This is a genomic window from Azospirillum aestuarii, from assembly GCF_016632405.1.
Taxonomy (GTDB): domain Bacteria; phylum Pseudomonadota; class Alphaproteobacteria; order Azospirillales; family Azospirillaceae; genus Azospirillum; species Azospirillum aestuarii.
The window spans coordinates 1-56,650 of sequence record NZ_JAEPIV010000028.1 but is presented as its reverse complement, the minus strand read 5'-3'; the positions used below and the strand labels follow the sequence as shown (position 1 = coordinate 56,650).

Genomic DNA, 56,650 nt, shown 5'->3' with positions numbered 1-56,650 from the left:
CGCCACGACATGAAGCGCTGGGCGGCCCACCGCAATCTGGTCTTCATGGCGCGCGACGCGCCGTCGCTCGATCTGGTGCGGCCCTTTCTGGGGGAGCGGGCGATCCAGGTGCCGGACCTCGCCCATTACCTGACCCGCTACCCGACGCGTCTGACGCCGGTGCGCCCGGCCCACGACACGACCCTGCTCGTCATGGCCCGGCGCGACCAGGAATGCGCGGGGCGCCACTGGCTGCGCCAGGACTCGCCGGTCTTCGACTGGGAGGATCTGTGCGGGCCGGAGGATTTCGCCGGCTTCGCGCTGGCCGCCCGGCTGATCCGGCTGGACGACGCGGTGCCGCTCCCGGCCGATCCGCTGCGGAGCTGGTATCCCATCCGCGACCGGTTGGTCCGCAAGGCCGTCGCCCATTTCGGCGCGGCCAACGCCGTGGTCACCAACCGCCTGCACGGGATGCTGCTGGCCCTGATGATGGGACTGCCGGTGCAGGTGCGCGACAACTCCTACGGCAAGCTGACCAACTACATCGACAGTTGGCTCACCGGCTGCAAACGATAAGAATCTCGGGAACGATTGCGGCCGGCATCCGTCTGTCATCCCGGAACACGGGCTGAAAAGGGCGTCGGCGGGCATGGCGGGCAAGGGACTGCACATCGGAGTCGAGGAGACGGCGAGCGGCGGGCTGGTCCGCCGCACCGTCCTGCTGTCCGAGGACGGCGCCCGCCGCCGGGACCGCGTGGTCTACGAGTTCGAGGACCCGGCCGGAACCGCGGCGGACCGGCCGATGGACGGGGCGGTCATGGCCGTCCTGTTCCACGCCATGCAGCGGGGCCTTCCCGTCCATGTCCACGGACCGCTGACCCGTACGGCGCTGCACAACATCGACACGCTCCAGGGGGTGTGGCGGCGCTGGCGTCCCGACCGCTACCGGACGGTGGAGATCATCCCGGAGTCGGTCGTCGACCGCAACGCGCCCAAGCCGGGGCGGCGGGCCATCGCCGCCTACTCCAGCGGGCTGGACAGCACCTTCACCATCCTGCGCCACCGGCTTCTCCTGCCGCCGGAACGCCGCCACCATGTCGGCGCGCTCCTCATGGTGCACGGCTTCGACGTGGAACTGGACCGGCCCGAAGACTTCGAGCGGCTGGTCGAGCGCACCCGGCCCTTCCGCGAATTGGTCGGGCTGGACCTGCGCGTGGTGAGGACCAACAGCAAGGAACTGCATCTCCAGAACTGGCAGGATTCCCACGCGGCGGAGTTGGCGGCCTGCCTGCACCTCCACGAAGCGGAGTTCGAGTTCGGGCTGATCGGCAGCACCAAGCCCTACGACGCGCTGGTCATCCCCTACGGCACCACGCCCATCGCCGACCACCTGCTGTCCGGCGACGGCTTCTCCATCGTCCATGACGGGGCCGCCTATTCCCGCACGGAGAAGGCCGCGGCGGTCGCCACCTATCCGGAGGCGGTGCGTTCCCTGCGCGTCTGCTGGGAGGGGGCGGAGCAGTTCCGGAACTGCGGCGTGTGCGAGAAATGCGTGCGCACCCGGATGAACTTCGCCGCCGCCGGGGTGGCCGCCCCGGCCTGCTTCGACGGGCTGCTCGACCCCGCGCGCATCGCCGGCATCCCCGTGCGCAACGAGCCGCAGGCGGCGGAACTCCGCTCCATCCTCGACTACGCCCGCCAGCACGAGGTGGAGGGAGAGTGGCTGGAGCGGCTGAAGGAGCGGGTGCGCGCCATCCAGCCGGACCTCAACCGTCCGGAACCCCGTCCTGTCCGGGCGATGAAGGGCGCTTCCGCCTCGCTGCGGCAGGCGGCGGTGGCGCTGCTCGACGCGATGGAGTTGAAGCAGCCGCTCAAGCGGGTCCGCAACCGGCTGCGGACCCGCGGCTGAGCCATCCGTTGGCCCGGTCCCTTTGGGGGTCAGGCCACCAGTGCCTCAAGGGCGCCGCGCATGCCGCGTTCCTCGATGATCGCCAGATGAATGGCGGTGCGGTGCGCCAGACCAGGGATGCGGGTCAGATCCTCGCCCCACAGCGCGGCGTTGGACAGCACGGCGTCGACCAGCGCCGCCGGGTCGCCGCCATGCGCGTCCCAGGCGCCGGCCAGCGCCGTCAGCACCGCCGCGTCGTCGCGGATGGGGTAGGGGCCAGCGTCGCGGCTGCCGCTGCAGGCGCCGTCCGCCGCCAGCGTGCCCTTGTAGAAGCGCAGCAGGGCGGCCAGCGAGAAGGACAGGCCGTCCGGCGCCTCGCCATGGGCGGCGGCGTAATCCTTCAGGCTGGGCAGCACGCGCACCTGCCACTTCGACACCGAGTTCAGCGCGATGGCGATCAGCTCGTGCCGGATGTGGGGGTTGCCGAAGCGCTCCATGATGGTGTGGGCGTAGTCCTGGCGCTCCGCCTCCGGCAACGGTACGAAGGGCACGATCTCGCCGAACATCACCGTGTTCAGGTAGGCGGACAGGGTGGCGTCATCCATCATGCCCTTCACCGTGTCCACCCCCGCCACGAAGGCGGCGAGCGCGCTGGCGGTGTGGGCGCCGTTCAGGATGCGCACTTTGCGTGTGCGGTAGGGCTTCAGGTCGTCGGTCCAGACCACGTTCAGCCCGGCCTTGTGCAGCGGGAACTCCTCGGCCAGGGCCGCCGGGCCTTCGATGACCCAGACATGGAACGGCTCGCCGGCCACGGCCAGCGGGTCCTCATAGCCCCACTTTGCGGCGAGTGCCGCGGCCTCGTCGCGCGGGTAGCCGGGGACGATGCGGTCGACCAGCGTGTTCAGGAAGTGGTTGTGCGCCTCCACCCAGGCGGCGAAGCCGGACTCCAGTCCCCAGCGTTTGGCGTGGGCCAGGACGATCCGCTTCAGCTTGGCGCCGTTGGCCTCGATCAGCTCGCAGGGCAGCAGGACGAGGCCGCTCTCCGGCGTGCCGCCCAGCGCGGTGAATCGGGCGTGCAGCAGCGCCGCGACCTTGGCCGGGAAGCTCTGCGGACAGGCGCCGGGGGTGTAGGGCTCCGCCACGTCGGCGATGCCGGCCTCCGTCGTGTTGGACACCAGGAAGCGTAGCGCCGGGGCGGTGGCGAGGGCCAGCATGCGGTTCCACGCGGCGTAGGGGTTCAGCGCCTCGGACACGCAGCTCACCACCCGGCGGGCTTCCACTTCCTTGCCCTGCTCGATGCCGCGCAGCAGGACGGTGTAGAGCCCCTCCTGCGCGTTCAGCAGGCCGGCGACGCCCTGGTCCAGCGGTTGGGCGACAGCGACCCCGGCGCTCATCAGCCCGGCGCCGTTGGCGACGTCCACCATCCAATCGACGAAGCCGCGCAGGAAGTTGCCGTCGCCGATCTGAAGGACGGTGGCGGGCAGCCGCGGGGCGCCCGCCGTGTGCGCCACGTCAAAGGCGCCGGTGGCGAGCGATTCACGGGAAAGATGAGGCATGACGGAAGGTCCTTTGAGGATCGGAATGCGCTGACAGGGGATTCAGGCGACGCCGAAGCGGTAGATGATGCGGCCCGTGCACCACTGGCCGGGGGCCAGCGCGGTGGAGGGGAAGGACGGGATGTTGACGGCGTTGGGGAAGTGCGACGGCTCCAGGCAGAAGGCGCTGTGCCGGGTGTAGAGCGTGCCGCCCTTGCCCAGGTCGCGCGGCGTCTGGCCGTCAAGGAAATTGCCGGTGTAGACCTGCACGCCGGGTTCCGTTGAGAAGACCTCCAGCACCCGACCGCTGCCCGGATGGATTACGCGGGCATGCAGCCCCAGCGCGCCCTCCGGCTTGTCCACCGCGTAATGCAGGTCGTAGCCCTTGCCGAGCGCCAGCATCGGATGGGCGGCGCCGATCCGCGCCCCGAAGGCGGCAGGGCTGCGGAAGTCGAGGGGGGTGCCGGCCACGTCCACCAGTTCCCCGGTGGGGACGGCGGTGGCGTCCAGCGCCAGATAGCGGCTGCCGTTGACCGTCGTCACATGGTCGAGGATGGATGACCCGGCGTCGCCCGACAGGTTGAAGAAGGTATGGTCGGTGAAGTTCGCCACGGTCGCCTTGTCCGCCGCCACGGCGGTCCAGGCGATGGTCAGGGCGTTGTCCTCGTCCAGCGTATAGACCAGCCGGATGGGCAGGGTGCCGGGGAAGCCCTCCTCCCCGTCCTGGAAGACGTAGGTCAGTTCCAGGCTCGTCTCGTCCAACGGACGCGCGGCGAAGGTGCGGAAGCGCGAGCCGCGCTGGCCACCGTGCAGGGTGTTGGGCGGCGCGTTGACGGTGGTGCGGTGCTCCACCCCCTCCAGCGTGAAGCGTCCGCCGCCGATGCGCCCGCAATAGCGCCCGATGAAGGAGCCCATGGAGGGCTGGCCGGCCATCGTTTGCTCCAGCGTCTCGTAGCCCTGCACCACGTCGCCGAGGGCGCCGTCGCGGTCGGGCGCCAGGATCTGGACGATCTTGCCGCCGTAATTCGTGATGCGGACGGCCATGCCCCGACGGTTTCGCAGGGTGAACAGGTCGGTCGGCGTGCCATCGATGGTGGCGCGGAAATCCTCGCGCCGGAGGTCGGTATAAGGCGTCATGGCGTCGGTGCCCCTTGGACCGGAAGGATATTGGATATATTAATATATCAGTTATGAGGGGCGGAAGGAGAAAAGCGCCCGCCGCCGGAGCGGGCGTTTTTGCCGCACGTCGAAGGCTTGAAAGCGTCAGCGGGCCAGGGCTGCGCCGAGATCCTCGACGCCGATCTGGTGGGTTCCGAGAACCTTGTGCTCCGCATAGCCGAGGCGGCGGTTGATCGCCAGCATCGGCCCGTTCGTCGCCGCGTTGCGGGTGATCATCAGCCGGACGGAGGGACGGGCGGAGCGGATATGCCGCAGCAGGGCGGCCTTCAGCCCCTTGCCCACCCCCATCCCGCGCTTGTCGCGGCGCACGCCGGTGACGATCTGATGGACCCGGTCCGTCATCTCCGGGTGCCAGAAAACGTCGCTGAAGCCGATCACCGACCCGTCGGCGCCGCGCAGCACGACCATGTGATGCTCCACCTGCTGGAACTGGATGTTGCGCTTCCATTCCAGGACCATCGCCATGGTCACCGGGATCAGCGGCTGGTCCAGCCGGTCGCGCGGCAGGTCGGGCAGCAGGGCGTTGTGCAGCGGCAGGATCGCATCGAATTCCGCGTCCGGAACCTCGCCGGCATGGATGGTTTCCGTCAGGCCGGGAACCGCGTGGTGCATCGCCGCGTGCCAGCCCTCCACCATCACGCAATCGACGCCGTCCAGCGCCAGCCGGCTGTCCACCGACCGCAGCCGTTCGTCGGCCCCGATGGCGCTCAGGAAGGCGTGGCCGTCCGCATCGTCGGTGACCAGGGTCAGCAGGGTCTTCCCGTGCGCGGCCATCAGGCCGTGGATTTCCGCCAGCAGCCGCCGGCCGATCCCCCGGCGCCGCCATTCCTTCAGCACGAAGCCGTCGGCGTGCAGGTGGGGCAGCGCCGCCTGGATGTCCGGCTGGTCCGGGTTGGGCAGGAAGGCGCCGACGATGCCGACAATCCGGCCCTCTGTCCGTGCCACCCAATGGACATTGCGTCCGAAAGCGCTTGGCTGGCGTTCGATCGCTTCGAACCAGGCGTCCGAGGGCGGGAGGTCGTCTTCGCCGGACTGCTCGTGCCGCGCCCGGCGGAAAACATGCCGCTCCGCCCACAAGTCCGGCGGAGCGCTGTGCGGGTCGAAGGAAAGGATCTCGAACGCGGGCGGAGCGGTCATGAACACCCTCGGCGGAACGATGCACGGATTGCGGGAGTGTCGGCGTTCCTCCACGCTTCCGGGCTGTGTCGGATCGTCGCAACCCGAGGAACGTCGGTGATCGGAGTTATGTCCGTTCGGGCGTCTCACCTTCTGCGCGGTGGCGGACCGGTGCCGGCAACGCGACCATTGAGGGTGGCCGGGGCTCCGTGAACCGGCGGGCGGGACTGGGGAGGACAGCCGTGACCACCCTCTTTCACGACGCTCTGCACCAGGACTTCGGCACTTGGCCCGTCGCCTACATTCCTTATGGCGGGGCGGATTTCGGCGAGATCAAGGCGGTTGCCGAGGCCATCGGCGACGGTGACGACGGCGCCTATTACGACGCCTGGACCGCGGCAGGTGACCGGCTGGCGCATGAGGCCGACATCGCCCTGGCCAAGGGCCACAAGGCGACGGCCCGTTCCCTCTATCTTCGGGCGAGCGCCTTCCACAACGCCTCGTTCCATCCGCTCTACGGTTCGCCCGTCGATCCGCGCCTGATCGCCGCGTTCCGCAAGGGGACGGCGGCGCTCGACAAGGCGCTCTCGCTCGGACCACGCCCGGCCATCCCGCTGGCCATTCCCTTCGGCGCGACGTCGCTGCCCGGCCGCTTTATCCCGGCGGAAGGCTTCGAGACTCGGGTTCGTCCCCTGATCGTTTTCACCAATGGTTATGACGGCACCATCATCGACATGTATTTCGCGTCGGCAGTGGCGGCCTCGCGGCGGGGCTATCACAGCCTGCTGTTCGACGGTCCCGGCCAGGGAGCCATGCTCTACGAGCACGGCGTGCCGCTGCGGCCGGACTGGGAAGCCGTGATCGGGGCGGTGGTCGATTTCGCCGAAACCCTGCCGCTCGTCGATGCGGCGCGCATCGCGCTCAGCGGTTGGAGTCTGGGCGGGCATCTCGCCCCGCGCGCCGCGTCGGGCGAGCCGCGCATCGCGGCGCTGATCGCCGATCCCGGCACCTGGAGCATCGCCGACGGATTCCGCGACGTGGTGGTGCACACGCTCGGCGTCGCGCCGGAGGCGGCGGCCGATCTCGGCGCCCTGGACCAAACCGTCATCGACCGCATGGACACCTTCATCCGCAGCAACCGCCAACTGAACTGGAAGGTCGTGCAGCGCGGATTCTGGGTGCATGGCGTCACGGACCTCCGTTCCTACCTCGCCTCCGCGGAGCAATTCACCATGCGGGGGCGGGCGCAGCTCATCGCCTGCCCAACCCTGATCACCCAGGCGGAGGGTGACGCCCTGTCGGCCGGTGCGGGCGCCTTCTTCGACGCGCTCACCGGCCCGAAGACGCTGATGCGCTTCACCGCCGCCGAGGGCGCCGACGGGCATTGCGAGATGGGCAACCGCTCCCTCCTGAACCTCCGCGTCCTCGACTGGCTCGATGACCGGTTCGCGGGCGGGGGCTGACGCACCGCACGGCCTTTCCGTCAGTGATTGTCGCGCGGGATGCCCATGGTCTGGGCGACGCGCTGGTACTTGACGGCGGGCTTCAGCACCATGCCCTCGTCGAGCTGGTCGACGATGCCGCGCTGGATCTCCTGCCAGGGGGTCTGCGACGGCGGGATGGGGTAGCCGCCCGCGGCTTCCAGAGCGGCGCGGCGGTCGGCCAGTTCCCCTTCCGGGATCAGGATGTCGGCGCTGCCGCGGCGCAGGTCGATGCGCACCCGGTCGCCGCTGCGCAGCAGGGCCAGCCCGCCGCCCGCCGCCGCCTCCGGGGACGCGTTGAGGATGGAGGGCGACCCCGAGGTGCCGGACTGGCGGCCGTCGCCGATGCAGGGAAGGGAATGGACGCCCTGGCGGATCAGCGTGGCGGGGGGCCGCATGTTGACCACCTCCGCCGCCCCCGGATAGCCGATGGGGCCGGTGCCGCGGATGACCAGGATGGTGTAGGCGTCGATGCCCAGGCTGGGATCGTCGATGCGGTGATGGTAGTCCTCCGGCCCGTCGAAGACGACGACCTTGCCCTCGAACGCCTCTGGGTCCTGCGGGTTGGACAGGTAGCGTTTGCGGAACTCGTCGGAGATGACGCTGGTCTTCATGATGGCGGCGCCGAACAGGTTGCCGCGCAGCACCACGAAGCCGGCGTTGGGCATCAGCGGCTCGTCGATCGGGTGGATCACCCGCGTGTCGAGGATCGGCTGTTGGCGGCAGTTCTCGCCAATGCTGAGGCCGTTGACGGTCGGTGCCTCCTCGCGGATCAGCCCCTTGCCCATCAGCTGGGCGACGACCGCGGGCACGCCGCCGGCGCGGTGGAAATCCTCGCCGAGATACTCGCCGGCCGGCTGGAGATTGACCAGCAGCGGCACGTCGTGGCCGTGGGTCTGCCAGTCCTCCACCGTCAGCGGCACGCCGATGTGCTTGGCGATGGCGTTGATGTGGATCGGCGCGTTGGTCGAGCCGCCGATGGCCGAGTTGACGACGATGGCGTTGAGGAAGGCGTCGCGGGTCAGGATGTCGGATGGCTTGAGGTCCTCGCGGACCATCCCGACGATCCGCTTGCCGGTCTCGTAGGCGGCCTGCTGGCGCTCGCGGTAGGGGGCGGGGATGGCGGCCGAGCCGGGAAGCTGCATGCCCAGCACCTCGGCCAGCGAATTCATCGTGGAGGCCGTGCCCATCGTGTTGCAGTAGCCGGTCGAGGGCGCGGAGGAGGCCACCAGCTCGATGAAGCCCTGATAGTCGATCTCGCCGGCCGCCATCATCTGCCGGGCTTTCCACACGATGGTGCCCGAGCCGGTGCGCTCGCCGCGGAACCAGCCGTTCAGCATCGGGCCGACCGACAGGGCGATGGCCGGGATGTTCACGGTGGCCGCGGCCATCAGGCAGGCGGGGGTGGTCTTGTCGCAGCCGATGGTTAGCACCACCCCGTCGAGCGGGTAGCCATGCAGCACCTCGACGAGGCCGAGATAGGCGAGGTTGCGGTCGATCGAGGCGGTCGGCCGCTTGCCGGTCTCCTGGATCGGGTGGACGGGGAACTCGATGGCGATGCCGCCGGCGGTGCGGATGCCCTCGCGCAGCCGTTCGGCCAGCACCAGATGGTGCCGGTTGCAGGGGCTGAGGTCGGAACCGGTCTGGGCGATGCCGATGATCGGCGCGCCCGATTGCAGCTCCTCCCGCGTCAGCCCGAAATTCAGGTAACGCTCCAGATAGAGCGCGGTCATGTCGGGGTTGTCGGGGTTGTCGAACCACGCGCGCGACCGCAGCCGCCGGCCGGAACCGGACTGCGGGTGCTGGGGGGAGGGTTTCGTATCGGACATGTCGGCACCAATTCGGGTTGGGGGCGCGGACCGGGGTCGGCCGGCGCCGGGGGCGTTCGGGGCCTCGTTCAGGGTGTCGTTCGGGCGGTGTGCCCGGCGCTTTACCAGTGGAAGGCGTCGGTGGTGCGCCAGCGCCCGACCAGACAGGCGTCGGCGACCAGTTGCAGCGGACGGGCGTCCACATCGCCCGCCGCGTCCGCGATCAGGTGGTGGAAGCGGCGATAGATGCCCTGGTACTCGGCGTCGGGCTCGGCCAGCATGGGCACGCCGTCCACGCTCAGCCGCGTGCCGCCGTGGGTCAGGTCGAGCCGCCCACCCCCCGCCCCGATGCCCTCCGCCCCGATGGCGTCCGTCTCGATGGCGATGGTCCAGGTCTGCTCGCCCTGCTGGAGGAAGTCGAAGGCGGCGGTCACCGTCCCGACGGCGGAGCCCGCAACGCCTTCCATCCTCAGCGTCGCGGCGATGGGCGTGTCGCGGTTGGCGGGGACCCGCAGCTCGGCGTCGCGGACGACGACGGGGGCCGGCAGGATCTCGGTCAGGATCGACAGGGCGTTGATGCCCGGATCAAAGACGCCGAAGCCCCCCGCCGCGAAGATCCAGTCCTGGCCCGGATGCCAGCGCCGCACGTCCTCCTTCCAGGTGATGGCGGCGTGGCGGACGGTGGCGCCGGCCAGCCGCCGCCGCGTCTCCTCCACCGCCGCGTTGAAGCGGGAGTGCCACGCGGCGAACAGTGTGCGCTTGGCACCCTCCGCCGCGTCGAGCAGGAGGCGCAGCTCCGTCAGGGTGGCGGCCGGCGGCTTCTCGATCAGGACATGCTTGCCGGCGCGCAACGCCTCCACCGTCAGGGCGTGGCGGACGGCGGGCGGCGTGCAGATCGCCACGGCGTCGAGGCCGGGCAGGGCGGCCAGCATCTCCGTCTGGCTGCGGAAGACCGGCACGTCGCTAAGCCCGGCTTCCTCCGGGGCGCCGCCTTGCGGGCTGACCACCGCGGCGAGGCGGAACAGGCCGGTGGCGGCGATGGCCGGGACATGCTGGTCGCGGGCGATCTTGCCGAAGCCGACAATGCCAAGCGTAAGAGGGGCGGGGGTGGAACGGGTCATGATGGCCCTCACGCCTTGTTCTTGTTGTAGACGTCGATGGTGACGGCGGCGAGCAACACCATGCCCTTGATGACCTGCTGCCAGTCGATGCCGATCCCCAGGATCGACATGCCGTTGTTCATCACGCCCATGATGAAGGCGCCGATCACCGCACCGGTCACCCGGCCCACGCCGCCCGAGGCCGAGGCGCCGCCGATGAAGCAGGCGGCGATCACGTCCAGCTCGAACGAGACTCCGGCCTTCGGCGTGGCTGTGTTCAGCCGCGCGGCGAAGATCAGCCCGGCCAGCGCCGCCAGCACCCCCATGTTGACGAAGGTGTAGAAGCTGAGCCGCCGGGTGTCGATGCCGGACAGCTTGGCCGCCTTCTCGTTGCCGCCCAGCGCGTAGACGCGCCGCCCGACCGTGGTGTTGCGGGTGACGAAGCTGTAGAGCGCGATCAGCACGCTCATGATGATCAGCACGTTGGGCAGGCCGCGGTAGGAGGCCAGCAACTGCCCGACATAAATCAGCACGGCGGCCAGCGCGACGTTCTTCGCCACGAACAGCGGCAGCGGCTCCTGCCCGATGGCGACGCTCTGCCGGCGCAGGCGCGCCATGGTGTTCATCACCACGAGCGCGGCGGCCACGGCCACGCAGAGCAGCAGGCTGGTCAGGTGGAACTTGCCCAGGTTGAAGGCGTCCAGCGCCAGGAAATCCGGGATGAAGCCGGAGCTGAGGCGCTGGAATTCCACCGGGAAGGGGCCGACCGACTGGCCGGCGAGCAGGATCAGGCACAGGCCGCGGAAGACCAGCATGCCGGCCAAGGTCACGATGAAGGACGGGATGCGCAGATAGGCGACCCAGAAGCCCTGCACCGCCCCGATCGCCGCCCCGGCCAGCAGGCACAGCAGCGTCGTGGTGACGATGTCCAGATGGAGCCGCACCATCAGGGTCGCCGCCAGCGCGCCGATGAGGGCGACGACCGAGCCCACCGACAGGTCGATGTGCCCGGCGACGATCACCAGCAGCATGCCCAGCGCCATGATGACGATGTAGCTGTTCTGCAGAACGAGGTTGGTCAGGTTCAGCGGCTGCAGCAGCGTGCCGTCGGTCATGTACTGGAAGAACAGGACGATCGCGACCAGCGACAGCAGCATGCCGTAGTCGCGCATGTGCGCCTTCACGAACCGCCCCATGGATACCCGCGGGCCGCGCGCCGGAAGGTTGAGTTCGGCACTCATGGCAGAGCCTCCCCGGACATCAGCGTCTCCCCGGAGCGCATGATCGCCCGCATGATTTTCTCCTGGCTGGCCTCGGCCGCCGGCATCTCGGCGACCATCGCGCCCGCGTTCATCACGAAGATGCGGTCGGCGACGCCCAGCAGCTCCGGCATCTCCGAGGAGATCAGGACGACGCCCCGGCCCTCGGCGACCAGCTGGTTGATGATGGTGTAGATCTCGTACTTGGCGCCGACGTCGATGCCGCGGGTCGGCTCGTCGAGGATCAGCACCTGCGGGTCGGCGAACAGCCACTTGCTGAGCACGACCTTCTGCTGGTTGCCGCCCGACAGGTTGACCGTCTCCTGGAACACGTCGGGGCAGCGGATGCGCAGCCGGCGCCGGAACTCCTCGGCCACCTGGACCTCGCGCTCATGGTCGATGACCCAGCGTTTCGCCACCCCCTTGAGGTTTGCCAGCGTGACGTTGTGGCGGATGTCGTTGTCGAGCACGAGGCCGAGATGCTTGCGGTCCTCCGTCGCATAGGCGAGGCCGTTCGCCATGGCCCGGCTGATGGTGGAGACGTCGATCTCCCGCCCGTCGAGGAAGGCTTGCCCGCGGATGTTGCGGCCGTAGGAGCGGCCGAACAGGCTCATCGCGAATTCGGTGCGGCCGGCGCCCATCAGACCGGCGATGCCCACCACCTCGCCGCGGCGGACGGTCAGGTTCACGTCGCGGACGACGCGCCGGCCGGGATGGGCCGGGTGGTCGGCGCTCCAGCCCTTGACCTCGAACAGCACGTCGCCGGGCACGGTGGTCCGCCTGGGATAGCGGTCCGACAGCGCGCGCCCGACCATGCCGCGGATGATGCGGTCCTGGCTGACCACGGCCTCGCGGCAGTCCAGAGTCTCCACCGTCGTGCCGTCGCGCAGGATGGTTACCCGGTCGGCGACCTTGGCGATCTCGTTCAGCTTGTGCGAGATGAGGATGGAGGCGATGCCACGCGCCTTGAACTGCAGCAGCAATTCCAGCAGGGCGTCGCTGTCGCTCTCGTTCAGGCTGGCGGTCGGCTCGTCCAGGATCAGCAGCTTGACCTCCTTGGACAGCGCCTTGGCGATCTCCACGAGCTGCTGCTTGCCGACGCCGATGTCGGTGATCAGGGTCTCCGGCGGGTCGTGCAGCCCGACCATGCGCAGCAGCTCCCGCGCCCGCAGGGTGGCGGCGTCCCAGTCGATCACACCACGGCTCGCCTGCTCGTTGCCGAGGAAGAGGTTCTCGGTGATCGACAGCAGGGGGACGAGCGCCAGCTCCTGGTGGATGATGATGATGCCCAGCCGCTCGCTGTCGGCGATGCCGCGGAAGGCCTGGGGCTGGCCGCGGAAGCGGATCTCGCCGTCGAAGCTGCCTTGCGGGTAGACCCCGCTCAGCACCTTCATCAGCGTTGACTTGCCAGCGCCGTTCTCGCCGATCAGCGCGTGGATCTCACCCTCGCGGACCGACAGGTTGACGTCGTCCAGCGCCTTAACGCCGGGAAACGTCTTGGTGATGCCCTTCATCTCCAGGATGGAGTCCATGAACACCTCCGAAGAACCTGCAATCGCAGGATCGAACCGCCGAATGGTCGTGGGGAACGCCGCCCGGCGCCCGCCCCGCAGGGTGATCGCATTTGAAATCCCCTCTCCCCTCTGGGGAGAGGGTTAGGGTGAGGGGGGTGCGCCTGTACCGGACGCACTGCCACGCGCATCCCCCTCACCGGCCCTTCGGGCCACCCTCTCCCCGCTTTCGGCGGACCGAAGGTCCGCCTGTCGCGTCAGCGCAAACGAAGTTTGCGCGAGAGCGGAGGGGAGAGGGCTATGAAAGCCAAATGCGCCCGCTCCGCGCCGCTTCGTCACTTGAACTGGGCTTCGCTGTAGTAGCCGCTGTCGACCAGCGTGCTCTTCCAGTTGGACGCGTCCACGCTGACCGGCTTCAGCAGGTAGGCCGGGACGACCTTCTTGCCGTTGTCGTAGGTCTTGGTGTCGTTGACCGGCGGCGTGCCGCCGCCCAGCACCGCGTCCACCATCTCCACCGTGACCCGGGCCAGCTCGCGGGTGTCCTTGAAGACGGTGGCGCGCTGCTCGCCCGCCAGGATCGACTTGATCGAGGGCACCTCGGCGTCCTGGCCGGTCACCACCGGCATCGGCTGCGACGGCGAGCCGTAGCCGACACCCTTCAGGGAGGAGATGATGCCGATGCTCAGCCCGTCGTAGGGCGACAGCACGGCGTCGACGCGCCGGTTGCCGTAAAAGGCGCTCAGCAGGTTGTCCATGCGGGCCTGGGCGGTGGCGCCGTCCCAGCGCAGGGTGGACACCTTGTCCATGCCCACCTGACCGCTGCCCACCTTCAGCTTGCCGCTGTCGATGTGGGGCTGCAGCACCGACATGGCGCCGTTGTAGAAGAAGTAGGCGTTGTTGTCGTCGGGGGAGCCGCCGAACAGCTCGATGGTGAAGGGACCCTTGCCGTCCTTCAGGCCCAGCGCGTTGACGATGTAGCTGCCCTGGAGCACGCCGACCTGGAAATTGTCGAAGGTCGCGTAGTAGTCCACGTTCTCCGACCCGCGGATCAGCCGGTCATAGGCGATGACCTTCACGCCGCGGTCCTTGGCCTGCTGGAGCACGTCGGTCAGCGTCGTGCCGTCGATGGCGGCGATCACCAGGACCTTGCTGTTCTTGGCGACCATCGTCTCGATCTGGGCGAGCTGGTTGGGGATGTCGTCCTCGGCGTATTGCAGGTCGGTCTTGTAGCCCTTGGCCTGGAACTGCTTGACCATGTTGTTGCCGTCGTCGATCCAGCGGGCCGAGGACTTGGTGGGCATCGCGATGCCGACGGTGGGCTTGTCCTGCGCCAGCGTCGGCGCGGTGGCAACGGTCAGGGCCAGCACGCCTACGGCCATCCCGGCCAGTGTGGTCGTGAATGAAGAAGACATGGGCCGAATTCCTCCCCCTTCTGCGGCACCGGGTTGGCCACACCCGCGGCTCTTGAACGGGTGTCGGGTGGCGCAATGTTTGTAAGGCTAGCAATCGGCCGAAAAACCATAACTGTCAAATACGATTATTGGCGGAATCCATACACATTTCGATATCACTTGGCGGGTCGATATCACTGGACGGGTCCGGCTGCGGCGTCTCCAGCGCGCGGCGCATCTTCGCGTCGGATGCCGTCCGCAAGGCGGCCAGTGCGGTGCGGGCGCCCGGCGACAGCGGGCGGTCCTTCAGCCAGAAAATGCCGTAGGGCTCGACGCTGAAGCGCTTGTGGAAGGGCACGATGGTGCAGCTGCCGGTGGGCGAGAACACCTGGGCGAGCGCGCGGGCGAAGACGGTGACCGAATCGTTTTCGGCGACCATCGCCAGGGAGATGACCGGGGAGGCGCTTTCGATCACCTTGCGCGGCGGCGGAACCCCCTCGGCGCGGAACAGCGCCTCGACCCGGCTGCGCAGCAGGCTGCCCAAGGGTTGGAGAATCCAGGTGGCGTCCACAAGATCCGCGGCGGTCAGCGGGCGGCCGAGCCGCAGCAGCGGGTGGCCGTCGCGGCAGACGAAGCACAGCTCCTCGCTGCTGATCTCCTGATAGTCGAAGCACGCGGCGTCGACGTGATCGGGCAGGCGGCCGATCGCGAAATCCATCACGCCCTGCTGCACCCGCTCAGCCAGCACGTCGCTGGTCTCCACCGCCACGGCGATCTTCAGGTCGGGGTGATCGCGGGTCAGCGTGGTGATCACCGGCACCACCAGCTCCACCGCCGGGGCCATCACCGTGCCGATGGAAACGCTGCCGCTGTGGCCGGCCAGCAGGTCGTTCAGCTCCTCCCCCGCCTCCTGCAAGCCGCTGAGGATCGTCCGCGCGTGGCGGATCATCAGGCTGCCGTACCAGTTCGGTTCGACGCCGCGGCCATGGCGCTCGAACAGGGTGACGCCCAGAGAGTCTTCCAGATCGCCCAGCAGCTTCGAGGCGGCCGGCTGCGACATGGTGAGGCTGGCGGCGGCGCGGTGCAGGTTGCGGTGCTCGTCCAGGGCCACGAACAGCTGGAGATGGCGCAGCTTCAGCCGGGCCTTGAGGAACCAGTTGGCCGGGAAACGGTGCGGGGTCACGGGCGGGGGCCTCCGGTCTGGCGATGGCGTGTGCATACGAAATCTCGTATCGCCGGCGCCGATATTCGTATTGGACGATTATCAGAACGCTCTCTATTGTTCGCATGGTCAACAAAATTCAGAACGGGACCGCGAGGGGGAGGCGACACGGCATGCCGCAGGAGGTTCGTTGCGTCTGGCCCGTCCGGGCGCTCCTGGGCGAAGGCCCCCTGTGGTCGCCGACGCAGGGCGCCGTCTTCTTCGTCGACATCCACGGATCGCGGATTCTGCGCCACGGGCTCGACGACGGGACCCAAATGGACTGGGCGCTGGAGGACGCCGCCTGCTGGCTGGTGGAATGCGCCGATGGCGACGGCTTCATCGCCGGGTTGCGCTCGCGCCGGGTGGTCCGCCTGCGGCTGGAGCCGGGCCGCGTGGTGATCGCCGGGGAACTGGCGCGGATCGATCCCGACCGACCGGGCAACCGGCTGAACGACGCCAAGGCCGACGCGCAGGGGCGCCTGTGGATCGGCAGCATGGACGACGGGGAGGAGACGCCGTCCGGCGCCTTCCACCGGCTCGACCCCGACGGTTCGATCGCGTGTGTGGACGAGGGCTACACCGTCGCCAACGGCCCGGCCCTGTCCCCGGACGGGCGGACGCTCTTCCACACCGACAGCGCGGTGCGGACGATCCACGCCTTCGATGTGGACGTCGATGGACGGTTGTCCGGCAAGCGTGCCCACATCCGCTTCACCGAGGGCGACGGCTATCCCGACGGCATGACCTGCGACGCTGAGGGCGGCCTGTGGGTCGCCCATTGGGACGGCGGGCGGGTCAGCCGCTTCCGGCCCGACGGCACGCTGGACCGGACGATGGCGCTGCCGGTGTCGCGCGTCACCTCCTGTGTCTTCGCCGGTCCCGCCCTCGACCGGCTGTTCGTGACCACCGCGGCCCATGGCATCGGCCGCGACGGCCGGCCGGACGAACCGCTGGCCGGCGCGCTGTTCGAGTGCGATCCCGGCGTGCGCGGCCTGCCGCCCGGCCGCTTCGGGCGCCCGCCGGGCTGACCGGCTCCTCCGCAAACCGACCCGGCCCGCAATTTACCCGACAGAAGGACCCCAACGGCTATGGCCTCCAGCGCCCGTCCCTATCGGGGAGTGTTCCCCGTCGTCCCCACCATCTTCACCGAGACGGGGGACCTCGACCTCGCCGGGCAGACGCGCTGCGTCGATTTCATGATCGACGCCGGCTCCGACGGCCTGTGCATCCTCGCCAACTTCTCCGAGCAGTTCGTGCTGACCGACGCCGAGCGCGAACTGCTGATGGAGACCATCCTCGGCCACGTCGCCGGGCGGGTGCCGGTCATCGTCACCACCACCCATTTCAGCACCGCCGCCTGCGCCGCGCGCAGCCGCCGCGCCCAGCAGCTGGGGGCCGCCATGGTGATGGTCATGCCGCCCTACCACGGCGCCACCATCCGCGTGCCCGAGGCGGGCATCGTCGCCTTCTTCCAGCGGGTGTCCGACGCCATCGACATCCCGATCATGATCCAGGACGCCCCGGTCAGCGGCACCCCGCTCTCGGCGGAACTGCTGGCCCGCATGGCGCAGGAGATCGCCAACGTCGCCTACTTCAAGGTCGAGGTGCCGCAGGCCGCCGCCAAGCTGCGCCGGCTGATCGAGCTGGGCGGCGGCGCCATCGAAGGGCCGTGGGACGGCGAGGAGGCGATCACCCTGCTGGCCGACCTCGACGCCGGGGCCACCGGCGCCATGACGGGCGGCGGCTATCCCGACGGCATCCGCCAGATCGTCGACCCCTTCCTGGCCGGCGACCGCGAGGCGGCGGTGGCCGCCTACGGGCGCTGGCTGCCGCTGATCAACCACGAGAACCGCCAATGCGGGCTCGCCACCGCCAAGATCCTGATGAAGGAGGGCGGCATCATCGCCTGCGACGCCGTGCGCCACCCGCTGGCCGACCCGCACCCGGCCAGCCGCGCCGGCCTGCTCGACGCCGCCCGCCGCCTCGACCCGCTGGTCCTGCGCTGGGCGCGCTGAGGAAGGCGCCCCCCTCGCCAAACCGGGAGACCCATGATGACCATAACCGGCGAGATGCTGATCGGCGCCCGCAGCCACCGCGGCTCCGACGGCGCGTTCCGCGCCGTCGATCCCGCCACCGGCGCGGAGCTGGAGCCGGTCTTCGGCGGCGGCGGGGCGGCGGAGGTCGAGCGCGCCTGCGCGCTGGCCTGGGCCGCCTTCGACGCCTTCCGCGAGACCGGGCTGGAGGCACGGGCCGCCTTCCTGGAAACCATCGCCGGGAACATCCTCGACCTCGGCGACGAGCTGATCGTCCGCGCGATGGCCGAGAGCGGCCTGCCGCGCCCGCGGCTGGAGGGGGAGCGCGGGCGCACCGTCGGCCAGCTCCGCCTGTTCGCCCAGACGGTGCGCGAGGGCGGCTGGCTGGAGGCCCGCATCGACCCGGCCCAGCCGGAGCGCAAGCCGCTGCCGCGCCCCGACGTCCGGCAGCGCCACATCCCGCTCGGCCCGGTCGCGGTGTTCGGCGCGTCGAATTTCCCGCTGGCCTTCTCGGTGGCCGGCGGCGACACCGCGTCGGCGCTGGCCGCCGGCTGCCCGGTGGTGGTCAAGGGCCATTCCGCTCATCCCGGCACGTCGGAACTGGTCGGCCGGGCCATCCGGGGGGCGGTGGCCTCCTGCGGATTGCCCGAGGGCGTCTTCTCGCTGCTGTTCGGCGTCGGCAACCCCATCGGAACGGCGCTGGTCAGCGACCCGCGCATCAAGGCGGTGGGCTTCACCGGCTCGCGTGGCGGCGGCTTGGCCTTGATGGAAGCGGCGGCCCAACGGCCCGAACCCATCCCGGTCTATGCGGAGATGAGCAGCATCAACCCGGTCTTCCTGATGCCGGCGGTGCTCGCCGCGCGGGCGGATGCGCTGGGCAAGGGCTTCGTGGCGTCTCTGACCATGGGCGCCGGACAGTTCTGCACCAACCCCGGCATCCTGCTGGGCGTCGACGGGCCGGACCTTGACCGCTTCCTGGCCGCCGCGGTGGACGCGCTGGGCGGCAGCGCCGCTTCGACCATGCTGACCCCGGCCATCCACGCCGCCTACGATTCGGGGGTGGCGCGGCTGTCCGGCAGCGCCGCCGTGGCGACGCTCGCCCGCGGAATGGCCTGCAACGGCCCGAACCAGGCGCAAGCCGCCCTGTTCGAGACGACGGCCGACGCCTTCCTCGCCGACCCGGCCTTGCAGGACGAGGTGTTCGGGGCGGCGTCGCTGATGATCCGCTGCCCGGACACGGTGGCGATGCGGACCGTCGCCGAGCGGCTGGAGGGCCAGCTCACCGCGACCGTGCAGATGGAGCCGGCGGACGTCGACGCGGTAGCCGCGCTGCTGCCGACCCTGGAGCGCAAGGCGGGCCGCATCCTGGCCAACGGCTGGCCGACCGGCGTCGAGGTCTGCCACGCCATGGTGCATGGCGGCCCCTTCCCGGCGACCTCGGACAGCCGATCCACCTCGGTCGGCACCTTGGCGATCCGGCGCTTCCTGCGCCCGGTCTGCTACCAGGACATCCCCTCCGCCCTGCTGCCGGAGGCGCTGCGCGACGGCAACCCGCTCGGCCTGTGGCGGCGGATCGACGGCGTGCTTGGACAAGAGTGAGGGAGGGACCGGCAAGGCTTTGCCCGCATCGGGCGATCATGCCGGTTTCGGTATCGCTTCGGTCGAGAATCGTATTGGACAGATATTGTTTTGGATGCCTAAAGTTGGCGCAACGAACGGATGCGAGCGGGCGCTGCCCGGATCGATGACAAGACACCCAGGGGAGTGAAACGGTATGTCCAGGACATGGCTGATCTCCGCCGCTGCCGCCGCGGCCTTGTTGATCGGACTCGGCGGGGCGCAGGCCGCCGACAAGAAGCTGGTGGTCGGCTTCTCGCAGATCGGCTCGGAATCGGGCTAGCGCGCCGCCGAGACCAAGACCGCCAAGGCGGAGGCCGAGAAGCGCGGGATCGACCTGAAGATCTCCGATGCCCAGCAGAAGCAGGAGAACCAGATCAAGGCCGTGCGCTCCTTCGTCGCCCAGGGCGTGGACGCCATCTTCATCGCTCCCGTGGTGGCGACCGGCTGGGATTCGGTGCTGAAGGAGGCGAAGGAGGCGAAGATCCCCGTCGTCCTGCTCGACCGCCAGATCGAGACCCGGGACCCCGACCTCTACATGACCGCCGTCACCTCCGACACGGTGCTGGAAGGCCGGGTCGCCGGCGAGTGGCTGGCCAAACAGACCGGCGGAACCTGCAACGTGGTCGAACTCCAGGGCACCGTCGGCTCCTCCCCCGCCATCAACCGCAAGAAGGGCTTTGACGAGGTCGTCGCCAAAAACCCCGGCATGAAGATCGTCCGCACCCAGTCCGGCGACTTCACCCGCGCCAAGGGCAAGGAGGTGATGGAGAGCTTCATCAAGGCGGAGAACGGCGGCAAGGGCATCTGCGCGGTCTACGCCCACAACGACGACATGGCGGTCGGCGCCATCCAGGCGATCAAGGAGGCCGGGCTGAAGCCGGGCAAGGACATCCTGGTCGTGTCCATCGACGGAGTGCCCGACATCTTCAAGGCGATGGCCGACGGCGAGGCGAACGCGACCGTGGAGCTGACGCCGAACATGGCCGGCCCGGCCTTCGACGCGCTGATCGCCTTCAAGAAGGACGGCAAGGCGCCGCCGAAATGGATCCAGACGGAGTCGTCCCTGTTCACCCCCGACACCGCCAAGGCCGAGTACGAGCGCCGCAAGGACGCCTACTGACCCGGCCGTCCCACGGCACCGCCGGCGAGGCCCCCCGCATGACGGACTCCACCCCCACCGCGTCCCCGCCGCTGCTGGCGGTGCGCGGCCTGTCCAAGGCCTTTCTGGGCGTCCAGGCGCTCGACGGCGTGGACTTCACCGTGCGCCATGGCGAGATCCACGCCCTCCTCGGCGAGAACGGCGCCGGCAAGTCGACGCTGATCAAGACGCTGACCGGCGTCTACCAGCGCGACGCCGGCACCGTGACGCTGGAGGGGCGGGCCATCGCCCCCCGCGGCGTCGAGGAGGCGCAGCGCCTGCACATCGGCACCGTCTATCAGGAGGTGAACCTGCTGCCCAACCTGTCGGTGGCGGAGAACCTGTTCCTCGGCCGGCAGCCCATGCGGTTCGGGCTGGTCGATCGCGGCGCCATGCGGCGGCGGGCGCGGGCGGTGCTGATCCCCTACGGCCTGTCCCTCGACGTGACGGCGCCGCTGGGCCGCTTCTCGGTGGCGACGCAACAGATCGTCGCCATCGCCCGCGCGGTGGACATGTCGGCCAAGGTGCTGATTCTCGACGAGCCGACGGCCAGCCTCGACGCGCAGGAGGTGGTGGTCCTCTTCAAGGTGATGCGGACCCTGCGGTCGCGCGGCATCGGCATCGTCTTCGTCACCCATTTCCTCGATCAGGTCTACGCGCTGTGCGACCGCATCACCGTGCTGCGCAACGGCCGCCTTGTGGGGGAGCGGCGCACAGCGGAGCTGCCGCGCCTCGACCTCGTCGCCATGATGCTGGGGCGGGAGCTGGAGGCGGCGGCCCACCGCATCGCTCCGCCGGACGATGAGGGGGAGGAGAACGCCCGGCCGCCGCTGGTCCGCTTCCGCGGCTACGGCAAGGCGCGCAGCGTCGAGCCCTTCGACCTCGACATCCGCCCCGGCGAGGTGGTGGGGCTCGCCGGGCTGCTCGGTTCCGGGCGGACGGAGACGGCGCGGCTGGTCTTCGGCATGGACCGCGCCGACCGGGGCGAGGCGGCGGTGGACGGCCGAACGGTGCGGCTGCGCGGGCCGCGCGACGCCATCCGGCTCGGCTTCGGCTTCTGCCCGGAGGACCGCAAGAAGGAGGGCATCGTCGGCGCGCTGTCGGTGCGCGAGAACATCATCCTGGCGCTCCAGGCCCGCCAGGGCTGGCTGCGGCCGATCCCGCGCCGCCGCCAGGAGGAGATCGCCGACCGCTTCATCCGGCTGCTCGACATCCGCACGCCGCACGCGGAGCAGCCGATCCAGCTGCTGTCCGGCGGCAACCAGCAGAAGGCGCTGCTCGCCCGCTGGCTGGCGACCGAGCCGCGTCTGCTGATCCTCGACGAGCCGACGCGCGGCATCGACGTCGGCGCCCACGCCGAGATCATCCGCCTGATCGAGCGGCTGTGCGCCGACGGCATGGCCCTGCTGGTCGTCTCGTCGGAGCTTGAGGAGATCGTCGCCTACAGCCGCCGCGTCGTCGTGCTGCGCGACCGCCGCCATGTCGCGGAGCTGAGGGGAGGGGAGGTCGCCGTGGACCGCATCGTCGCCGCCATAGCGTCGGAGCCCGATCCCATCGAGGCGCGCCCATGACGCGGCCGCTTCCCGGCCCGTCGCGCAACCTGCCGCAATACGGCGCGCTGGCCGCCGTGCTGCTGGCCAACTGGCTGCTCTTCCCCGACTTCTTTTCCATCCGGCTGCAGGACGGCCGGCTGTTCGGCAGTCTGGTCGACGTGCTGAACCGCGGCGCCCCGGTGGCGCTGCTCGCCGTCGGCATGACCATGGTCATCGCCACCCGCGGCGTCGACCTGTCGGTGGGTGCGGTGATGGCGATCTCCGGCGCGGTCGCCGCCACCCTGACCCAGGCGGGCTGGGGGCTGGCCCCGGTGCTGGCGGCGTCGCTGGGCGCCGGTCTGCTGTGCGGCCTGTGGAACGGCCTGCTGGTGGCGGTCCTGCGCATCCAGCCGATCATCGCCACCCTGATCCTGATGGTCGCCGGGCGCGGCATCGCCCAGCTGGTCACCGAGGGGCAGATCGTCACCTTCACCAGCCCCGGCCTCGCCTTCATCGGCAGCGGGTCCTTCCTGACCGTGCCGATGCCGGTGGTCATCACCGCCGTCCTGCTGGGGGTGACCGCGCTGCTGGTCCGGACGACCGCGCTGGGGCTGATGATCGAGGCGGTCGGCGTCAACCGGCTGTCCAGCGCCGGGGCGGGCGTCAACACGCCGGTCGTGCTGATCGCCGTCTATGTCTGGTGCGGCCTGTGCGCGGCGGTCGCCGGTCTGGTGGTCGCCGCCGACATCCGCGGCGCCGACGCCAACAACGCCGGCCTGTGGCTGGAGCTGGACGCCATCCTGGCGGTGGTGGTCGGCGGCACGTCCCTGCTCGGCGGCCGGTTCGGGCTGCTGCTGTCGGTGGTCGGGGCGCTGATCCTCCAGGCGATGAACACCGGCATCCTGCTGAGCGGCTTCAAGCCGGAGTTCAACCTGATCGTCAAGGCGGGCGTCCTGATGATCGTCCTGCTGCTGCAATCGCCGACCCTGACGCTGTTCCTGCCGCGCCCGGCCAGACCCCGGCCCGTCCAGCCGCCGGCGCCGTCACGGGCCAAGCCCGAGAGCCCAAGCCCGAGCGCGGGAGCGTGATGCCATGATCCACCGTTTCCTGCCTCTGCTGGTGACCAGCGCCGTCCTGGTGGTCGGCTTCCTGCTCTGCGCCGCGCAGTTCCCTGCCTTCGCCTCGCTGCGGGTTGTCGGCAACCTGTTGACAGACAACGCCTTCCTCGGCATCACCGCGGTCGGCATGACCTTCGTGATCCTGTCGGGCGGCATCGACCTGTCGGTGGGGGCGGTGATCGGCTTCACCACCGTGCTGCTGGCGGTGCTGATCGAGCAGGGCGGCTGGCACCCCTTCTCCGCCTTCGCCGTGGCGCTGGCGGTGGCCGGCGGCTTCGGCGCGGCGATGGGCGCCGTGATCCACGTCTTCCAAATGCCGCCCTTCATCGTCACGCTGGCCGGCATGTTCGTCGCCCGCGGCCTCGGCTTCGTGCTGAGCACCGATTCCATCCCGATCAACCACCCGCTCTACGCCGAGATGGGCGACATGGCGTTGCGTTTCGACGGCGGGGGCAAGCTCACCCTGCCGGCGCTGCTGATGCTGGGGGTGGTGGCGGCCGCCGTGGTGTGCGCCCATTGGACGCGCTTCGGCGCCAATCTCTACGCGCTCGGCGGCAACCGCCAGTCGGCGGAGCTGATGGGCGTGCCGGTGGGGCGCACCACGGTGGCGGTCTACGCCCTGTCGGGGCTGCTGGCCGGGCTGGCGGGCATCGTCTTCTCGCTCTACACCGGGGCCGGCTATTCGCTGGCGGCGACGGGGGTGGAGCTGGACACCATCACCGCGGTGGTGATCGGCGGCACCCAGCTGACCGGCGGCTACGGCTACGTGATCGGCACCTTCATCGGTGTGCTGATCCAGGGACTGATCCAGACCTACATCACCTTCGACGGCAGCCTGAGCAGCTGGTGGACGAAGATCGCCATCGGCGTCCTGCTGTTCGTCTTCATCCTGCTGCAGAAGGGTCTGCTGGCGGTCTGGACCGGCCGTGGCGGTGCCCCGGCGGAGGCGTGATCTTGCCGGTGCGAATGGCTATTTGGCAGGCGCGGTCGCCAGGGTGACCTTGTTCATGAAGTTCTCCGCCTGCCCCTTCACGACCAGCGGGAAGGCGTCGGCGACGGCGTCGATCAGCGGGTCGAGCCAGCTCTGCTCGGCCTTGGCGAAGTCGTGGAGCACATAGCCGCTGACCCGGTCCTTGTCGCCCGGATGGCCGATGCCCAGGCGGATGCGCCAGTATTCCTTGCCGAGATGCGCGTCGATGGAGCGCAGGCCGTTGTGCCCGCCATGGCCGCCGCCCTTCTTCACCCGGAGCTTGCCGGGCGGCAGGTCCAGTTCGTCATGGATGACGACGACGTCCTCGGGCTTCATCTTGAAGAACTGGACGGCCGCGGTGACCGACTGGCCGGACAGGTTCATGAAGGTGAGCGGTTCCAGGGCGATCACTTTCTCGCCGCCGATCGTGCCTTCGGCGGTCTGGCCCTGGAAGCGCTTGCGCCAGGGGCCGAAGCCGTGACGGCGGGCGATCTCCTCCACCGCCATGTAGCCGATGTTGTGCCGGTTGCGCGCGTATTCGGCGCCAGGGTTGCCCAATCCCACCAGCAGCAGCATGGCGCATTCTCCTCATCTCGAAACAGCACAAGCCGGAAACGAAACAGGGGGCCGAAGCCCCCTGTCGCAACCCCAAAGGCGGCTTCCGATCAGGAAGCGGCGGCCTCGGTGCTCTCGGCCTCTTCGGACTTCAGGCCCGACGGGGCGACGATCGTGGCGATCGTGAAGTCGCGGTCGGTGATGGTCGAGGCGACACCCTCCGGCAGCTTCACCGAAGAGATGTGGATCGAATCGCCGACGTCGTAGCCCTCGCAGGAGATCGTGATCTGCTCCGGGATGTTGCCGGCGGAGACGGTCACGTCCAGCTCGTGGCGGACGATGTTGAGCACGCCGCCGCGCTTCAGGCCCGGCGACTTCTCCTGGTCGACGAACTCGACCGGAACCTGCACGGTGGTGCGGGTGTCGGCGGAGACGCGCAGGAAGTCGACGTGCAGCGGGACGTCGGTGACCGGATGGAACTGCACGTCGCGCGGCAGGACCCGGTGGGTGGCGCCATCGACGGTGACGTCGAACAGGTGCGTGAAGAAGCCCGCCTGGTTCAGAACGCGGGTGAACGCGAACTTCTCCAGCGAAATCATGATGGGGGCCTGCTTGCCACCGTAGATCACGGCCGGGATACGGCCATCACGACGGGTCTGGCGGGCGGTCCCCTTGCCGGCCCGGTCGCGCGCTTCGGCGCTGAGCGGAACGATCTGCGTCATCGGAAGAACTCCTTGAACGGAAAAAAGCGCCAGCCTCCAGGGGTGCTGACGCGTGGGCGCGGTGATTAAGCCATGCGGGACGCGTCGTCAAGCGCAGAGTGGCCGGCTCATGGGTGGAGCCGTGGAATCGCGGGCAAGATCGACACGGATTTCACGGATTCACACACGGATGACACGGATCTTGTTGCTCCGTATGAAAGCGCGGAAGCCAAATTCCGTGGAATCCGTGCTCCGATCCGTGAAATCCGTGTCGATCTTGTTTCCCTCAGCGCGGCCTTTCGGAAACGAAAAACGGAGCCGCCGAAGCCGCTCCGTTCAACACCGTACGAAAATCGGCTGTGCCGTTACGAGAACAGGCTCGACACCGAACGCTCCTCGCTGATGCGGGTGATCGCGTCGGCGAGCAATGGGGCGATGGTGAGCTGGCGGATGTTGCGGGACACGCGCACGGCCTCGGTCGCCTGAATGCTGTCGGTGGTGACCAGCTGCTCCAGCGGCGACACGGCCACGCGGGCCACCGCACCGCCGGACAGGACGCCGTGGGTGCAATAGGCGTGGACCGACTTCGCGCCGGCGTCCATCAGGGCGACCGCGGCGTTGCACAGCGTGCCGCCCGAATCCACGATGTCGTCGAGCAGGATGCAGCGGCGGTTCTTGACGTCGCCGATGATGTTCATCACCTCCGACACGCCGGCGCGCTCACGCCGCTTGTCGATGATGGCGAGATCGGCGTCCAACCGCTTGGCCAGCGAGCGGGCGCGCACCACGCCGCCGACGTCGGGCGACACCATCGTCACCTCGCCGATGTCCTCGAAGGTCGCGCGGATGTCCTTCTCGAACACCGGGGCGGCCATCAGGTTGTCGGTCGGGATGTCGAAGAAGCCCTGGATCTGGCCCGCATGCAGGTCCATGGTCAGCACGCGGTTGGCGCCGGCCTGGGTGATGAGGTTGGCGACCAGCTTGGCCGAGATCGGCGTGCGCGGGCCGGTCTTGCGATCCTGGCGCGCATAGCCGTAGTAGGGGAGGACCGCCGTGATGCGCCGGGCCGACCCGCGACGCAGGGCGTCGATGGTGACCAGCAGCTCCATCAGGTTGTCGTTGGCCGGGAACGACGTCGACTGGACCACGAACACGTCTTCGCCGCGCACGTTCTCCAGGATTTCGACGAACACCTCCATGTCCGAAAAACGGCGGATGCTCGCTTTGGTCAGCGGCACGCCGAGACAGGTGGAGATGGCCTCGGCCAGCGGACGGTTGCTGTTGCCGGCAAGCACCTTCATCGCAGTCGGCTCTCTCTGCAGGGAATAGGTTCCGGTGCGCCCGTCAGTCCCTTGCCGACGCCGCCCCTTGAAAACGCGGCGGACCATAACAAAGGGCCGGACCTATGTAAACGTTCCATGACGGGCGGTTCAAGACGCCGCAGCCAGCCGGCCCTGCGATTCCCGCATGGCGCAAGCGTGGCGGCAGGACGCTTGCGCATCACCGCACCGCGAACTTCGCAAGGTGCGATTTCATGGGCAGGTCGGCCTTCACGAAATGGTCGAAGAACCAGAATTGCAGAAGCTCGTCCGCCTTGGCCTTAACATAGCTGTATTCGAAGGCCGACTCCTCGGCGTCCACCTGCCCGATGATGTCGTCCAGGAGGGTGGCCAGCCGGCGGTGCTGCGCCCGGTGCTCCTCCAGATGCGGGTAGCGCATCGAGGCCTGGACCCGCTCTTCCCGCAGGAAATGGCGGACCGAGACGCGGCGCAGCTCGCTCAGCAGAGCCAGCGCCGGCTTGCGCCCGGCTTCCTCGCCCGGCAGGGCGACGAAGCGGCGGATCAACTCGTGCTGCATCCGGTGGTCGGCGTCCAGCCCGCCGTTGTCGAGCACCATCCGCGCGCTGCGCCAGTCGCTTCGTCCGTCGCCGCCCCGCCCGTCGCCCCGATGCGTGTCTTCCCGGTGCGCGTCCATCGTCATGCCGGCGTCTCCCTCTCCGGAATGCCCTCACCCCTGAGAATCAATCTTACCCGAAATGGGTCGTATCGCAATCAGTCAGAGGTAAGAACAAATTTCGGGTGGGTACTTTTCTGTCGTGCTCAGCCCTGAAGGACGATGGCCGACAGGCCGCGCCCATAGTCCTTTTCGCCGCGCAGGCAGGACCGGCGGTAGCTGAAGAAGCGATCCTCCTCGACCACCGTGTCGTTGGGGCAGCGCTGGATGATCTCCACCCCGGTGTCGCCCAGGCGGCGGGTGATGTAGCCGGCCAGATCGAACAGGAAATGATCCGGGCGGCGGGCCGGCGCGAAATAGTCGCGGTTGCGCGGGTCTTCTTCCAGGAAGAGGGCGGGGAATTCCGGCCCGACCTCGTAGGAGCGCTGGGCGATGCAGGGGCCGATGGCGGCGACGATGCGGTTGCGCTTGGCGCCCAGCTCCTCCATCCGCGCGATGGTCGCTTCCAGCACGCCGCCCTTGGCGCCCTTCCAGCCGGCGTGGGCGGCGCCGATGACGCGCGCCTTCTCGTCGGCGAACAGCACCGGGGCGCAGTCGGCGGTCAGGATGCCCAGCGCGATGCCCGGACGGTCGGTCGCCATGGCGTCGGCGTGGGGCGCCTGATCGGGCGCCCAGGGCTCGGTGACGGCGACGCAGGTCGGGCTGTGCACCTGATAGCAGGTGACGAGACGCTCCGGCGGAACGTCCATGCGGGCCGCGGCGCGCGCGCGGTTCTCCGCCACGGCGGCGGGCGCGTCCCCGGACCCGAAGCCGACGTTCAGCGAGGCGTACAGCCCCGTCGACACGCCGCCGGTGCGGGTGAAGAAGGCGTGTCGGATGTGAGTGATGTCGTTCAGCGCGCCAAGCGTAATCACGAACCCGTCCCTTTGCTGTCGCGGTCTCTTGTTTGGGATGCCAGTGTCTAGGATGCCAATTCCGGGCTTTCGAAGCCCGCCGGAGGCCCCAGGCCGGGGGAGGCGAGGGCCAACACCTTGAAGAGGGTGCCCATTTGGTTGGGCGCGATCAAGCGGGCCAATGCGGAATCGATGTCCGCGGCCTGCGTCGCCGTGGCGCTGCGCTTCAGCGCGGCGGCGCGCGGCTGGATGCCCAGCCGGACCAGCCAGTCGCCCTGATCCACCGGGCCGAAGCTCTCCGCCCCCCCCTCGCGCGCCGCCGCGGCGATGGCGGCGAAATCCACATGGGCGGTCAGGTCGGCCTCGCCCGGCGCGTCCAGCACCGGGGCGTAGGCGTGGCGGCGCAGCGCCTGGAGCGTGTCGCCGACCACCGGCCCGCCGCGGTAGCCGTAGTCGATCACCAGTGCCGCGCCGGGGTGGGCGGCCAGACGCTCCCCGATCAGCCGGGCGACCGCCTGGGACGCCGGGGAGACCTCGACCACGCTGCCTTCCGGCGCGTCGCGCAGGGCCGGCGGGATCAGCCGGGCGCCGGCGCTGCCGAAGGCCTCCAGGACGAAGCGGAAGAGGGGTGTGTCCGTGGATTCTGTGCTGTCGATGTCGATCAGCCGCTCGAACCAGCCGTGGTTGGTCTTCTGGACCTGACGGATGGGCAGGGCGTCGAAGAACTCGTTGGCAAGGATCAGGGCCGGGCCTTCGGGGACATCCTCCAGCCGGTCGTGCCAAGCGACCGGAAGGCCGGCCAGGGTTTCCTTCTGGCGGGCGCGCAGCGTCGGGCTGGTCTCGACCAGATGGACCCGGGCGGCCTCGCGGAAGGCCGGGACGAGCGCGGCGGCGCGCAGGGCGTCCTGCATCAGCGTGCCGCGGCCTGGCCCCAGCTCCACCAGATGGAAGGGGGCGGGGCCGCCGAGCCGCGCCCAGGTATCGACGCACCACAGCCCGGCCAGCTCGCCGAACATCTGGCTGATTTCCGGGGCGGTGGTGAAGTCGCCGGACACGCCGAAGGGGTCCTGGCGCATGTAGTAGCCGAAGCGCGGATGCCCCAGCGCCTCCGCCATGAAGGCGGCGACCGACAGCGGCCCGTCCATCATGATGCGGCGGGCGAGGTGGTGGGCGAGGCTGTCCGGGGCGTCACTCATGGCGGAACCTTGCGACCTCAGACGGCGGCGGGGCGGCGGCGGGCCTGGGCGACCAGCCACACACCGAACAGAACCATCGGCACCGACAGAAGTTGTCCCATCGTCGCCCCGGCGTAGAGGAAGCCCAGCTGCGCGTCCGGCTCGCGGAAGAACTCCGCGATGATTCGCGACAGGCCGTAGCCGATGAAGAAGATGCCCGCCGTCATGCCGGCCCGACCGCGCACGGCCGGCATCCGCACCAGGATGGCCAGGAGGACGAACAGCACCGCCCCTTCCAGGAAGGCTTCATAGAGCTGGCTGGGGTGCCGCGGCACCTGCAGCGGGTCGCGCGGGAACACCACCGCCCAGGACACGTCGGGCGCCGGGCGGCCGTACAGCTCGCCGTTGATGAAGTTGGCGATTCGGCCGAAGAACAGCCCGATGGGGGCCGCCGCGGCGATCAGGTCGCCGAAGGCCAACGGCGACAGGCCCCGCTTCCAGCAGAACAGCAGGATCGCGCCCAGGACGCCGATCAGCCCGCCGTGGAAGGACATGCCGCCGTGCCAGACCATCAGCGCGTCGAGCGGATTCTGGAGGTAGAAGGGCAGGTTGTAGAACAGCACGTAGCCGATGCGCCCGCCCAGGATGACGCCGACCACGGCCCAGGTCAGGAAGTCGTCGTAATCCTCCGCCGAGGGACGGCCCGGCGTGCTGCGGGCCAGCGCCAGGCAGTAGCGCCAGCCGAGCACGAAGCCCGCGAGATAGGCCAGCGCGTACCAGCGGATGACGATCGGCCCGAGTTCGAACGCCACGGGATCGATGGCGGGAAAGGCGATGGCGAGCATGCGCGGCGGGAGCCTTGTGTTGTTTGGGCTGTTGTCTGGGCGTTTCCCCGGTCGGGGAGAGGCGGGACCGTCAGCGGTAGGGGTCGGGCTGCGACAGGAAATCCTGGACGTAGCGGCGCACGCCCTCCTCCAGCTCGGTGAAGGGCCGGTCGAACCCGGCGGCGCGCAGGCGTTCGGTGCGCGCCTCGGTGAAATACTGGTACTTGCCCTGAAGCTCGGCCGGCATGTCGAAATACTCGACGCGCGGCTCCAGCCCCAGAGCGGCGAAGGTGGCGAGCGCCAGATCCTTGAAGCTGCGCGCCTTGCCGGTGCCGACGTTGAACAGCCCGCTGACCTGCGGGTTGTCGTACAGCCACAGCATCACCGCCACGCAGTCGTCCACGAAGATGAAGTCGCGGAGCTGCCCGCCGTCCTCGAACTCCGGACGGTGCGACTTGAACAGGCGCGCCGGCTCCCCGGCCTTGAGCTTGGGGTGCAGCTTGGCGACGACGCTCATCATGTCGTCCTTGTGCCGCTCGTTCGGGCCGTAGACGTTGAAGAACTTCAGGCCCGCCCATTGCGGCGGCAGGATGTCGCCTTCCGTCACCACGCGGGCGACGCGGCGGTCGATCAGATGCTTGGACCAGCCATAGGCGTTGAGCGGGCGCAGGGCCGCCAGCGCCTCCGGCGACCCGTCGTCGTCGAAGCCGGCGGAGCCGTCGCCGTAGGTCGCGGCGGAGGAGGCGTAGATCAGCCGCGCCCCCCGCCAGGAGGACCAGCGCCACAGGTCCAGCGTCAGCGCCACGTTGTTGGCGACGATCCGGTCCACGTCGCGCTCCGTCGTCGCCGAGATGGCACCGAGGTGGAAGATCACGTCGATCTCGGCGGCGTGCTGGTCGAGGAAGGCGAGCGCGTTCTCCGGCGCGACGAGGGTGGCGAGTTCCCGCTTGGCGAGATTCTGCCACTTCTCTCCATCGCCGAAGCGGTCGATCACCGCGACGTTGGTGATCCCGCGCGCGGCCAGGGCCGCCACGAGGTTCGAGCCGATGAAACCGGCCCCACCGGTGACCACGATCATGCGCTTTTCCTTGCCGCCGGACCGAAAGAAAGGACGAGCGTCCTTATAGGGTCCGGGGGGCGGGGCTGCAAGGTGGGGTGGGGCGTATGGCCGCCGTGCGACTCCGGAAGAGGCGGCTCCGGAAGATCATGCGGTGCCTTACGCGCCCTTCCGCCGCTCCTCCTCCTCGTCCAGCAGGGCCTTGCGCGACAGCTTGCCGATCATCGTCTTGGGCAACTCGCCGCGGAACTCGATCGCCTTCGGCATCTCGATGGGGGAGAGCTTGTCCTTGAGGAAGTCGATCAGCTCCTCCCGCGTCAGGGTCTTGCCGTCGTCGACGCGGATGTAGGCCTTCACCGTCTGGCCGCGGTACTCGTCGGGCAGGCCGGCGACCACGCATTCCGCGACGGCGGGGTGCAGGTAGATCGCCTCCTCCACGTTGCGCGGGTAGACGTTGAAGCCGCTGCACAGGATCATGTCCTTGATGCGGTCGACGATGTGGGTGTAGCCGTCCTCGTCCATATAGCCGACGTCGCCGGTGTGCAGGCGCCCGTCCACCAGGGTCAGCGCCGTTTCGGACGGCTTGTTCCAGTAGCCCTTCATCACCTGCGGGCCGCGGATGCACACCTCGCCCTTCTCGCCGACGGGCAGCACGCGGCGCGGCTCCTCCAGGCTGACGATCTCGATCAGGGTGCCGGGCAGGGGCAGGCCGATCGAGCCGGCCTTGTTCAGCCCGGTCACCGGATTCGCCGTGGCGACCGGCGAGGATTCGGACAGGCCGTAGCCCTCCACCAGCACGCAGCCGGTGTTCCGCTCGAACGCCTCCTTGACCTCCACCGGCAGGGGCGCGCCGCCCGACAGGCAGTAGCGGATCGAGGACAGGTCGTACTTCTCCAAGTGCTTGTGGTGGTTGATCGCCGTGTAGATGGTCGGCACCGCCGGGAACAGCGTCGGCTTCCTGGCGTGGATGGTCTCCATCACCTGATCCAGCTCGAAGCGGGGGAGCATGACGATCTCCGCCCCGATGCGGATGCTGAAATTCATCACCACCGTCATGGCGAAGACGTGGAAGAAGGGCAGCACGCCCAGCATCCGCTCCTCCCCCTGCCGCGCGCCGACGAACCACAGGCTGCACTGTTCGGTGTTGGCGTAGAGGTTGGCGTGGGTCAGCATCGCGCCCTTGGGCACACCGGTGGTGCCGCCGGTGTATTGCAGGACCGCCACGTCCTCCGCGGGGTCGATGGCGACCGGCTTCGGCGCGCCGTCGTTGGCGACGAGCCGGCGGAAGGACAGGTGGCGGTCGTCGGCGGGGATGCGCGCGACCTCCGCCCGCTTCGCGATGGGAAACAGCCAGTTCTTGGGGAAGGGCAGGATGTCGGCCATCGGGCAGATCACCAGCCGCTTCAGCCCCGATTCGGCGAGCATCCGCGCCATCTTGCCGTAGAGCACCGTGAGGTCGAGCGTGACCATCAGCTCGACGCCGCTGTCGGTGATCTGGTGGTGCAGCTCCCGCTCGGCGTAGAGAGGGTTGAAGTTCACCACCGTCCCGCCGGCCTTCAGGATCGCGAAATAGCAGATCACGAAATAGGGCGTGTTGGGCAGGAACAGCCCGACGCGCACGCCCTTGCCGACGCCGATCGCCTGGAAGCCGCGGGCGGCGCGGTCCACCATCCGCGCCACCTCCGCGTAGGTCGAGCGCTTGCCCATGAAGTCCAGGAAGGGACGTTCCGCGAAACGGGCCGCCGCATCCTCCAGCAGCGCGGTCAGCGGTTTCACCGGAATCGGCGCGTTCCAGTCCACGTCGGGCGGGTAGCCCAGGGTCCAGCTCTGGTCCGGCAGTCTGCGGGCAGCATCCCCCATCATCCTCTTCCCTCCCTTGTTCGGCTCTTGTTCGGCCCCGGTGCCCATTCAGGCTTGTGGAGGGGGCCTTTGGCGCATTGTAGCCCTTTTTGTAACCCGTCATCCGGAGAAATGGTCCCTGTGACGGGGCCGCCGCCAGACGCAAAGGGTGGGTGTGAAGAAAAAATTACGCTGGAACCCCTATTTTCTGTGTGGCTAAATTCATGCTTGGCGGATGATCCGGCGATGCCGGGTGGCGCCGAACCCGATTCACCGCGCCTGGCGCCTCGACCGAAAGGTTCGGACTCGTGTCTACAGCCGACGTGTCTACAGCCGATTCGCAATCCAGCGGCGTCTTGGAAGCTCCTTTTTCGGGCGAGGGAGTCCAGGTCCGGGTGCTGGTGAAATGGTTCGATCCGGTCAAGGGCTTCGGCTTCGCGACGCCGCAGGACGGCACGGCCGACGCCTTCCTGCACATCTCCGTTCTGAACCGGGCCGGGCTGCACGAGGTGGACGCGGGGGCGGAGCTTCTGTGCCGGGTGGTTCCGGGTGGCAAAGGGCCGCAGGTGGCCGACGTCCTGGAGGTGCTGAGCCCCGGCACGCCCGCCGAAAGCCGCAACGTGCGCCGCGATCCGGCGTCCGGTCCCGAGGAGGAGCTGGCGGGCACCGTGAAGTGGTTCAAGCCGGAGCAGGGATTCGGATTCGTCACGGCGGACGACGGGGGCAAGGATGTCTTCGTCCACAAGAGTGTCCTGCGCCGCTGCAACCTGACCGGACTGGAGTCGGGCCAGCGGGTGCTGCTGCGGGCGCGCGCCGCGCCGAAGGGGCGGGAGGCGTCCTGGATCGTGCCGCTGTGACGCGGTTGCCGGTCGTTGGAGTGATGGCGGGACACACGGACTTGTTGAATTTTCCTTAAGTGCCACGGGTTACCATCATCGACGTTTCTGCCCTTTCCAGGCTGACGGTGATGCCTCTGTCCGGACCGCTTCACTTCCAATCCTCCGCCGGAATCGAGCACCGCGGTGCGGACGGCGACGGGCCGCGCGCGGACGGCAGCTATCTGGACCACGAGTTCGGAGCCTATGTGGTGCCGGTCGTGCTGGGCCATCACCGGATCTCCGGTCGCGACGACGACATGCTGGTGACCACGCTCGGCTCCTGCGTCGCCGCCTGCATCAACGATCCGGTGGCCCGGATCGGCGGCATGAACCATTTTCTGCTGCCCGGCTCCCCGTCCGGCGGCGAGGGGTATGGGGTGGCGACCCGCTACGGCAGCGTGGCGATGGAGCGGCTGATCAACGACCTGCTGGCGCGTGGCGCGCGGCGCGAGCGGATGGAGGTCAAGCTGTTCGGGGCGGCCCGCGTCATCGACACCAGCCTGGACGTCGGCGCCGCCAACGCCGCCTTCGCGGTGGATTATGTGCGGCGGGAGGGGCTGGGGCTGGCCGTTCAGGATCTGGGCGGGGACAAGGGGCGGCGCGTCCATTTCTTCCCGGCCACCGGGCGGGCCTTCCGCCGCCTGCTGCGCCCCGAAGCGGAGCGGGAGACGGTGCATCAGGAGATGGACTATCTCCAGGCGCTGCGGCTTGCCCCCCTGGAGGGCGAGGTGGAGCTGTTCGAGCGGCGCTGACGGAAATTACTCGCGCAGGATTTCCGCGGCCTCCACGGTCATCCACTCCGCCTGGTCGTTGTCCTCGCCATCGGTGAAGAGGGCGACGGTCACCGGCTCCTCCCCCGACTTGCGGGCGGGGAAGTGATAGGCGCAGGCCGACCCGCCCGGCCCGCCGCCGGTGTGTCCCCAATAGGGTCCAGCCTGCCCGTCGCGCTCCACCATCAGGCCGAGGCCGTAGCCCGGTTCCACCCACGGGCGCCCGCGCATCGTCCCCGGCACCGGAAAGGACTCCTGCATGCGCGCCGCCAGGGTGCCGGGCAGCAAACCGTCCGCGAACAGCGCGTGGAAAAGGCCGGCGATGTCCGCCGCCGTCGCGGCCACCACGCCGTGGGCCACCCAGCCAGGGTGGTAGAGGGCGGACACGTCGGCGGGCGGACCGTCCTTGCCGCCGAGATAGGGGCTGGGGCCGGTCCACAGGCCGGACAGGTCGTCGCGCTCCGTCGGCACCGACCAACCGGTCAGGCCCAGCGGGGCGAACAGCTCGCGGTCGAGGGCCTGGGCGAAGGGCAGGCCTGAGGCCCGCTCCAGCACCCGTTTCGCCAGCAGATAGCCGATGTTGGAATAGGAGAATTCCCGCCCCGGCGGGGCGAACAGGTCGGCGGCGCGGCAGCGCTCCAGGAAGCCGTCCTCGCTCCATGGCTCCTCGCCCGCCCGCACGGCGGCGTGGTAGGCGGGGCTGCCGCCGTAATTGCGCAGCCCGGCGCGGTGGGCCAGAAGCTGGGCCAGGGTGATCCGGTCGGCCGCCGCGAAGTCCGGCAACCAGCGGTCCAGCGGAGCGTCGAGGTCGATCCGGCCCTGTCCGCACAGGCGCAGCAGGGCGGCGGCGGTCAGCGTCTTGGTGATGCTGTAGACGAGGAAGCGTGCGGTGACCGGCGGAGGCGCCGCGCCGCCGCGGGCGAGGCCGGCGGTCCAGGAGCGCGGACCCGAACGGACCGCCACCGCCGCGGCGCGGGCCGCGGCGGGGCCGTCGCCCTCGTCGAGACAGGCGACGAGGCGGTCGGTCAACAGGTCGATGTGCCGGGTCGGAAGGGCGGCGTCAGTGTCCACGGAACCATCCCTCAAAAAACGAAGGCCCCCAGGGTGGGGGCCTTCGCGTCGTCGGGTACCGGTCAGTCGCGCTTCACCGTGTCGGCGTCGAGCGCCGCCTGGGCGGCGGCCAGACGGGCGATCGGCACGCGGTAGGGCGAACAGGACACGTAATCCAGCCCGACCTTCTCGCAGAAGGAGATGGAGGCCGGGTCGCCGCCATGCTCGCCGCAGATGCCGAGCTTGATGTTCGGACGGGTCTTGCGGCCGCGCTCGGTGGCGATGGCGATCAGCTCGCCCACGCCGTCCTGGTCCAGCGTCTGGAACGGGTCGTGCTCCAGGATGCCCTGGCGCTGGTACTCCGGCAGGAAGGCGCCGGCGTCGTCGCGCGACAGGCCGAAGGTCGTCTGGGTCAGGTCGTTCGTGCCGTAGGAGAAGAACTCCGCCGTCTCGGCGATCTCACCGGCCTTCAGCGCGGCGCGCGGCAGCTCGATCATGGTGCCGACCATGTACTCGAACGTGACGCCGGTCGAGTCCATGACCTCCTTGGCGACGCGGTCGACGACGGCCTTGAGGATGTCCAGCTCCTTCTTGGTGCCGATGAGCGGGATCATGACCTCCGGCATCACCGTCTCGCCCGTGGTCTGGGAGACTTCGGCGACCGCGCTGAAGATGGCGCGGGCCTGCATCTCGTAGATCTCGGGGTAGGTGATGCCGAGGCGGCAGCCGCGATGGCCGAGCATCGGGTTGGCCTCGTGGAGCTGCACCACGCGGTGGTTCACCTTGAGCTGGTCGGTGCCGGTGGCCTTGGCGACCTCCGCCATCTCGGCCTCGGTGTTGGGCAGGAACTCGTGCAGCGGCGGGTCGAGCAGGCGGATGGTCACCGGCAGGCCCGACATGATCGTGAACAGCTCGACGAAGTCCTTCTTCTGGAAGGGCTCCAGCTTCGCCAGCGCGGCGCGGCGGCCGGCCTCGCTCTCCGCCAGGATCATCTCGCGCACCGCCAGGATGCGGTCCGGGTCGAAGAACATGTGCTCGGTGCGCGACAGGCCGATGCCCTCCGCGCCGAACTTCCGCGCGGTGCGGGCGTCCAGCGGGGTTTCCGCGTTGGTGCGGATCTTCATGCGGCGCAGCGAATCGGCCCAGCCCATCAGCGTGGCGAAGTCGCCCGACAGCTCCGGCTGGATCGTCGGCACCTGGCCCAGCATCACCTCGCCGGTCGAGCCGTCGATGGTGACGATGTCGCCTTCCTTGATGGTGACGCCGCGGACCGACATGGTCCTGGTCTTGTAGTCCACGCGCAGGTCACCGGCGCCCGACACGCAGGCGCGGCCCATGCCGCGGGCCACCACGGCGGCGTGGCTGGTCATGCCGCCGCGGGTGGTCAGGATGCCGCGGGCGGCGTGCATGCCGTGGATGTCCTCAGGCGAGGTCTCCACGCGGCAGAGGATGACCGCCTCGCCCTGGCCGGCCAGGGTCTCCGCCTCGTCGGCGGTGAAGACGACCTTGCCCGAGGCGGCGCCCGGCGACGCCGGCAGGCCCTTGGCGATGACCTTGCGCTCCGCCTTCGGGTCCAGCGTCGGGTGGAGGAGCTGGTCGAGCGAGGCCGGGTCGATGCGGCGCACGGCCTCGGCCTTGTCGATCAGCCCTTCGCTGGCCAGATCGACGGCGATCTTCAGCGCCGCCGGGGCGGTGCGCTTGCCGTTGCGGGTCTGCAGCATGAACAGCTTGTTCTGCTGGACCGTGAACTCGATGTCCTGCATGTCGCGGTAGTGCTTCTCCAGCGTGAGGCGGACCTCGTTCAGCTGGTTGAAGACCTCCGGCATGACCTCTTCCATGGCGGGCAGGTCGGACTTGTTGGCCTCCTTGCCGGCGATGGTCAGGTGCTGCGGCGTGCGGATGCCGGCCACCACGTCCTCGCCCTGGGCGTTGACGAGGTATTCGCCGTAGAAGGCGTTCTCGCCGGTGGACGGGTTGCGGGTGAAGGCCACGCCGGTGGCGCAGTCGTTGCCCATGTTGCCGAACACCATGCACTGCACGTTGACGGCGGTGCCCCAGTCGGCGGGGATGTCGTGCAGCTTGCGGTAGGTGTTGGCGCGGGCGTTCATCCAGGAACCGAACACGGCGCCGACGGCGCCCCACAGCTGCTCCTGCACGTCCTGCGGGAAGGGCTTGCCGAGCTCGTGCTCGACGGCCTTCTTGTAATCCTCGATGACGGCCTGCCAGTCGGCGGCGCTCAGATCGGTGTCGAGGTTGTGGTTCTTGTCGCGCTTGTGGTTGTCCAGGATCTCCTCAAAGTGGTGGTGGTCAACGTCCAGCACCACGTTCGAGTACATCTGGATGAAGCGGCGGTAGCTGTCGTAGGCGAATCGGGCGTCGCCCGAGCGCTTGGCGAGGCCGGCGGCGGTCGCGTCGTTCAGGCCGAGATTCAGCACCGTGTCCATCATGCCCGGCATGGAGGCGCGGGCGCCGGAGCGCACCGAGACCAGCAGCGGGTTGGCCGGATCGCCGAAGGTGGCGCCCATGGCCTGCTCCAGCTGCTTGACCGCGGCGTCCACCTGGGCCTTCAGCTCCGGCGGATAGTTGCGGCCGTTGGCATAGAAATAGGTGCAGACCTCGGTCGTGATGGTGAAACCCGGAGGAACCGGGAGGCCCAGGTTGGCCATCTCGGCCAGATTGGCTCCCTTGCCGCCGAGCAGATTCTTCATGTCCGCCCGGCCTTCGGTGGCATCGGCACCGAAGCAGTAAACCCACTTGTTCTCGCCCTGGCTCGCCATCGTGAAATCCTCGTTCACCTCTATGGTCGTCCGGCCGTCGGCTGTGCGGGGAACCGGTGAAGGTCAGCTCCGCGAACGGGTGTCCTTCTGGTATGACCGCGCAACCGCATCCGATGGAGCCCCTTCTAGCCCCCCGCGGAAGGAGAACACAAGACGATCCGTTGCATAGCGTGAGCGCGACGGTGCTGATCCCATTTATGCCACGGCGCGCGAAAGGGGCAGGCCGGACGGAAAACTACCCCTTATCCCTTGCGCGAAAAGGGAAATCCGCCGTGGCCCTTACGGACCGCGGGCAAGATCCAGCACGGCGTCGGTGGCCGGCGGCGGTGGGCGTTCGCGGTCGGCGCCGCGGCGGCTGCGGAAGGTCCGGAAGGCGATGGCCATCCAGGTGCCGTGAAAGGCCAGGCCGCAGAGCAGGACGATCTCCCCCGGCACCGGCCCGATGGTCGCCCGCGCGAACAACTCGTCCAGGTTCGACAGGGGGACCGGATGGATCATCAGCTTGCCCAGATAGGCCACCACTTGGATCAGGAAAATCCAGCCGTAGTTCCGCCGCAGCCGGCGGCCCACCGCCTCCAGGTAGGTGATGTGCAGGTTGGGGTGCTGGTAGTCCTGGAACAGCGTCTCGTTCCAGCCCCGGGCGAACTGGTCGCCCTGGCCGCGCAGGATCGGGCCGAGAAAGTACAGCTCCAGCACATGGGCGCGGATTCGCCAGAAGTCGAAGAAGCGGTAGCGCCGCGCCTCGATGTAGAGGAACACGGCGACCAGAAGCCCCACCAGCACCAGCGGCAGGGGGGAGGCGGTGGCGCTGCTGAAGGTCAGCGACAGGGCGATGCCGGTGGTGACCACCGCCCAGTTGGTCGTGGCGTCCAGCCGGGTGCGCCAGACGGTGCTGCGGTAGATCTCGGCCCTGTAGAGATGCGACAGGGCCGTGACCTCGGCCGAGGTGTAGTGGGTCTTGGGTGCTTTGGCGGCGATGTCGTCCATGCTCGGCGTCCTCCCCCTTGGCATTTTTTGCGCAGGGGCCGGGGACGCCGGCGCGTCAGTGGGCGCCGCCGTCGGCCTCCAGCCCCAGCCGGTCGAACAGCCGCCGGTCGGCCTCATGCTCCGGATTGCCGGTGGTCAGCAGCTTGTCCCCATAGAAGATGGAGTTCGCGCCCGCGTAGAAACAGAGCGCCTGTCCCTCGTCGCTGAGCGAGCGGCGCCCCGCCGACAGGCGGACGTAGGAGCGCGGCATCAGGATGCGGGCCACCGCGATGGTGCGGATGAACTCGAAGGCGTCCAGCGGGTCGACGCCGCCCAGCGGGGTGCCCGCGACCGACACCAGCTTGTTGATCGGCACGCTTTCCGGCTGCGGCGACAGGTTCGCCAGCGTCTCCAGCAGGCCGGCGCGGTCCACTCGGCTTTCCCCCAGCCCGACGATGCCGCCGGAGCAGACCTTCAGCCCGGCGTCGCGGACATTGGCCAGCGTGTCCAGCCGGTCGCGGTAGCTGTGGGTGGAGACGATCCGCTCGTAGAACTCCTCCGACGTGTCGAGGTTGTGGTTGTAGTAGTCGAGCCCCGCGTCCTTCAGCGCGTCGGCCTGCGGGCGGGTCAGCATGCCCAGCGTCATGCAGGCCTCCAGCCCCAGATCCTTCACGTCGCGGACGATGTTGGCGAGCTTCTCGACGTCGCGGTCCTTCAACTCGCGCCACGCCGCGCCCATGCAGAAGCGCCCGGCGCCCGCCTGTTTGGCCTTCTCGGCGGCGGCGCGCACCTGGGCGCGGTCCAGCAGCTTTTCGGCCTCGACGCCGGTGTCGTACTTCACGCTCTGCGCGCAGTACTTGCAGTCCTCCTGGCAGCCGCCGGTCTTGATGTTCAGCAGGGTGGAGAGCTGGACCTTGTTCGGGTCGTGGTGCTGGCGGTGCGTCTCGTGGGCGCGGTGCAGCAGCTCCATGAAGGGCAGCTCGAACAGGGCCAGGATGTCGTCGCGGGTCCAGCGCCGGGCGGTGGTGGCGGCGGTGGTCGTGGAATCCGCGGTCTGCATGGCGGTGTCGGGCATGGTCGGTCCTCGGGAAAAACGAATCAGAGAAGGGTATCGGCGGCGTCGCGGATCGCGGCGTAGGCGTGGTCCAGCTGCCCGTCCGTCACGCAGTAGGGCGGCAGCAGGTATATCACGGGGCCGAGCGGGCGCAGCAGCAATCCCCGCTCCAGGAAGAAGCGCTTCAGCGTCTGCCCGACCACAGCGGTGTAGCCCTGCGCGTCGGTCACCTCGATGGCGGCGATGGTGCCCATGACGCGCCCGCGCGACAGTTTGGGGTGGTTGGACAGGTCGGCGATGGCGGCGCGGTGCCGTGCCTCGATGCGCGCGAGGTTCGCGGCGGTCTCCGCCGAGGTCGTCAGCTCCAGCGAGGCCAGGGCGGCGGCGCAGCCCAGCGGGTTGGCGGTGAAGCTGTGGCCGTGGGCGAAGGCCCGGTCGAAGCCGGCGCCGAGGAACGCCTCGTAGATCGAAGCGCCGCAGGCGGTGACCGACAGCGGCAGGAAACCGCCGGTCAGCCCCTTGGACAGGCAGATCAGGTCCGGCGCGACCCCGGCCTTCGCGCTGGCGAACAGGGCGCCGGTGCGGCCGAAGCCGGTCATCACCTCGTCGAAGATCACCAGACCGCCCGCCGCCCGCACCCGCGCCGCCATGGCCCTCAGGAACTCCGGACGGCAGAAGCGCATGCCCGACGCGCCCTGGACCAGCGGTTCGATGATGACGGCGACCATCTCCGCTCCGTTGGCGGCCAGCCAGCGGTCGAGCCACTCCAGCGCCGCGGCCTCCTTCGCCTCGACCTCCGGGTCGTCGTCCCAGGTGGTGGGGTAGGGCATGCGGTCCACGGCGAAGAGCAGATCGTGGAACGGCTCGTAGAAGCCGGAACCGACCCCCGCCGCCATGGCCCCGAAGGTGTCGCCGTGGTAGCTGCCCTCGAAGGCCAGGAAGCGGCGGCGTTGGCCCTCGCCCTTGTTGCGCCAGTACTGCCAGGCGAGTTTCAGCGCCACCTCCACCGCGGTCGAGCCGTTGTCGGAGTAGAAGACGCGGTCGAGGTCGCCCGGCAGCACCTCGGCCAGCCGCGTGGCGAGGCGGGCGGCGGGGGCGTGGGTGAAGTCGGCGAAGATCACCTGCTCCAGCCTGTGGGCCTGCTCCGCGATGGCTCCGGCGATGGCCGGGTGAGCGTGGCCGTGCAGGTTCACCCACCACGAGGAGATGAGGTCGAGGATCTCCCGCCCGTCCTCGGTGAACAGGCTGACTCCCTTGCCGTGGGTGACGGCCAGCGGCTCCGGCGCGGTCTGCGCCTGGGTGAAGGGGTGCCAGACGTGGCGCCGGTCAAGAGCAATGGTGTCGGTCATGGGAACACGGTTTCGAAGGAGGGGATGAGCGCCGCCGCCTCGGCGACGGCTTCGGGATCGATGCGGTCGAGCGTGGGGATCTCGGCCAGCACGCGGACCTTGCCGAACCGCTCGATGGCGGCGCGGTTGCCGGGGTTGGGCGGGCCGTTCAGCACCACCCCGGCCACCGCCAGCCCGCGCGCCCGCAGCGCCTCCAGGCTGAGCAGCGTGTGGTTGATGGTGCCGAGCGTGCTGCGCGCCACCAGCACCACCGGCAGGCCGAAGCGGGCGATCAGGTCGATGATGAAGACGTCCTCTGTCACCGGCACCATCAGCCCGCCGGCCCCCTCCACCACCAGCGGGCGGTCGGTGCCGGGCAGGGCCAGGGTGTCGGCGTCGATGGCGACGCCTTCCAGTTCCGCCGCGGCGTGGGGGGACAACGGCTCGGCCAGGGCGTAGGCCGGCGGATGCACGCGCTCCGGCGGCAGGGCGGCGAGGGTGGCGACGGCGGGCGTGTCGCCGGCCTCGTCTTTCAGGCCGGTTTGCAGCGGCTTCCAATAGGCGGCGTCCCAGGCCCGCGCGAGCACGGCGGAGACCAGCGTCTTGCCGACGCCGGTGTCGGTGCCGGTGACGAACACCCCGTTCGGACGGGCGCCGTCCTTGCGGAACAGGCCGTAGGCGATGTGATGGGTCATGGTCAGTCCTCCCGGCCGTTCCAGCCGGCGCAGCACGCGGCGCAGGGCGCCCGGCGGCAGGGGGCGGCGGCCCTCCGCCGCCAGATGGGCGCCGATGCCCTTCAGTTCGGCCAGGAACTCCAGCCCGTCGGCGTGACGGCGGAGCAGCCGTTCCTCCTCCATCGATCCTGTCCCGCCGGCGGGCCACAGCCGGTCGAGGGCGTGGCGGGTGGGGTAGGCGGGCATCCCGGCTTCCAGCCCCAGCGCGTGGTGGGCCTCCCTCCATTCCCGGAAGCTGTCGGCGGCGAGCGTGGCGACCGCAATGCGCCCGCCCGGCGCCAGCAGCCCGGCCCAGCGCGCCAGGGCGGTGGGGGGGGCGCGGAACCACTGCAGGGCGAGGCTGGAGACGATCAGGTCGAAGGGGCCGTCGAGGTCCGGCTGTTCCCCGTCCACGATCCGGAACTCGGAATCGGTCGGATCGCCCAACGCGGCGCGGCAGCGCGCCAGCATGTCCGGCGACAGGTCGGTGAACAGCCACTCCGCCGGGCCGATCCGCTCGCGCAGGGCACGGCTGAGGAAGCCGGTGCCGCAGCCGATCTCCAGCACGCGCGGGCGGTGCGGCAGGGGCAGGCGGGCCACGCGCTCCGCCAGACGCTCCGCCGCGATGCGCTGCACGGCGGCGTGCTCCTCGTAGCGGGAGGCGGCCTTGCCGAAGGCGGCGGCGATGGCGGCCTTGCGCGGATCGGCGGTCATTCTGACAGCCCGGTGGCGAAGGCGGCGATCCGCTCCGCGCACCAGCCCGGCGCGGTCAGCGGCAGCAGATGCCCGCCGTCCTGGTGCCACTCGACCGAAACCCCATGGTATCCGCGATTCCCTCCCCCCTCTGGGGAGAGGGTTAGGGTGAGGGGGTTGCGCAATGCCTGATCGTCCGGTTCCCCGAGAACCCCCTCACCCGGCGCCTTCGGCGCCACCCTCTCCCCAGGGGGGAGAGGATTAGGATTGCCGCGAAACGCCTGTTCGGTCATGGCCGGCGGGACGATGGGGTCCTGCGCTCCCGCCAGGGCCAGTGCCGGCCCGGTGAGCGCAGCGCGGGCGTCCCAGTCGCGCAGCGCCCACAGCGCCACACCCAGCCGGGCCGCATCCAGCCCGGCAGTCGGCGGAGCCTCGACGCCGCAACGGCGCAGGAAATCCGCGGTCACCGCCTCCGGCGCGGCGTCGAAGCGCGCGATCATGCGGTCCAGCAGCCGGCGCGGCGTGGCGGGGGCGAAGCCGTCGCCCTCGGTGAAGCGGGAGAAGCCGTTGACCAGCACCAGCCCGTCCCAGGGGAAGGGCCGCTCGTGCAGCAGCCACAGCCCCCCGAAGGAGTGGCCGACCGCGACGACGGGGCGCTTGGCGGGAAGCTCGGGAATCGACGGTGGGCCGTAGAAGCCCAGATCGACCGCCACGCTCTTCCCCTCCGGAAGGGCCTCCCGCACACCGTCCCAGACGCCGGGGCCGAATCCCCAGCCATGGACGAAGACGAACAGCGGCGCGGTCATGCCGGCGTCCAGGCGTCGGCCACCGCGTCCATCAGCGCCTCCAGATCGGCATCCGTGTGGGCGGCGGACAGGGCGAAGCGCAGGCGGCTGGTGCCCGGCGGCACGGTCGGCGGGCGGATGGCGATGCCCAGGATGCCGCGCTCCTCCAGCCGCCGGCTGAGCGCCAGCGCATCCTCCTCCGCTCCGGCGATGGCCGGGACGATCTGCGTGCTCGACCCCGCGGTGGCGATGCCCAGCCCGTGGAAGGCGGCGCGCAGCCGCTCGGCCACGGCCTGGAGCCGGGCGCGCTCGGCGTCGAGCGTCGGCACGAGGTCGAGCGCGGCGTCCATCGCCCCCAGCACGGCGGGCGGCAGGGCGGTGGCGTAGATCAGCCCGCCGCAGCGGTTCACCAGATAGTCGCAGAGCGCCTGCGACCCCGCCACATAGGCGCCGAAGCCGCCCAGCGCCTTGCTGAAGGTGCCCATGGCGAGGTCCACGCGCCCCTCGCCCAGCGCCGCCAGCCCCATCCCGCGCGGGCCGAGCACGCCGGTCGCGTGCGCCTCGTCGAGGAACAGGAAGGCGCCGTGCCGCTCCGCCAGCGCGGCCAGCGTCGGCACGTCGGCGCGGTCGCCGTCCATGCTGAAGACGCTTTCCGTCACGATGAAGCGCACCCCCGGCTCGCCCGCGTGCTGGGCCAGCAGGCTGTCCAGATGGTCGAGGTCGTTGTGGCGGAAGCGGATCTGCCGCACCCCGGCGGCGGCGCAGCCATGGTGCAGGCTGGCGTGGTTCAGCCGGTCGGTGAAGACCAGGGACTCCGCGCCCAGAAGCTCGCGGTCGAACAGGGCGGGCAGGACGGCGGCGTTGGCCTGCCAGCCGGAATTGAACAGAAGCGCCGCCTCCGTGCCCTTCAGCCGGGCGAGCTTCGCCTCGACCTCCGCGTGAAGCTCCAGCGTGCCGCAGACGAGGCGCGACGCCGTGGACCCGGCGCCCCAGCGCCGCGCCCAGTCGCCGGCGCGCTCCACCAGCAGGGGGTGGGAGGCGAGGCCGAGATAGTCGTTGCTGGAGAAATTCAGCAGCGTCCGCCCGCCGCGCCGGATGCGCCCCGCCCCTTCCGGGCGCACGGGCAGCAAGGTGCGGCGCGAATGGCGCTGGTCGAGGCGGTCGAGATGCTGGCGGAACAGCGGGTCGAGCAGGGACATGATGCGGGCGTGATAGCAGAGCGCGCCGCTGGGGCGAAAGGTCCGATTAGCACAGGTGCCCCGACGCTTCGGCGGCGGTAGACTGGCGTGGCCATGCCGCCCGATCCACAATTCCACGACCGCTCCGACACCCTGCCGCCCGAGCCCGGCGCTTATGTGCTGCTGATCGCGCTGGACCGGAACCTTACCCTTCGCCTGCCCGGCAAGCCGGAAAGCGTGCTGCCGCCGGGCCGCTACCTCTATTGCGGCAGCGCGCGGGGGCCGGGGGGCCTGCGGGCGCGGGTCGGGCGCCATTTCCGCCGGGACAAGCCGGAACGCTGGCACGTCGACCGGCTGACCGCGGCGGGCCGGATGCTGGGCGCCTGGATCGTTTCCGGGGGCGACGAATGCGCCCTGGTCGCGGCGCTGTCCGGCCTGCCCGTGCCGGTTCCCGGCTTCGGCAGCAGCGATTGCCGCCGCTGCGCCAGCCATCTGCTGCATTGGCCGGACGGGGCGCCGATTCCGCTGTCCAATACGCCTTTCTGAGGGTCCGGACGGGCTCCGGCGCGGGAATTGAGGCGAATTGCTTGGTTCGACCGCCATCCGGAGGTTATAGTCCCCCGTCATCGGGAGGCGGGCATGAAGACATTGACCCATAACCGCAGGGATGTCCTCCGGGCTTTCGGGGGTGCCTTCGGGGCCGGGGCCATGCTTCTGGCGGCGCCCCGGGCGTTCGGGCAATCGGCACCCTCGGCATCGCCCGCCCTTGGATCGCCCGACTTGGGCGTCGGCGTTCTCTATTGCGGCGACCGCGCGGATTTCGGCTTCAACCAGGCCCATGCGGAGGCCGCCCGCGCCCTGGTCGGGCTGCCCGGCCTGCGGCTGGAAGAGCGGGAGCACGCCGCCGGCACGCTGGCCGCCACGGCGGAGGAACTGGTCGGCCCCCAGGGCTGCCGGATCGTCATCGTCACCGCCGCGGGCGACGCCCTGCCGGGGCTTCTGGCCCAAGCCGACGCCCACCGCGACACGGTGTTCCTGTTTTCCGGCGCGCCGCTGGACCGAGACCGGTTGCCGGTCAACACCGGATTCTTCGAAGGCTATCTGGACGAGGCGCAGCACATCTCGGGCCTCGTCGCCGGCTACGCCAGCCGGGCCAAAACGATCGGCCTCGTCGCCTCCCACCCGGCGCCGGAGGTTCTGCGCTGCGTGAACGCCTTCGCGCTGGGCGCCCGGCGCGCCGATTCCGCCGCCGCGCTGCGCGTCGCCTTCGTCGGCGAGGCGGCGACACCGCGGCAGGTCGCGGAGGCCGCCCGCGCGCTGGCCGAGGGTGGGGCCGACGTGCTGGCCGCCCAGCTCGACGGGGCGCGCCCGGTCTGCGAGGTGGCGGAGGCGCACGGCATCCTGTGCTGCGGCCTGCACACCGACCTGTCGGCCTTCGCGCCGCAGGGCCTCCTGACCGGGGCCGAATGGGCCTGGGAGAAGGCCTACGCCGAGGCCGTCGCGCTGATCGCCGCGGGAAAGCCGTGGAAACATCTGCGCCAGGGTGGGTTCGACCAGGGCTTCGTCCGCAACACACCCTACGGACCGGCGGTGGGGGTGGAGGCGCGGGCCCACGCCGACGCGGCGCGGATGCAACTCGCCAACGGCAACGCCGCCGTCTTCCGCGGGCCGATCCAGGACAACACCGGACGGACGGTGGTCGCCAAAGGCAAGGCCCTGCGCGGCGGCGACTCGGAGCTTGGCCGCATGGTCTGGCTGGCCGACGGCGTCACCGAGGTCGGGCGCTGACCTCTAGGTCGCGCTTCGCTCCGTCCAGCCGCAGGCGGCCAGCGCGTCCCGCATGTGCGGCGGGGGTGGTGCGACGGCGGTGACCGGTTCACGGTCGAAGGCCATGGTGAAGGTGACCGACCGCGCCAGCAGATGCAGGTTTCCCGGCGGCACGCGCACCGGGCCGTAATAGGGCTCGCCCACCAGCGGGCAGCCGATGGCCGCGCTGTGGACGCGGAGCTGGTGGGTGCGCCCGGTTCGCGGCCTCAGCTCCAGCCATGCTTTTCCGTTGCCGGTTCCCAGCACACGGTACTGGGTGACGGCGGGCTGGCCGGTGGGGTGCGTCACGATGTTCCAGGCGCCGGGGATCAGCAGCTTCAGCAAAGGGTAGTCGATGACCCCCTCCGCTTCCTCCGGGATGCCCTCGCTGACCGCCCAGTAAGTCTTCTCGACATGGCCGGCGGCGAACATGTCGCCCAGCCGCTTCAACGCCCAGAGCGACCGTCCGAGCACGAGGCAGCCCGCCGTGTCGCGGTCCAGCCGGTGGGCCAGCCGCGGCGGCGTGCCGTCCTCCTCCGCCAGGAAGGGCAGGTAGAGGTCGAGATGGTCGGTGATCCGCCCGGCCTTGTGCACGGCCAGCCCGGCGGGCTTGTCGATGATGAAGACGTCCGCGTCCTCGTGCAGGACTCGGGCGCGCAGCGTGGCGGGGGTGAAGGTGGTACCGGCGTCGCTCATGGGCGCCACCCAAGCACGGCGCGGGGGGAGGGGCAAGCCCGCCGGCGGTTTCGCGCCACGGAACCACAACGGCGCACGGCCTGTTGCCCAACAAGCGGCGCCGTGGACACGTCTGGACCCACGCCGCCGTCTCGTGCTTGGGTGGCGCCCATCTTTACGGAATGACCAATCACCGTGGCGAAGGGATACGGGCGATGGGTGAACGCGACAATCTGCCGGCGCAGCAGCGGTCCACCCAGACCGAGGTGGATGACTTCCTGAGCCGTGTGGCGGCCCTTCCACGGGCAACGGGGGGACCGCGCGGGCGTCTGATGTTCGCCATGGACGCCACGGCCAGCCGCGAGCCGACCTGGGACCGCGCCTGCCAGATCCAGGGGGAGATGTTCCAGGCGACCTCCGCGCTCGGTGGCCTGGACATCCAGCTCGTCTATTACCGGGGGTTCCGCGAATGCCAGGCCAGCCCATGGGTCTGCAACGCGCAGGACCTGCTGCGGCGGATGACCGCGGTGTCCTGCATGGCCGGCCAGACCCAGATCGCCCGCGTGCTGGGGCACTGCATCAAGCAGACGCGGGACCGCAAGGTCAACGCGCTGGTCTTCGTCGGCGATTGCATGGAGGAGGACGTCGATCAACTCGCCCATCAGGCGGGCCAGTTAGGGCTGCTGGGCGTCCCGGTCTTCATTTTCCACGAGCGCGGGGATCTGATCGCCAAACGGGCCTTCCAGACCATCGCGCGGTTGAGCGGCGGCGCCTATTGCCCGTTCGACGGCTCGTCCGCCCAGCAATTGCGGGACCTGCTGAGCGCGGTCGCCGTCTACGCGGCGGGCGGCCGGGCGGCGCTGGAGCATTACAGCCGCGGGCGGGGCGACGCGGTTCGGCTGCTCACCAGCCAGCTTGGGAACGGTCAGGGGGGACGCGGGGACCAAAGCCATGCATCATAGGGTAGGATTCGGCTAGGGAAGGGGCGGAGCGGGATGTTTGGGTTTTTTCTCCTGGGCATCGCGCTGGTGGCCGGTCTCGCCATGCTGGCCCGCGTCTTCGTGTCCGCGGACCCGCACACGCTCGCCATGGCGGTGCGCTATGGCGGCATCGCGCTGGCGGCCGTGACGGTCGTGGTCCTGACCCTCACCGGACGGCTGGGCACCGCCATGATGCTGGGGGCGCTGGCCTTTCCGCTTCTGACGCGCTGGCGGACGCTGCGCGACGCTTTCCGCCCGTCGTCCTACGGGTCTTCTGCGGGTGGCGGGCAGACCTCGCAGATCGAGACCCTCTATCTGCGGATGACGCTGCAGCACGACACCGGCGCGATGGCGGGGGAGGTGCTGCACGGGCCGTGGCGCGGGCGGACGCTGGAGTCGCTGACCCTGGGGCAACTGCTGGCGCTGCTGGAGGATTGCCGGCGCGACGATCCGCAATCGGCCTCCGTTCTCGAAGCGTGGCTGGAGCGTGCCCATCCCGACTGGCAGACCGCCGAAGAACAATCCGCTGATGGTACGAACAATTCCGGTCCGAAGGACAGTGGCGGCGGTCGCGGAAGCGGTTCTATGACCCACGACGAAGCCTATGATATTTTGGGGTTGTCGCCCGGCGCCACACCCGAACAGGTAAAGGACGCCCACCGACGGCTGATGATGAAAGTGCACCCAGATCATGGGGGGTCCACCTATTTGGCGGCCAAGATCAACCAAGCGAAGGATTTGCTGCTGCGCAACTAACCTTTTGCCGGGTTACGGAAGGGGAGTTGCGTCACCGAATCGCCTGTGGCAGAAAGCTGGACGAGCGTTTTGCAAACCTGCGAATCGTCTCCATATTCGAAGTATTTCCGCAAGCAACCACAAGAGAACCCCAATGCGAAAGCCTGTGCGCAAGGTGGTGTTCCCCGTCGCCGGTCTCGGTACGCGCTTTCTGCCGGCCACCAAGGCGATTCCGAAGGAAATGCTGCCTTTGGTCGACCGGCCTCTGCTTCAGCATGCCGTGGAAGAGGCGCGGGCCGCCGGCATCGAGGATTTCGTGTTCGTCACGGGCCGCAGCAAGCGCGCCATCGAAGACCATTTCGACGCCGACACGGAACTGAACCGCACCCTTGAGGAGCGCGGCAAGCTGGACGCCCTCGAGGTGGTGCGCGACAGCGAGATCGCGCCGGGCCGCTGCTTCTACACGCGCCAGCAGGTTCCGCTGGGCCTCGGCCATGCGGTGTGGTGTGCGCGGGCGGTGATCGGCAACGACCCCTTCGCCATCGTCCTGCCCGACGATTTCGTCCAGGGCGACACCCCCTGCCTGAAGCAGATGGTGGACGCTTACAACGAGGTGGGCGGCAACGTCGTCGCCGTCGTGGACGTCCCGCGTGAGCGGACCAGCAGCTACGGCATCCTCGACGTCGAGAAGGACGACGGCCGTCTGGCCACCGTCCGCGGCCTCGTCGAAAAGCCGAAGCCGGAAGAGGCGCCCTCCACCCTGTCGATCATCGGCCGCTACATCCTGCAGCCGGAGGTGTTCGACCATCTGGAGAAGCAGCAGCGTGGTGCCGGCAACGAGATCCAGCTCACCGACGCGATGGCCAAGCTGATCGGCACCCAGCCCTTCCACGGCCTGCGCTTCGAAGGCACCCGCTACGACTGCGGCGACAAGGTCGGCTTCATCGAGGCCACGCTGGCCCACGCGCTGAAGCGTCCGGACATGGCGGACAAGGTCCGCGAGATGCTGCGCAAGTATTGCTGAAGCGGGCGGCCCGACCGCGGGAAGGGGCGCTGCCCTTTTCCCGCGGAGCGGGCGCTCGTCAGCGGCCGCCGGCGGCCCGGCGGGGAGGGCGTGCGGCTTCCTCCGGCGGGGCGGAGCGGCGGAAGGTGCTGAGTTCGGGGATGCGGTTCACCGACAGGCCGGCGACCCGGCAGGGCACCACCTCCAACACCTGGAATCCGGCCTTGCGCGGGTAGCGGGCGCTGACACGCTCGCGCACCTCCCGTTCCGTTTCGGCGGTCAGGAGACAGCGGCGGATGCCCACCCAGCCGCGCTGGCCCGTCATCACCGTGGCGTCGCTCGGCACATGACGCACCGCGGCCTCCCAGAACCGGCCCGGACGGGGCTCGGAGCGGTCGAACACGTGGTAGCGCACGATCGGTGCCGCCTGTCTGGCATCAAGCTCGTTCAGGGCGGCCTGCATGTCCTGCTCCGCCTTCAGGGCGCGTTTCTCGGCCTCGGCGTGCTTCTGGGTGACCTGGGAATAGGCGGTGGCGATGTCCTCCACGTCCTTCCCAACCTCCTCCATCTTCTCGCGGATGCGCAGCTGGGCCTGCCGCAGAGCTTCCAATTGCCGCCGCCAGTAGCGGTTGGACAGCACCGTCAGCACCATCAGCCCAAGGCTGAGATAGAGCATCATCCCGGTCATGCCGACGCTCCTTCCGCATCGGGGGCGGGCGCCTGGGCGAGCGGGACGACCATGGTCGGCAGGACGCCGTTCTTCACCGTGAAGGCGACGCGCGCCATCGCCGCCGCCTGATCGACGGAGTAGGTCCAGACATGGCCGACGTTCGAGTAGCTCCAGATCTGGCGGGCGAAGATCACGTCGCGTCGTTCGATGGACGGGAATTCGTCCTGCACGGCCAGCCGGACCCAGAAACAGCCGGCCTCCTCGCCGTCGCCCAGCTCATGGACGAACTCCACCTTGGTGAGTTCCAGCGCCCTGATTTCGGACAGTGCCTTCTGCCGGCGTCCGGTGCATTCGGTGTAGCGGGCCTGGAAGGCGGTCATCTCCTCCTGCCGCTGTTCCAGCTTGCGGGTCCATTCGCCCAGCGCCGTCTTCTTCCGGTCGTGCTGGCGCATCATGATGGTCTGGCGCGCCTTCTCCGACGTGATCTGCCCGACGTCGATGACGATGGACAGGCCGAGCGCCGCGGCGCTGGTGACCAGCAGAAGCATGCCCAGGAACTCGGCCGATAAAACCATTGGTGTACCTTATGGTTGCGGCGGAAGCTTCGCGTTGTCTTCATTGAGGACCGGGTTTCACGGCTTGGCATTGCGGTATTCCGTCGCACGGCCCGACGGATGCAGACAGGAATATGTCCCGCGGTTGCAACAACCGGTCGATCAGCCTGAATTCCATTGATCTTTTCTGACCCATGCGCAAGCGTTCGGCCACAATGTCGCAGTGCTTGGACACAGTCCTGAAATGTTGTGCACCTCCGGTCACAGGACTGACATTTCCACATCTCAAGGGGAGGCCCCATGCTGGACCTGATGACTCGCAGCGACGAGGCGCTGGACACCATCCGCCGCACTTTTCCGGTGGCGCTCGGCGACTACGCGATGCCCGCCGGAGGCACCGGCCTGGTGATCATCGACGAGGTGAAGGGGTTTGCCGCCGTCGGTTGCGGCCCGCTCGCCCCTGCGGCACCGAACGCCCAGGTCGACCGTATGATCGCCGAGACGGACCGTCTGGCCCGCCGCTTCGCCGGGGCCGGCTGGCCGATCTGCGTCTCGCTGGACCGCCACGCCCCGGACAGGCCGGAGCCGCCCTATCCCCCGCACTGCCTGGCCGGCACCGGCCATGACGAGCTGGTGTCCGAACTGGCCTGGCTCGAGTCGGAGCCGTCGGCGACCCTGATCGCCAAGGACTGCATCAATTTCTTCATCGGCGCGACGGAACTGGGCGCGGATGGCAAGGCCGGGCGCAACCGGCTGGTGGACTGGGTGAACGGCAACCGGCTGGTGTCGGTCGTCACCGTCGGCATCTGCACCGACGTGTGCGTGATGGATTTCGTCCTGACCCTGCTGTCCGCGCGCAACCACGGCATGATGCCGACGCTGAAGGACGTGGTGGTCTACGAGCCGGGCTGCGCCACCTACGACCTGCCGGCGGAAACGGCGCGGGACCTCGGCCTTCCGGAGACGGCGGCCCACCCGCAGGAGCTGGCGCACCACATGGGCCTCTACATGATGGCGTCGCGCGGTGCGCTGCTGGCCGACACGCTGCGCTGAGGCGAGGCAAATCAGGGCTTTCGCTTTTTCCAGGCGGCTCTGGTAACATCCCAGCGTGGCAAGGGTCCCGATCGTTCAACCGGCGTGCGATGCCGGCGGAAACGGCTGGACGGCGCGGAGACGTCGCACGTGGAAGAGCGATATCTGAGGGCGATCCGCAACGCGCTGGTCAAGCATCAGCAATGGCTGACGCGTGACCCCAGCATGAAGGGCCGTTGCGCCGACCTCAGCTTCCACAACCTGTCGGGCCTGGGGCTTCGCCGCATCAACCTCAGCGGCGCGAAGCTCAGCGGGGCGAACCTGCACAGCGCCCGGCTGTCGGGGGCCGTTCTGTCGCGCACCGACCTGTTCGGCGCCGATCTGTCCAAGGCCGACCTCACCGGCGCGTCGCTGGAAGGCGCCGACCTGCGCGGCGCGCGGGTGGAGGGCGCCATGATGGAGGAGGCCAATCTGCGCGGCGCCGACCTGCGCAAGGGCATGATGCTGGGGGCGGACGAACGCAAGCCGGCGGGCAACGCCGACGGCAGCACCACCTTCATCGGGTCCAAGATGGCCCGCGCCATCCTGTCCGACGCGCGTCTGGCACAGTGCGACTTTTCCGGCTGCGATCTTTGCGGCGCGACCTTTTCCGGCAGCGACATGACCGGAACGATCCTGATCGGCGCCAATCTGATCGGCGCGGTGATGGAGCGGGTGGAGATGCAGGGCGCCCTGCTGTGCGGCGCCCGGCTGGACGACGAATTGCGCCAGACGCTGGAGCGGCGCGGCATCGACGTCGACGGCACCGGGCTGGTCAGCCTCGCCGGGCGGATGGCCGACAGCATTTCCGCGCACCAGCTCTGGGTCGAGCGCAACGCCGCCGCCGGCCTGCGGCTGGAGATGCAGCGCGTCGACCTGCGCGGCTACAACTTTGCCAACCAACTGCTGGCCGGCAGCGTGATGCGCTTCTGCGGGCTGCGCGGGGCGGACTTTTCCGGGGCGAAGCTGGTCATGGCGGATCTGTCCTACTGCGACCTGCGCGAGGCGGACTTCACCAGCGCCGACCTGTCCGGCTGCAACCTGCGCGGCGCCAATCTGGCGGGGGCCAAGCTGTGGCGGGCGCGGCTGCGCCCAGTGGATCTGGCCGGGGACGGCAGCCGCCTGTGGCCGACCAACCTCGCCGAGGCCAGCCTGACCGGCGCCGATCTGCGCGACACCAGCCTCGCCCGCGCGATCCTGCACGGCACCGACCTGACGCGCATCCGCGCCACCACGGAGACCCTGCGCGGCGCCGATCTGAGCTTCGCCGTCGGGGTCGAGCCGCAATACGCTTGAGAGAGTGCTTACGAGGCGTCGAGCACCCGGATGCGGCCCTGGATGATGGCCTCGCGCGCCTCCTCCAGCCGGTCGCGCATGACGGTGCTGACCAGCGCGCGGTTGTTGTCGTCCAGCGCGTAATCGACGCCGCGCTCGGCCAGCCCCAGGGCGCGCGAACCGGGTGTCCAGGCGCCGCCGCGTCCCTCCCCGAAGGCGCGCTCCACCGCCAGATCCACCCGTTTCAGCATCGAGGTCAGGATGGTGCCGGGGTAGAGGTGGTTCTGGTTGCTGTCCACCCCGATGGCGAGGCGCCCGCCATCCTTGGCCGCCGCGAAAATGCCGAAGTTGGATACGCCGGCCCCGGCGAACACCACATCGGCGCCGCGCTGGAACTGGGCTTTGGCCACCTCCGTTCCGGTGGTGGGGTCGTTGAAGGCGGCGGGGGTGGTGCCGACGAAATTGACCAGCAGGCCAATGTCCGGGCGGGCGTGGCGAGCGCCCTGCTGGAAGCCGGCAATGAATTTGCGGATCAGCGGGATGTCCAGCGCCCCGATGAAGCCGACGGTGCCCGTCCGCGAGGCCATGGCCGCCAGCATGCCGACGAGGAAGGACCCCTCCTGCTCCTTGAAGGTCACGGACTGGACGTTCGGCGCCTCCACCACCCCATCGACCAGGGTAAAGCGGACGGCGGGGTGCCTCGGCGCGAGGCTGGCCAGCGGGGCGGCGTAGTAGAAGCCGATCATCGCGAGGTCGGTCACGCCGCGGCGCAGCAGGGCGGCCACCGCCTGGTCGAATTGCGCCGTGCTGGCGGGCAGATAATCGCGGTAGGCGATCCCGGTGGCGTCCTTGAACCGCTCCGCCCCGGTGAAGGCGCCCTCGTTGAAGCTCTTGTCGAATTTCTGCCCCACCGCGTAGAGCAGCCCCGGCGCGAAGTCCTGCGCCCGCACCGGACAGGCGAGCGTGGCGAGGCCGGCGGCGCCCAGCGCCAGGACGGAGCGGCGGGACGGGTGGGTCGTCATCGGGCGGGCTTTTCCGAAAAGGAAGGGCAAGCGCAGTCTAGACGGGAAAGGCTCATTGACGCATAGGTCAATTAAATGACGCATGCGTCTGGACGGCGTACCGGGGATGTGTGGTAGCATCGTCGACAACGGACCGGCTGCGGCGGCCAGTTGCGGCGGCCAGCTCCGGCGGAAAAACCATGGGGAGGGAAGCGATATGACGGACGCGCGCACGCTGAAGGGCAAGACCCTGTTCATCACCGGCGCCAGCCGCGGCATCGGCAAGGCGATCGCGCTGCGCGCCGCCCGCGACGGCGCCAACGTCGTCATCGCCGCCAAGACGTCGGAGCCGCACCCAAAGCTGCCCGGCACCATCTTCTCCGCCGCGGAGGAGGTCGAGGCCACCGGTGGCAAGGCGCTGCCGATCCTCTGCGACATCCGCGACGACGCCCAGGTGGCCGAGGCGGTGGCCCGCACGGTGGAGGCGTTCGGCGGCATCGACATCCTGGTCAACAACGCCAGCGCGATCAGCCTGACCGGCACGCTGGACACCCCGCTGAAGCGCTGGGACCTGATGATGGGGGTCAACGGGCGGGGCACCTTCGCTTGCTCCCAGGCCTGCCTGCCGCATCTGCTGAAGGCTTCGAACCCGCACATCCTGACCCTGTCGCCGCCGCTGAACCTCAATCCGCGCTGGTTCCAGCATCACACCGCCTACACCATCGCCAAATACGCGATGAGCCTGTGCACGCTGGGCATGAGCGCGGAATTCCGCGGCAAGGTCGGGGTGAATTCCCTGTGGCCGCGCACGATCATCGGCACGGCGGCCATCGCCATGCTGAAGGGCGCCGCCGAGTTCGACAACTGCCGCAAGCCGGAGATCCTGGCCGACGCCGCGCACGCCATCCTGACCCGCGACGCCAGGACCTGCACCGGCCATTTCTTCATCGACGACGAGGTGCTGGCGGAGGAGGGCGTCACCGATCTGGAGCCCTACGCGGTCAAGCCGGGCGCCCCGCTGGCGCCGGACATCTTCCTGGATTGAGGGCGGTCCGAGGGAGCTGTGAAACGCTGCGGGGTGGCGATGCGAAGGCTACCCCTTTTGCGCCCTTCTCTTGCGCCCGTGAACGCGCTTGGTGCAGGGCAGCGTTCCCACGATATCACAAGCATCGGCCGCCAGATTCAGTTACACTACGGTTTGTTTGCTCCCCAAATCGAAAGGGACCCTTTTCGCCGATCGGCTGATCCCCGGCTTATCCGCCAACCGGCAAGTGTCCGCACGTCCCTTTCCAGCTTGTTTTCATACACCGTCCGGTTGGGGCGGAGCGGATGCTCGAACAGCGTCAAACACTGAGCTTGTCCCAGAACAATCGGTTCATTCCGGAGCTCTTATGACCATCGAGCTGCACACCTTTACCGTCACCCTGAATCAGTCGGAAGCAACAGCGTACAAGAGCTTGGCCGAGCATCGGGCCTGGGTCCGCACCGCAGTGTCCGACCTGTCGGAGGTGCTGCGCACCGCCGGCATGGGCGCGGAGGCCCGCCTGCGCGGGCACGACCGCTGCGGTCACCTCGTCGTCGAGGCGACCGACACGGGTGTCAACTTCCTGCGCACCCTGCCGGCCATCGTCAGCGTGGAGGTCCACTGACCGGCGAAGCGCAACAGTCTACGGACAGTTCAAAAGGGGCCGGAGCGGCAACGCTCCGGCCCTTCTGCGTCCAGGGCTATCGCAGTTGAGATCTCCTCTCCCCGCTGGGGAGAGGGTGAGCTATGCTGGAATCTGGGTGATGACGGTCTGAGGAGGGCGGCGTATCGAGGTGGGTGACCA

Annotated in this window: 51 protein-coding genes and 1 pseudogene (1 of these 52 cut by a window edge); 22 read left to right on the top strand and 30 right to left on the bottom strand. The window is 69.4% G+C overall.

Features of this window, described 5'->3' with window-relative positions; translation table 11 throughout:
* Both JJL56_RS27810 and JJL56_RS27805 read left to right on the top strand, forming a co-directional pair.
* Positions 1-555, top strand: the 3' portion of a protein-coding gene (locus JJL56_RS27810; protein ID WP_200487056.1) for a polysaccharide pyruvyl transferase family protein. The gene continues 486 nt to the left of window position 1, outside the view; 555 of the gene's 1,041 nt are visible here — the last part of the coding sequence; the start codon falls outside the window, past its left edge; its stop codon occupies positions 553-555.
* A gap of 73 nt (positions 556-628) precedes the next feature.
* The gene (locus tag JJL56_RS27805) at positions 629-1,888 is read left to right on the top strand and encodes a hypothetical protein (protein ID WP_200487055.1); all 1,260 of its coding nucleotides are present in this window, start codon (positions 629-631) and stop codon (positions 1,886-1,888) included.
* 29 nt (positions 1,889-1,917) lie between these two features.
* Here JJL56_RS27805 and JJL56_RS27800 read toward each other — a convergent pair whose 3' ends face one another.
* The 3 genes from JJL56_RS27800 to JJL56_RS27790 form a co-directional block, all read right to left on the bottom strand.
* On the bottom strand, positions 1,918-3,423 hold the full coding sequence (locus JJL56_RS27800; protein ID WP_200487054.1) for a tagaturonate reductase: 1,506 nt from the start codon (positions 3,421-3,423) through the stop codon (positions 1,918-1,920).
* A 42-nt stretch (positions 3,424-3,465) separates the two neighbouring features.
* Entirely contained in the window at positions 3,466-4,539 is a 1,074-nt protein-coding gene (locus JJL56_RS27795; RefSeq protein ID WP_200487053.1) for an aldose epimerase family protein, read from the bottom strand.
* A 126-nt stretch (positions 4,540-4,665) separates the two neighbouring features.
* Complete coding sequence (locus JJL56_RS27790; protein WP_200487052.1) at positions 4,666-5,718, bottom strand: GNAT family N-acetyltransferase; 1,053 nt, start codon at positions 5,716-5,718, stop codon at positions 4,666-4,668.
* 221 nt (positions 5,719-5,939) lie between these two features.
* On the opposite strand from JJL56_RS27790, the gene JJL56_RS27785 reads away from it, so the two are divergent.
* A complete protein-coding gene (locus tag JJL56_RS27785; protein WP_200487051.1) occupies positions 5,940-7,160 on the top strand; it encodes an alpha/beta hydrolase in 1,221 nt (406 codons plus the stop codon).
* Positions 7,161-7,180: 20 nt separating this feature from the next.
* Here the strand turns inward: JJL56_RS27785 and JJL56_RS27780 are convergent, their stop codons facing one another.
* The 6 genes from JJL56_RS27780 to JJL56_RS27755 form a co-directional block, all read right to left on the bottom strand.
* A complete protein-coding gene (locus JJL56_RS27780; RefSeq protein ID WP_200487050.1) occupies positions 7,181-9,007 on the bottom strand; it encodes an IlvD/Edd family dehydratase in 1,827 nt (608 codons plus the stop codon).
* Positions 9,008-9,108: 101 nt separating this feature from the next.
* Entirely contained in the window at positions 9,109-10,107 is a 999-nt protein-coding gene (locus JJL56_RS27775) for a Gfo/Idh/MocA family protein (protein ID WP_200487049.1), read from the bottom strand.
* 8 nt (positions 10,108-10,115) lie between these two features.
* Positions 10,116-11,327 (bottom strand): multiple monosaccharide ABC transporter permease, encoded by a 1,212-nt coding sequence (mmsB, locus tag JJL56_RS27770; protein WP_200487048.1) that lies wholly within the window; start codon positions 11,325-11,327, stop codon positions 10,116-10,118.
* Entirely contained in the window at positions 11,324-12,877 is a 1,554-nt protein-coding gene (gene mmsA, locus JJL56_RS27765; RefSeq protein ID WP_145628137.1) for a multiple monosaccharide ABC transporter ATP-binding protein, read from the bottom strand. Before mmsA ends, mmsB begins: the two co-directional genes overlap by 4 nt.
* Before the next feature lie 314 nt (positions 12,878-13,191).
* Positions 13,192-14,268: a multiple monosaccharide ABC transporter substrate-binding protein gene (gene chvE / locus JJL56_RS27760; protein WP_200487047.1), complete on the bottom strand. Its 1,077-nt coding sequence runs from the start codon at positions 14,266-14,268 to the stop codon at positions 13,192-13,194.
* Between the two features lie 115 nt (positions 14,269-14,383).
* Positions 14,384-15,430, bottom strand: coding sequence for a LysR family transcriptional regulator (locus tag JJL56_RS27755; protein WP_145628144.1), 1,047 nt, complete (start codon positions 15,428-15,430; stop codon positions 14,384-14,386).
* A gap of 152 nt (positions 15,431-15,582) precedes the next feature.
* On the opposite strand from JJL56_RS27755, the gene JJL56_RS27750 reads away from it, so the two are divergent.
* The 8 genes and pseudogenes from JJL56_RS27750 to yjfF all read left to right on the top strand — a co-directional run bounded on the left by JJL56_RS27750 (position 15,583) and on the right by yjfF (position 23,844).
* Positions 15,583-16,479: an SMP-30/gluconolactonase/LRE family protein gene (locus tag JJL56_RS27750; protein ID WP_200487046.1), complete on the top strand. Its 897-nt coding sequence runs from the start codon at positions 15,583-15,585 to the stop codon at positions 16,477-16,479.
* Between the two features lie 60 nt (positions 16,480-16,539).
* Entirely contained in the window at positions 16,540-17,466 is a 927-nt protein-coding gene (locus JJL56_RS27745) for a dihydrodipicolinate synthase family protein (RefSeq protein ID WP_200487045.1), read from the top strand.
* A gap of 36 nt (positions 17,467-17,502) precedes the next feature.
* Complete coding sequence (locus tag JJL56_RS27740) at positions 17,503-19,083, top strand: aldehyde dehydrogenase (NADP(+)) (RefSeq protein ID WP_200487066.1); 1,581 nt, start codon at positions 17,503-17,505, stop codon at positions 19,081-19,083.
* 175 nt (positions 19,084-19,258) lie between these two features.
* The gene (locus JJL56_RS33790; RefSeq protein ID WP_282188954.1) at positions 19,259-19,384 is read left to right on the top strand and encodes a hypothetical protein; all 126 of its coding nucleotides are present in this window, start codon (positions 19,259-19,261) and stop codon (positions 19,382-19,384) included.
* A 12-nt stretch (positions 19,385-19,396) separates the two neighbouring features.
* Positions 19,397-20,224 (top strand): annotated as a pseudogene (ytfQ, locus tag JJL56_RS27735) (galactofuranose ABC transporter, galactofuranose-binding protein YtfQ); the annotation flags it as partial.
* Positions 20,225-20,262: 38 nt separating this feature from the next.
* The gene (gene ytfR, locus JJL56_RS27730) at positions 20,263-21,813 is read left to right on the top strand and encodes a galactofuranose ABC transporter, ATP-binding protein YtfR (RefSeq protein WP_200487044.1); all 1,551 of its coding nucleotides are present in this window, start codon (positions 20,263-20,265) and stop codon (positions 21,811-21,813) included.
* Positions 21,810-22,862 carry an ABC transporter permease gene (locus JJL56_RS27725; RefSeq protein WP_200487043.1) on the top strand — a complete coding sequence of 351 codons (1,053 nt, stop codon included), beginning with the start codon at positions 21,810-21,812 and terminating at the stop codon, positions 22,860-22,862. The genes ytfR and JJL56_RS27725 overlap by 4 nt, the downstream gene beginning before the upstream one ends.
* 4 nt (positions 22,863-22,866) lie before the next feature.
* Positions 22,867-23,844, top strand: a complete 978-nt coding sequence (yjfF, locus tag JJL56_RS27720) for a galactofuranose ABC transporter, permease protein YjfF (RefSeq protein ID WP_145628157.1) — start codon at positions 22,867-22,869, stop codon at positions 23,842-23,844.
* Positions 23,845-23,862: 18 nt separating this feature from the next.
* Here the strand turns inward: yjfF and pth are convergent, their stop codons facing one another.
* From pth to JJL56_RS27675, 9 genes are all read right to left on the bottom strand, one after another.
* Positions 23,863-24,438 (bottom strand): aminoacyl-tRNA hydrolase, encoded by a 576-nt coding sequence (gene pth / locus JJL56_RS27715; protein WP_145628159.1) that lies wholly within the window; start codon positions 24,436-24,438, stop codon positions 23,863-23,865.
* Positions 24,439-24,527: 89 nt separating this feature from the next.
* Positions 24,528-25,139: a 50S ribosomal protein L25/general stress protein Ctc gene (locus JJL56_RS27710; protein WP_094304063.1), complete on the bottom strand. Its 612-nt coding sequence runs from the start codon at positions 25,137-25,139 to the stop codon at positions 24,528-24,530.
* Between the two features lie 344 nt (positions 25,140-25,483).
* Entirely contained in the window at positions 25,484-26,419 is a 936-nt protein-coding gene (locus tag JJL56_RS27705) for a ribose-phosphate pyrophosphokinase (RefSeq protein ID WP_014199935.1), read from the bottom strand.
* Between the two features lie 199 nt (positions 26,420-26,618).
* A complete protein-coding gene (locus JJL56_RS27700; protein WP_145628161.1) occupies positions 26,619-27,098 on the bottom strand; it encodes a bacteriohemerythrin in 480 nt (159 codons plus the stop codon).
* 119 nt (positions 27,099-27,217) lie between these two features.
* The gene (gene pgeF / locus JJL56_RS27695; protein WP_200487042.1) at positions 27,218-27,985 is read right to left on the bottom strand and encodes a peptidoglycan editing factor PgeF; all 768 of its coding nucleotides are present in this window, start codon (positions 27,983-27,985) and stop codon (positions 27,218-27,220) included.
* Between the two features lie 47 nt (positions 27,986-28,032).
* Positions 28,033-29,160: a class I SAM-dependent methyltransferase gene (locus JJL56_RS27690; protein WP_200487041.1), complete on the bottom strand. Its 1,128-nt coding sequence runs from the start codon at positions 29,158-29,160 to the stop codon at positions 28,033-28,035.
* 17 nt (positions 29,161-29,177) lie between these two features.
* Positions 29,178-29,984, bottom strand: coding sequence for a prolipoprotein diacylglyceryl transferase (gene lgt / locus JJL56_RS27685; RefSeq protein ID WP_109469398.1), 807 nt, complete (start codon positions 29,982-29,984; stop codon positions 29,178-29,180).
* A gap of 70 nt (positions 29,985-30,054) precedes the next feature.
* The gene (gene rfaD, locus JJL56_RS27680) at positions 30,055-31,041 is read right to left on the bottom strand and encodes an ADP-glyceromanno-heptose 6-epimerase (protein WP_200487040.1); all 987 of its coding nucleotides are present in this window, start codon (positions 31,039-31,041) and stop codon (positions 30,055-30,057) included.
* Positions 31,042-31,179: 138 nt separating this feature from the next.
* A complete protein-coding gene (locus JJL56_RS27675) occupies positions 31,180-32,880 on the bottom strand; it encodes a long-chain-fatty-acid--CoA ligase (protein WP_247891295.1) in 1,701 nt (566 codons plus the stop codon).
* A gap of 374 nt (positions 32,881-33,254) precedes the next feature.
* Here JJL56_RS27675 and JJL56_RS33785 point away from each other — a divergent pair, with 374 nt between their 5' ends.
* Both JJL56_RS33785 and JJL56_RS27665 read left to right on the top strand, forming a co-directional pair.
* Positions 33,255-33,716, top strand: a complete 462-nt coding sequence (locus JJL56_RS33785) for a cold-shock protein (protein ID WP_345772653.1) — start codon at positions 33,255-33,257, stop codon at positions 33,714-33,716.
* Positions 33,717-33,826: 110 nt separating this feature from the next.
* A complete protein-coding gene (locus JJL56_RS27665; RefSeq protein ID WP_145628173.1) occupies positions 33,827-34,489 on the top strand; it encodes a chemotaxis protein in 663 nt (220 codons plus the stop codon).
* 6 nt (positions 34,490-34,495) lie between these two features.
* Here JJL56_RS27665 and JJL56_RS27660 read toward each other — a convergent pair whose 3' ends face one another.
* The 8 genes from JJL56_RS27660 to bioF all read right to left on the bottom strand — a co-directional run bounded on the left by JJL56_RS27660 (position 34,496) and on the right by bioF (position 45,072).
* Positions 34,496-35,578, bottom strand: coding sequence for a serine hydrolase (locus tag JJL56_RS27660; RefSeq protein ID WP_200487039.1), 1,083 nt, complete (start codon positions 35,576-35,578; stop codon positions 34,496-34,498).
* Between the two features lie 62 nt (positions 35,579-35,640).
* Positions 35,641-38,334 (bottom strand): pyruvate, phosphate dikinase, encoded by a 2,694-nt coding sequence (gene ppdK / locus JJL56_RS27655; protein WP_145628280.1) that lies wholly within the window; start codon positions 38,332-38,334, stop codon positions 35,641-35,643.
* Between the two features lie 279 nt (positions 38,335-38,613).
* Positions 38,614-39,321 (bottom strand): DUF2270 domain-containing protein, encoded by a 708-nt coding sequence (locus JJL56_RS27650; RefSeq protein ID WP_145628177.1) that lies wholly within the window; start codon positions 39,319-39,321, stop codon positions 38,614-38,616.
* Between the two features lie 55 nt (positions 39,322-39,376).
* A complete protein-coding gene (gene bioB, locus JJL56_RS27645) occupies positions 39,377-40,375 on the bottom strand; it encodes a biotin synthase BioB (protein WP_145628179.1) in 999 nt (332 codons plus the stop codon).
* 23 nt (positions 40,376-40,398) lie between these two features.
* Positions 40,399-41,703 carry an adenosylmethionine--8-amino-7-oxononanoate transaminase gene (gene bioA / locus JJL56_RS27640; RefSeq protein ID WP_200487038.1) on the bottom strand — a complete coding sequence of 435 codons (1,305 nt, stop codon included), beginning with the start codon at positions 41,701-41,703 and terminating at the stop codon, positions 40,399-40,401.
* Positions 41,700-43,109: a dethiobiotin synthase gene (gene bioD, locus JJL56_RS27635; protein WP_200487037.1), complete on the bottom strand. Its 1,410-nt coding sequence runs from the start codon at positions 43,107-43,109 to the stop codon at positions 41,700-41,702. Before bioD ends, bioA begins: the two co-directional genes overlap by 4 nt.
* Positions 43,106-43,894, bottom strand: coding sequence for an alpha/beta fold hydrolase (locus JJL56_RS27630; RefSeq protein ID WP_200487036.1), 789 nt, complete (start codon positions 43,892-43,894; stop codon positions 43,106-43,108). Before JJL56_RS27630 ends, bioD begins: the two co-directional genes overlap by 4 nt.
* Entirely contained in the window at positions 43,891-45,072 is a 1,182-nt protein-coding gene (gene bioF / locus JJL56_RS27625) for an 8-amino-7-oxononanoate synthase (RefSeq protein WP_200487035.1), read from the bottom strand. The genes JJL56_RS27630 and bioF overlap by 4 nt, the downstream gene beginning before the upstream one ends.
* A 93-nt stretch (positions 45,073-45,165) precedes the next feature.
* On the opposite strand from bioF, the gene JJL56_RS27620 reads away from it, so the two are divergent.
* Together JJL56_RS27620 and JJL56_RS27615 are read left to right on the top strand one after the other, a co-directional pair.
* Positions 45,166-45,597: a GIY-YIG nuclease family protein gene (locus JJL56_RS27620; RefSeq protein ID WP_211111994.1), complete on the top strand. Its 432-nt coding sequence runs from the start codon at positions 45,166-45,168 to the stop codon at positions 45,595-45,597.
* A 234-nt stretch (positions 45,598-45,831) separates the two neighbouring features.
* Complete coding sequence (locus JJL56_RS27615) at positions 45,832-46,839, top strand: BMP family ABC transporter substrate-binding protein (protein ID WP_247889608.1); 1,008 nt, start codon at positions 45,832-45,834, stop codon at positions 46,837-46,839.
* Positions 46,840-46,842: 3 nt separating this feature from the next.
* Here JJL56_RS27615 and JJL56_RS27610 read toward each other — a convergent pair whose 3' ends face one another.
* A complete protein-coding gene (locus JJL56_RS27610; RefSeq protein WP_145628193.1) occupies positions 46,843-47,553 on the bottom strand; it encodes an RluA family pseudouridine synthase in 711 nt (236 codons plus the stop codon).
* Positions 47,554-47,747: 194 nt separating this feature from the next.
* Between JJL56_RS27610 and JJL56_RS27605 the strand changes: the two genes are divergently transcribed.
* From JJL56_RS27605 to galU, 3 genes are all read left to right on the top strand, one after another.
* Positions 47,748-48,494 carry a VWA domain-containing protein gene (locus JJL56_RS27605; protein ID WP_145628195.1) on the top strand — a complete coding sequence of 249 codons (747 nt, stop codon included), beginning with the start codon at positions 47,748-47,750 and terminating at the stop codon, positions 48,492-48,494.
* Between the two features lie 33 nt (positions 48,495-48,527).
* On the top strand, positions 48,528-49,268 hold the full coding sequence (locus tag JJL56_RS27600; protein WP_200487033.1) for a DnaJ domain-containing protein: 741 nt from the start codon (positions 48,528-48,530) through the stop codon (positions 49,266-49,268).
* Positions 49,269-49,401: 133 nt separating this feature from the next.
* Positions 49,402-50,271 (top strand): UTP--glucose-1-phosphate uridylyltransferase GalU, encoded by an 870-nt coding sequence (gene galU, locus JJL56_RS27595; RefSeq protein WP_145628206.1) that lies wholly within the window; start codon positions 49,402-49,404, stop codon positions 50,269-50,271.
* Positions 50,272-50,329: 58 nt separating this feature from the next.
* On the opposite strand, the gene JJL56_RS27590 is transcribed toward galU, so the two are convergent.
* Both JJL56_RS27590 and JJL56_RS27585 read right to left on the bottom strand, forming a co-directional pair.
* On the bottom strand, positions 50,330-50,938 hold the full coding sequence (locus tag JJL56_RS27590; RefSeq protein WP_145628208.1) for a hypothetical protein: 609 nt from the start codon (positions 50,936-50,938) through the stop codon (positions 50,330-50,332).
* The gene (locus JJL56_RS27585) at positions 50,935-51,495 is read right to left on the bottom strand and encodes a hypothetical protein (protein ID WP_200487032.1); all 561 of its coding nucleotides are present in this window, start codon (positions 51,493-51,495) and stop codon (positions 50,935-50,937) included. Before JJL56_RS27585 ends, JJL56_RS27590 begins: the two co-directional genes overlap by 4 nt.
* Before the next feature lie 279 nt (positions 51,496-51,774).
* Here JJL56_RS27585 and JJL56_RS27580 point away from each other — a divergent pair, with 279 nt between their 5' ends.
* Together JJL56_RS27580 and JJL56_RS27575 are read left to right on the top strand one after the other, a co-directional pair.
* On the top strand, positions 51,775-52,527 hold the full coding sequence (locus JJL56_RS27580) for an isochorismatase family protein (protein WP_200487031.1): 753 nt from the start codon (positions 51,775-51,777) through the stop codon (positions 52,525-52,527).
* Between the two features lie 129 nt (positions 52,528-52,656).
* A complete protein-coding gene (locus JJL56_RS27575; protein WP_145628216.1) occupies positions 52,657-53,841 on the top strand; it encodes a pentapeptide repeat-containing protein in 1,185 nt (394 codons plus the stop codon).
* 8 nt (positions 53,842-53,849) lie between these two features.
* Here JJL56_RS27575 and JJL56_RS27570 read toward each other — a convergent pair whose 3' ends face one another.
* Positions 53,850-54,842, bottom strand: coding sequence for a BMP family lipoprotein (locus JJL56_RS27570; RefSeq protein WP_200487030.1), 993 nt, complete (start codon positions 54,840-54,842; stop codon positions 53,850-53,852).
* Positions 54,843-55,038: 196 nt separating this feature from the next.
* Here JJL56_RS27570 and JJL56_RS27565 point away from each other — a divergent pair, with 196 nt between their 5' ends.
* Together JJL56_RS27565 and JJL56_RS27560 are read left to right on the top strand one after the other, a co-directional pair.
* Positions 55,039-55,866 carry an SDR family oxidoreductase gene (locus JJL56_RS27565; RefSeq protein WP_200487029.1) on the top strand — a complete coding sequence of 276 codons (828 nt, stop codon included), beginning with the start codon at positions 55,039-55,041 and terminating at the stop codon, positions 55,864-55,866.
* A gap of 346 nt (positions 55,867-56,212) precedes the next feature.
* Entirely contained in the window at positions 56,213-56,470 is a 258-nt protein-coding gene (locus JJL56_RS27560; protein WP_145628223.1) for a hypothetical protein, read from the top strand.
* The last annotated feature ends 180 nt before the right edge of the window (positions 56,471-56,650 follow it).

Coding starts and splice junctions, on each gene's coding strand:
- JJL56_RS27800 (WP_200487054.1), bottom strand. CDS start 3,423: ATGCCTCATCTTTCCCGTGAATCGCTCGCCACCGGCGCCTTTGACGTG.
- JJL56_RS27600 (WP_200487033.1), top strand. CDS start 48,528: ATGTTTGGGTTTTTTCTCCTGGGCATCGCGCTGGTGGCCGGTCTCGCC.
- JJL56_RS27690 (WP_200487041.1), bottom strand. CDS start 29,160: ATGAGTGACGCCCCGGACAGCCTCGCCCACCACCTCGCCCGCCGCATC.
- JJL56_RS27570 (WP_200487030.1), bottom strand. CDS start 54,842: ATGACGACCCACCCGTCCCGCCGCTCCGTCCTGGCGCTGGGCGCCGCC.
- ppdK (WP_145628280.1), bottom strand. CDS start 38,334: ATGGCGAGCCAGGGCGAGAACAAGTGGGTTTACTGCTTCGGTGCCGAT.
- bioD (WP_200487037.1), bottom strand. CDS start 43,109: ATGACCGCCGATCCGCGCAAGGCCGCCATCGCCGCCGCCTTCGGCAAG.
- JJL56_RS27705 (WP_014199935.1), bottom strand. CDS start 26,419: ATGAAGGTGCTTGCCGGCAACAGCAACCGTCCGCTGGCCGAGGCCATC.
- JJL56_RS27790 (WP_200487052.1), bottom strand. CDS start 5,718: ATGACCGCTCCGCCCGCGTTCGAGATCCTTTCCTTCGACCCGCACAGC.
- JJL56_RS27795 (WP_200487053.1), bottom strand. CDS start 4,539: ATGACGCCTTATACCGACCTCCGGCGCGAGGATTTCCGCGCCACCATC.
- yjfF (WP_145628157.1), top strand. CDS start 22,867: ATGATCCACCGTTTCCTGCCTCTGCTGGTGACCAGCGCCGTCCTGGTG.
- bioA (WP_200487038.1), bottom strand. CDS start 41,703: ATGACCGACACCATTGCTCTTGACCGGCGCCACGTCTGGCACCCCTTC.
- JJL56_RS27725 (WP_200487043.1), top strand. CDS start 21,810: ATGACGCGGCCGCTTCCCGGCCCGTCGCGCAACCTGCCGCAATACGGC.
- JJL56_RS27605 (WP_145628195.1), top strand. CDS start 47,748: ATGGGTGAACGCGACAATCTGCCGGCGCAGCAGCGGTCCACCCAGACC.
- JJL56_RS27565 (WP_200487029.1), top strand. CDS start 55,039: ATGACGGACGCGCGCACGCTGAAGGGCAAGACCCTGTTCATCACCGGC.
- JJL56_RS27665 (WP_145628173.1), top strand. CDS start 33,827: ATGCCTCTGTCCGGACCGCTTCACTTCCAATCCTCCGCCGGAATCGAG.
- pth (WP_145628159.1), bottom strand. CDS start 24,438: ATGCTGCTGCTGGTGGGATTGGGCAACCCTGGCGCCGAATACGCGCGC.
- JJL56_RS27560 (WP_145628223.1), top strand. CDS start 56,213: ATGACCATCGAGCTGCACACCTTTACCGTCACCCTGAATCAGTCGGAA.
- mmsA (WP_145628137.1), bottom strand. CDS start 12,877: ATGGACTCCATCCTGGAGATGAAGGGCATCACCAAGACGTTTCCCGGC.
- JJL56_RS27620 (WP_211111994.1), top strand. CDS start 45,166: ATGCCGCCCGATCCACAATTCCACGACCGCTCCGACACCCTGCCGCCC.
- JJL56_RS27675 (WP_247891295.1), bottom strand. CDS start 32,880: ATGGGGGATGCTGCCCGCAGACTGCCGGACCAGAGCTGGACCCTGGGC.
- JJL56_RS27650 (WP_145628177.1), bottom strand. CDS start 39,321: ATGGACGACATCGCCGCCAAAGCACCCAAGACCCACTACACCTCGGCC.
- JJL56_RS27585 (WP_200487032.1), bottom strand. CDS start 51,495: ATGGTTTTATCGGCCGAGTTCCTGGGCATGCTTCTGCTGGTCACCAGC.
- JJL56_RS27580 (WP_200487031.1), top strand. CDS start 51,775: ATGCTGGACCTGATGACTCGCAGCGACGAGGCGCTGGACACCATCCGC.
- ytfR (WP_200487044.1), top strand. CDS start 20,263: ATGACGGACTCCACCCCCACCGCGTCCCCGCCGCTGCTGGCGGTGCGC.
- chvE (WP_200487047.1), bottom strand. CDS start 14,268: ATGTCTTCTTCATTCACGACCACACTGGCCGGGATGGCCGTAGGCGTG.
- JJL56_RS27590 (WP_145628208.1), bottom strand. CDS start 50,938: ATGACCGGGATGATGCTCTATCTCAGCCTTGGGCTGATGGTGCTGACG.
- rfaD (WP_200487040.1), bottom strand. CDS start 31,041: ATGATCGTGGTCACCGGTGGGGCCGGTTTCATCGGCTCGAACCTCGTG.
- JJL56_RS33790 (WP_282188954.1), top strand. CDS start 19,259: ATGTCCAGGACATGGCTGATCTCCGCCGCTGCCGCCGCGGCCTTGTTG.
- JJL56_RS27700 (WP_145628161.1), bottom strand. CDS start 27,098: ATGACGATGGACGCGCACCGGGAAGACACGCATCGGGGCGACGGGCGG.
- JJL56_RS27780 (WP_200487050.1), bottom strand. CDS start 9,007: ATGTCCGATACGAAACCCTCCCCCCAGCACCCGCAGTCCGGTTCCGGC.
- JJL56_RS27750 (WP_200487046.1), top strand. CDS start 15,583: ATGCCGCAGGAGGTTCGTTGCGTCTGGCCCGTCCGGGCGCTCCTGGGC.
- mmsB (WP_200487048.1), bottom strand. CDS start 11,327: ATGAGTGCCGAACTCAACCTTCCGGCGCGCGGCCCGCGGGTATCCATG.
- JJL56_RS27745 (WP_200487045.1), top strand. CDS start 16,540: ATGGCCTCCAGCGCCCGTCCCTATCGGGGAGTGTTCCCCGTCGTCCCC.
- JJL56_RS27710 (WP_094304063.1), bottom strand. CDS start 25,139: ATGACGCAGATCGTTCCGCTCAGCGCCGAAGCGCGCGACCGGGCCGGC.
- bioF (WP_200487035.1), bottom strand. CDS start 45,072: ATGTCCCTGCTCGACCCGCTGTTCCGCCAGCATCTCGACCGCCTCGAC.
- lgt (WP_109469398.1), bottom strand. CDS start 29,984: ATGCTCGCCATCGCCTTTCCCGCCATCGATCCCGTGGCGTTCGAACTC.
- JJL56_RS27805 (WP_200487055.1), top strand. CDS start 629: ATGGCGGGCAAGGGACTGCACATCGGAGTCGAGGAGACGGCGAGCGGC.
- JJL56_RS27610 (WP_145628193.1), bottom strand. CDS start 47,553: ATGAGCGACGCCGGTACCACCTTCACCCCCGCCACGCTGCGCGCCCGA.
- JJL56_RS27630 (WP_200487036.1), bottom strand. CDS start 43,894: ATGACCGCGCCGCTGTTCGTCTTCGTCCATGGCTGGGGATTCGGCCCC.
- bioB (WP_145628179.1), bottom strand. CDS start 40,375: ATGCCCGACACCGCCATGCAGACCGCGGATTCCACGACCACCGCCGCC.
- JJL56_RS27775 (WP_200487049.1), bottom strand. CDS start 10,107: ATGACCCGTTCCACCCCCGCCCCTCTTACGCTTGGCATTGTCGGCTTC.
- galU (WP_145628206.1), top strand. CDS start 49,402: ATGCGAAAGCCTGTGCGCAAGGTGGTGTTCCCCGTCGCCGGTCTCGGT.
- JJL56_RS27740 (WP_200487066.1), top strand. CDS start 17,503: ATGACCATAACCGGCGAGATGCTGATCGGCGCCCGCAGCCACCGCGGC.